A 57,671-nucleotide genomic window follows, 5' to 3' on the forward strand; every position below is an offset into this window, starting at 1 on the left:
TCCGGAGACCTCCCAGGAGGGCCTCGCGCTCGGCGAGCCGGACGCCGGCGTCCTCCTCGTGCCCGTGGACGGCCGCTGGGCGGTCCTCCGCTCGGCTGACGTCACGGTGCGGGCCGTCACCGGCCTCGATCTCACCCGTGGGCTCGTCCACGTGTCCGCGGACGCCGTGAGCGAGGACCGCGTGCTGCCGGGCGTGACCTCCGCGACGGTCCGGGACGTGATCGCCGTGCTCGCCGGCGCCGAGGCCTGCGGAGTGGCGGCGTGGGCCGTCACGACGGCGGCCGAGTACGCCAGGACCCGTGTCCAGTTCGGGCGGCCCATCGGGCAGTTCCAGGGCGTCAAGCACAAATGCGCCGCGATGCTGGTCGCGCTGGAGCAGGCCAGGGCCGCGGTGTGGGACGCGGCCCGTGCCGTCGAGGACGGCCACGGGGCGCGGATCGCGGCGGCGGGGGCGGCCGTCCTCGCTCCGGACGCGGCGGTGCGCTGCGCGGCCGACGCGATCCAGGTGCTCGGCGGCATCGGCTACACCTTCGAGCACGACGCCCACCTCTACTACCGGCGGGCCCTGTCCCTCCGCGCGCTGGTCGGCGATCCCGGGGTGTGGGCCGGGCAGGTGACGCGGCTCGCGATGGCGGGCGACCGCCGGGAGCTCGAACCCGACCTGCCCGACGAGGCCGTGCCGCTGCGGCAGCGGATCCACGCGGAGGCGGCACGGCTCGGCGCGCTGGATCCCGCGGAGCGGCGTACCGGGTTCGCGAGCGGAGGCTGGATGATGCCTCACCTGCCCGAGCCGTGGGGCAGGGCCGCCGCACCGCTGGAGCAGGTGATCATCCAGCAGGAGTTCCGGCATCTCGGCCGCCCCAACCTCGGAATCGCCGCGTGGGCCGTCCCCTCCATCGCCCGGTACGGCACGCGTGAGCAGCAGGACCGGTTCATCCCCGGGACGCTCAGAGGCGAGTTCGTCTGGTGCCAGCTGTTCAGCGAACCGGGAGCCGGCTCCGACCTGGCGTCGTTGTCGACGAAGGCGGTGCGGGCGGAGGGCGGCTGGCTCATCAGCGGCCAGAAGATCTGGACGTCCCTCGCCCAGTACGCCCATTGGGCGATCTGCCTGGCCAGGACCGACCCGGACGCGCCCAAGCACGAGGGGATCACGTACTTCCTGGTGGACATGTCGTCCCCGGGGGTGGAGGTCCGCCCGCTCAAGGAGATCAACGGCGACGAGATCTTCAACCAGGTCTTCCTCGACGACGTCTTCGTGCCGGACTCGCTGGTGGTCGGAGAGCCCGGCCAGGGGTGGCGGGTCGCGCGGGACACCCTGTCGCACGAGCGCGTGTCCCTCGGCGACTCCTGGGGCCCCGGCTCTCAGCACGGCGACATCGTCCGCCATCTCGGCAAGGTCGGAGCGCTGCGGGAATCACAACTCGAGGAGGCGGGCCGCCTCTACGCCGAGGGCCACGCCATCTCCGCCCTCGGCCTGCGGGTCACCCTGGCCCGGCTCGAGGGGACGGACTCCGGCGCCGGCTCCAGCGTCCGCAAATTGCTCGGCATGGGGCAGGCGCAGCGGGTCTCGGAGTTCTGCTGGTCGCTGGATCCCTCGGACCCCCACTGGAGCAGGATGATCCTCACCACGAGGGCCTTCACGATCGGCGGCGGCACGACGGAGGTGCAGCTCAACATCATCGGAGAGCGCGCCCTCGGCCTCCCCCGCGACCCCTGACCTCCTCCCCCGTCACCCCTGACCTCCGGCCCCGGGGGCCCTGGCCGAAACGGCCGGCAGACCAGGTCCGGCTCACCCGCGGGACGCGTCGGCGGCGTCTCGACTCGGAATACCCGATGGCCACGTGAGCTGCCGAGGCGTACGGTGAGTGAGTAATTGATCGCCCCCCGTAAGGAGCGCCGATGGAGGCTTCGTCGGACGGCCGAATCCTGCTCTTCGTCGCCATCGGCATCGCTCTGTTCGTCGCCGGACGCAAGTTCCAGCTCATGCTCAACGCCTGGCGGGACTGGCGGAAGGCGGTCGAGGGCCTCCCCAAGCTCCGTTCCACGGCCTGGGGCGGTGTCGGGACGATGTTCCGGGTCGGCGTCGTCGCGGCCCTGGTGTTCGTGGTCGCGACGATGGTGAACCGCCACATCTGACCGGATCCCGGCCGACGTTCAGCCGGTGGACGGCCTCGCCTTCGACGGCTGGACCCGCTTGGGCTCCCCGGGCATCTTGGGATAGTTCGGCGGGTAGGGCATGTCGCCCCGCTCGTCCGCGGCGTACCACTCCAGCAGCGTGTCGATGCCGAACGCCTGGTCGTCGATCGCGCGGTGGACGTCGCCCAGCTTCGCGAACCGCTCCGGCATGGTCGTGATGTCGAAGTCGCGGGGGTCGCAGCCCTCCAGCTCGTCCCAGGTCACCGGGGCGGAGACCAGGCCGTCGGGGCGGGCGCGGACCGAGTAGGCGCCGACCACCGTGCGGTCCAGGGCGTTCTGGTTGAAGTCGATGAAGATCTTCTCGCCACGCTCCTCCTTCCACCAGGCGGTCGTCGCGAGTTCCGGCAGGCGGCGTTCCACCTCACGGGCGAGGGCGATGCCGGCGTGCCGTACGTCGACGAACGACCAGCGGGGCTCGAGGCGGATGTTGATGTGGATGCCGCGGTTGCCCGACGTCTTCGGGAAACCTTCGACGCCCAGTTCGCCGAGGACCTCCCTGGCGGTGAACGCGACCTTCCTCGCCTCGTCGAACCCCGTCCCCGGCTGCGGGTCGATGTCGATGCGCAGCTCGTCGGGATGCTCCAGGTCGGGCCTGCGCGCGGCCCAAGGATGGAAGTCGATCGTGCCGAGGTTGGCGCACCACGCGAACCCGGCCACCTCGGTCGGGCAGAACGCGTCGGCCGTACGGCCACTGGGGAACCGCACGGAGACGGTCTCGATCCAGTCGGGATGCTTGGGCATCCGCTTCTGGTAGATCGCCTCCGCCTCGACCCCGTCCGGATGCCGTTTCAGATACGTCGGCCGGTCCCGGAGCGCGCGGAGCACGCCGTCGCCGACGCTGATGTAGTACTCCACCAGGTCGCGCTTGGTGGCGCCGGCTGCGGGAAAGTAGATCTTGTCCGGGTTCGTGACCTTGACGGTCCGTCCACCGGCGTCGATTTCGATGTACGGCGATGCCATGGCTCGGACACTACCCCGGAAGAGCCGGGGAGGAGGGTCCGTCCCGGGCTGCCAACGGCGGCCGGACCGGGAGCACCCACGAGCCACCGCGCCCACCCGGCGCGGAGCCCGTGGTCGCGGCGAGCGGACGCTCACGTGGCGAGCGCCGTCGCCGCGACGGGACGGACACGACGGGCCACCCCTGCGGGCGGCATCCTCTTGCCGCCCTGCGGCGCCCAGCACGGGTAGGGCGCTTCGCCGCCAGGACGGCGGGACAGGCCGACCCCCTCCCGGAACGGGTGGACGATCAGCCCCCTCATCAGTGAAGACGCCAAAAGAGCGGCGAAAGGATGCTTCGCCGGAAAGAACTCTTGCGGGAAGATCTCCCGGCTCCGTGTGGTTCTTAGTACGTAATCCCCACAGGGGGCGGCCGCGCTTAGGCTGGTGAACATGGACAAGGTGGTCAAGAGCGACGCCGAGTGGCGGGTGCAGTTGTCTCCCGAGGAGTTCCGCGTCCTCCGGCAGGCGGGGACGGAGCGTCCGTTCACAGGTGAGTACGTCGACACCAAGACGACGGGCGTCTACTCGTGTCGCGCGTGCGGCGCCGAGTTGTTCCGGTCGGACACGAAGTTCGAGTCCCACTGCGGATGGCCGTCGTTCTTCGAGCCGTCGAAGTCGGAGGCCGTGACCCTCATCGAGGACGACTCCCTCGGCATGAGGAGGGTGGAGGTCCGCTGCGCCCGCTGCGACTCCCACCTCGGTCACGTCTTCCACGGCGAGGGCTACGCGACTCCCACGGACGACCGCTACTGCATCAACTCGGTGTCACTGACCCTGCTGCCAGAGAAGTGATCCCTTCCGTACGGCGTGCCCGCCCAGGCGTCACGCCGTACGGCGTCATCGGGGTTCGGGGCTGGTGACGCGGCAGTCGGGATCGTCCGGGCCGAGGACGTTGGCGAGGACCGGGTTCCCGTTCTCCCCGAGATCGGCCTGGACGAAGACGACCCTCGAGGCGTCACCCTCCGCGGCCAGGTACTCCAGGCCCCGCTCGCACAAGGTGATCGCGGCGTCGGAGTCGTCGTCGGCCTCCGGGAGGTCGGTGTAGATCCGGAGATAGCCCCCGGTCGTCCGGATGTCACGGACCAGGGCGGACGTGCGGTCCCTCCACCGGGAGCGGAAATAGGCGACGGCCTTGTCGTCGGTGTAGTCCGACCGCGTCGGCGCCGCCATCTCCACTCCGGCCGCCGTCTCCGGCGCCCCGGATCGCGCGCGGACGCCGACGCGGGCGACCTCCGGCTCATCCGGCTCCGCGGAGGCGGGAGCCGTACGGGATCCGGACGGCCACAGGTGGACGGGACCGGTCGTCACGAGGACGGCCGTCGCGATGACCGCCGCGCCCACACCCCCCTCGACGACCCAGGCCCGGGTCCGGGTCTTACGGCGGCGCCCTCTGGAACGTGCCACGTGCCTCGACACGGCGGCCCTCACCTGCGTAGGGGATTTCCTCCGAGTATGACAAAGATCACAATGTCGCACCGGCGGTTTCCCGGCATCAGGGCAATGCGGCGACGAGTTCGCTCACCGGCTTGCGGGTGCCCGTGTAGAAGGGGATCTCGATCCGGGTGTGCAGCCTGGCCTCGGCCCCGCGCAGGTGGCGCATCAGGTCGACGATGCGGTGGAGTTCGTCGGCCTCGAAGGCGAGCATCCACTCGTAGTCGTTGAGCGCGAAGCAGGCGACGGTGTTGGCCCGGACGTCGGGGTAGTCGCGCGCCATCTTCCCGTGCTCGGCGAGCATCCGCCTGCGGTCGGCGTCGTCCAGCAGATACCACTCCAGGGACCTGACGAACGGGTAGACGCTGACGAAGCCCTTCGGCTCCTCATCGGCCAGGAAGGCCGGGATGTGCGACTTGTTGAACTCGGCGGGCCGGTGCAGGGCCATCGCCGACCAGACGGGCTCGCTGGCCCGGCCGAGCGCGGTACGGCGGAAACGCGTGTAGACCTCCTGGAGGTCCTCCGCGGAGGGCGCGTGCCACCAGAACATGTAGTCGGCGTCGGCCCGGAAGCCGGAGACGTCGTAGCAGCCGCGGGTCACCACGTCCTTGCCCGCCGACTGCCCCAGGAGCTCGCCCACCTCGCCCGCGACGGCCTCGCGGCCGGGCGGGAGCAGGTCACGGAGCCGGAAGACCGACCACATCGTGTAGCGGATTACCTGGTTGAGATCGCGCGCCTTGGGCCGCGCGGTGCCGTCCGTCATGGGGCCCATTCTGCCGTCTCAGCCGTCCGGTTCCTCCTTCGCCCCGGCGGCGGGCCGGGCGTTCAGGTGCTCCAGGACGCGGGCGGCGGCCGTACGGCCCGTGGCGATGCAGGCGGGGATGCCCACTCCGTCGTAGGCGGCTCCGCACAAGGCCAGGCCGGGGTGGGCCGCCACGGCCGCGCGGGCGCGGGCCACACGGTCGAGATGGCCCACGTCGTACTGGGGAAGCGCGCCGCCCCACCGGGTGACCCGGGTGTCGATCGGCAACCCCCGGACTCCCATGACCTCGGTCATCTCGTTCATCGCGAAGGCCACCAGCTCGGCGTCGTCCCGCTGGAGCAGTGCCTCCTCCCCCAGCCGCCCGATCGAGCAGCGCACGAGGACCAGGTTCGGGTCGGCCTCGCCGAGGTGCGGCCACTTGGTGGTGCTGAACGTCACGGCCTTGACCGGCCTGCCCTCGACCGGCGGCACGAGGTAGCCGCTGCCGGAGGGCGGTTCGGGGAAGGCGGATCTCGGATAGGCGAGCGTGACGATCGCCATGCTGGCGTACTCGATCCCGGCCAGCTCCGCCGCCGCCCTCGGCGCCTCCCGCGCCAGCAGCCGCGCGGCGGCGGTGGCGGGCACGGCCAGGATGACGGCGTCGGCCTCGACGACCTCCTCGTCCCTGGTGGGCCCGGTGATCAGCCGCCAGCCGTCCGGAGTGCGCACGAGGTCGCGGACCATCACCCCGGTGCGGACCTCGGCCCCCGACGCCTCGGCCACGGCCGCGGGCAGGCCGCCCAGGCCGCCCTTGAGGGTGGTGAAGACCGGACCGGCGTCCTTGGGCGCCTTGGCCGTGAGATCCCGCGCGGCCTTCAGCAGGGACCGCTCCGTACGGGCCGCCGCCGCGACGCCGGGCATCGTGGCCTCGAGAGAGAGCGTCTCCGCGCGGCCCGCGTAGACCCCGCCGAGCAGCGGCTCGATCATCCGGTCCACGACCTCGCCTCCGACGCGGGCCCTGATGTACGCGGCGACCGAGACGTCGGTCGTGACCAGCGTCGGAGGAAGGATCTGATCCATCGGCACGCGGGCCAGGCCCCCGGGCGTCAGGATGCCCGAGCGGGCGAGCGCCGCCACGTCGGACGGCACGCCCATCACGTGCCCCTTCGGCAGGAGACGAAGGGCACCCCTGGACAGGATGGCCGACGTGGTCGTGCCGGGGCTCACGAGCGCTTCACCAAGCCCGACGTGCCGCGCCAGCTCCTTGCCCTCGGGACGCCGCGCGAGCATGGCCTCGGCCCCGGCGTCGATCTCGACGCCGCCGACCTCCGAGGAGAACAGCTTGCCTCCCGTGCGCGGCGCGCCGTCGAGCACAGTGATCTTCAGCGTCGGATCGCCGCGGTGGAGATGCCACGCGGCGGCGAGGCCGGCGATGCCCGCCCCCACGACGACCACACGCCGGCCAGAGGTCCCGTCCATATGGAGAGAAGTTACCGCTCCGTCCTGATGGTCCCGGCACCGCCGTACAAGGTCACGAGCCGGCCTCCGGACGGTCACCCGGCGAGATCGACACGTGACGGCATCGTGACGCCGGTACCGAAACCGGCTCGTACGGGGGTCCGTCTCAAGAGCATGAGACGAATCCGGTACGGCATCGCGCTCGTCGCGGCGACCGCCTTCCTGATCTCGGGGTGCGCCGCCGGCTCCGAGTCGGGCACGTCAAGCACGGCCGACGGTGTGGCCGCCCCGGCGGCCCCCGAGTCGGTGACCGGTGGAGGCACCGGCCAGGACGCCGCCGGGAATCCCGGCGCCCCCAAGGCCCCGACGGCGGACAACTCCAAGCTCGAGCCCTCGAACAGATCCGTCATCCGCAGGGCGGAATTGACCGTGCAGGCCAAGGACGTGTGGGGCGCCGCCGACAAGGGCCGGCAGATCGTCTCCACGGCCGGCGGCTACGCCTCCGACGAGCAGAGCAGCTCCCAGCCGGGAAACGACATCGCGGTCGTCACCTTCAAGGTCCCCGCGGCCCAGTACCCGGACGTGCTCGCGCAACTCGGCCGTGACCTGGGCAAGCGGGCGTCGCAACGTCAGAGCACGGAGGACGTCACCGGCGAGGTCGCCGACGTCGACAGCCGCGTGAAGTCCGCCAAGTCGTCGCTCGCCCAGTTCCGCCTGCTGCTGTCGAAGGCCACGCAGATCGGCGAGATCATGGAGATCGAGCGGGAGATCTCCAGCAGGGAGTCCGACCTCGAGTCGCTGCAGGCCCGGCAGAGGGCGCTGTCGGCACAGACCGCGATGGCGACCATCACGCTCACGGTGACCCTGCCGCCCACGCCGGCGCAGGCGGCGAAGGCCGCGGAGCCGGATGAGCCGAGCTTCCTCGCGGGGCTCAAGAAGGGCTGGGGGACGCTGGCGGCGTCGACCGAGATCGCCCTCGCCGTGTTGGGGGCGCTGCTCCCGTGGCTGGTCGTGGCCGGCGTCGTCTGGCTGGCCGTGATCGCGGTGATGCGCCGCGTCAGGCGCCGTACGCCGCCGAACCCGGGGCCGGGCACTCCGCCGAAGGGGCCGGGCGGCCCGCCGCCCGTGCCGGCGATGGTGGGCGGACCCATGGGACCGCCTCCCGGCACTCCCGTCGGCCCGCCTCACGGTGGTCAGCCCGGCGGTCAGCCCGGCGGACAACCGGGCGGCCCGCACGTGGGGCCGCCGCCGGCGCGGTGAGGATCAGCGCGCGGACACCTCGTGCACGAGGTCGGTGAGACGCGCCAGCTGGCCGGGGTCGGTGGACGGGAGCACGCCGTGTCCGAGGTTGAACACGTGCCCCTCCGCCACCCGGCCCCGCTCCACCACGTCGCGTGCGCGCTCCTCCACCACCTTCCACGGGGCGAGCAGGATCGCGGGGTCGAGGTTGCCCTGGAGCGCCTTGCCCGCGCCGACCCGCAGGGCGGCCTCGTCGAGCGGCACCCGCCAGTCGACCCCGACCACGTCGGCCCCGGCCTCGCCCATGAGGCCCAGCAGCTCGCCCGTCCCGACGCCGAAGTGGATCCGCGGCACTTCGAGATCGGCCAGCTCGGTGAAGATCCGGCTGGTGTGAGGGAGCACATAGGTGCGGTAGTCCTCAGGGGCGACGGCGCCGACCCAGGAGTCGAACAGCTGCACCGCGGAGGCGCCCGCGGAGGCCTGGACGCGGAGGAACGCCAGGGTGATCGTGGTGAGCCGGTCCATCAGCTCGTGCCACAACTCCGGCTCGCCGTACATCATGGCCTTGGTCCGGTCGTGGTTCTTGGAGGGGCCGCCCTCGATCAGGTAGGACGCGAGCGTGAAGGGCCCTCCCGCGAAACCGATGAGCGGGGTCGCGTCGAGCTCCTTGACGAGCGCCTCCACCGCCTCGGTGATGTAGGGGACGTCGTCCGGCTCCAGGGCCCGCAGGCGCGCGACTCCCGCGTGGTCTCCGATCGGCGACTCCACGACCGGGCCGACGCCGGGCTTGATGTCCAGGTCCACCCCGATGGCCTTCAGCGGCACCACGATGTCGCTGAAGAAGATCGCCGCGTCCACGCCGTACCGGCGGACGGGCTGCATGGTGACCTCCACCACGAGATCCGGCGTGGCGCACGCGGTGAGCATCGCGTGGCCCTCCCTGACGCGCCGGTATTCGGGCAGCGACCGGCCGGCCTGGCGCATGAACCAGACGGGCGTATGCGGGACGGGCTCGCGCCGGCAGGCGCGGAGAAAGGCGGACTCGGCCAGCTGGGGATTCACTCCTCCAGCGTCCCACGCCGGACGACCGCCCGGTGCGCCAACCTCTCACCTGGGGACGGCAACGGGATGATCTTCATTGGACGATCTTCGTCGACCCCGGCATGGCGCGGCACACGGGGCACCAATGATCGGTATGGTGGGCCCACCCCGCCCTGCGAATCCCTTCACAGCTCGGCAAAATGTTCGTCAATCGACCATCCGGCATCGATTCCAATGCCACTTTCGAGACACGCCGAGCGCGTTGCGGGGAAATGTCGGCGGGACGTGCCAACGTCGGAGCAGTCCTGAGCGACCGACACGACCGCGGATCCGACGAGAGGCCCGGAGCGATGACTTCGATGTGGAGTTCCCCCGAACGCCGCACTGAGCACTGTGCCGGCTGCGACGCCGGGCGCACGTTCGAGCACCCACCCTGCCCGGCCTGCGGGGGCGCGTTGCTGGTTGTGACGGCGACGGCTTGACGACCATCCATGCCCCCCATCGCCACCCCCCTGCTTCGCGCCATCCCGAATCCGACCTACTCTTCGGTCATGACCCTCGGTGAACCGCCAGCGCCTCCCGCCGCCTTCCGGCGCGCCCTGGAGACGCTGCGCCCCGCCGAGGTGAGGCCGGAGATCGAGCTGGAGGACATCCCCGCCCCCCAGCGCCTCGCGCCCTATTCGGGAGCGGTCGGAGCCTCCGTGTACCGCGAGGACGACGAGCTCGCCGTCGGCCGCCTGATCATGCTGTTCGACCCGGACGGCCAGCGGGGCTGGGAAGGCCCGTTCCGCCTGGTCGCCTACGTCCGCGCCGACATGGAACCGGAGATCACCTCCGATCCGCTGCTCGGGCCGGTAGCGTGGAGCTGGCTCACCGAGGCGCTCGACTCGCACGGCGCGAACTATGCCGCCGCCGGCGGCACGGTCACGCGCGCGGTGTCGGAGGGGTTCGGCAACAAGGCCGAGGATCCCGTCACCACCGAGCTGGAGCTGCGGGCGTCCTGGTCGCCGCTGGACGAGGACCTGTCCGCACACGTCGCCGCCTGGTGCGACCTGATGTGCCTCGCGGCGGGCATACCGCCGCTGCCCCCCGACGTCGCGGCGCTTCACCCGCGCCCGGCCCGCCGAGAAGATCCGAAAGTTCCTTAACCTGTGACCGAGAACCTGTGACAGAACCCGAAGTCCAGCCCCTGTTGGAGCCGCGAGAAGGTATCCCGCCCGTCATCGAGGACCCGGCGGCGCTCGAGGCTGTCGTGCGCGCGTTCGCCGGGGGCACCGGCCCCGTGGCCGTCGACGCCGAGCGCGCGTCGGGCTACCGCTACAGCGGCCGGGCCTACCTCGTCCAGCTTCGCCGTACGGGCGCGGGCAGCGCACTCATCGACCCGATCGGCTGCCCCGACCTGAGCGGGCTCGACCACGTCCTCGAGGACGCCGAGATCGTGCTGCACGCGGCGACACAGGACCTGCCGTGCCTGTCCGAGCTCGGCTTCCGGCCGCGGCGGCTGTTCGACACCGAACTGGCGGGCAGGCTGCTGGGCTACGAGCGCGTCGGGCTCGGCACGATGGTGGAGGTCGTCCTCGGGTTGCGGCTGGAGAAGGGGCACTCGGCGGCCGACTGGTCGACCCGGCCCCTTCCGGAGGCCTGGCTTCGGTACGCCGCGCTCGACGTCGAGGTGCTGATCGAGCTCCGCGACGCCCTGCACGCGGAACTCGACTCCACCGGCAAGCTCGACTGGGCGCTGGAGGAGTTCGCCTCCATCGTGGCCGCTCCCGGGCACCCTCCGAGGAGTGATCCGTGGCGGCGGACCTCGGGGATACACCGTGTGCGCACGTTGCGCGGCCTCGCCGTCGTGCGCGAGTTGTGGGCGCTCAGGGACGAGATCGCGCGGACCTCCGACCTCGCGCCCGGCCGGGTGCTGCCGGACTCGGCGATCGTGCAGGCCGCGCTCGACCAGCCGCGCACCACCAAGGCGCTGACCGAGATCGCCCCGTTCACGGGCCGCAGCGCCCGGCGGCACCTGCGCGACTGGCTCGGCGCGGTGAACCGGGCACGCGGGCTGGCCGAGTCGGAGCTGCCCCAACCGGTCGGGCAGGGAGACGGCCCGCCTCCCGCCAACCGGTGGGCCGACCGCGACCCCGCGGCCGCGCGGCGGCTCGCGGCGGTTCGCACGGTGGTCGCGGCGCTCGCCGACGCCCACCGCATGCCGATCGAGAACCTGCTCCAGCCGGACGCGGTGCGCCGGCTCGCGTGGGAGCCGCCCGCGGATCTGTCCGAGGAGGCCATCGCCGAGCGGCTGCGCGGGCTCGGAGCCCGGCAGTGGCAGATAACGCTGACCGCTCATCCGATGGCCAAGTCCCTCGAACGCCTGGAGATCAAGGGCGAGGTCTGAGCGGCTCCTCGATTCCTGGGGTGCCCGTGAGCTTTGTCCGGGTCTGACCCCTTGCGTGGTGCCTGTGCCCAGCGATGTTATTCTCGCCGGGAAAGCGCTTTCCCCTCGTCGATCAGGAGTGCCTCGGATGAGCGACCGCGTTCTCGGCGTCGTGATGAGCGGTGTGACCGGGCGGATGGGATACCGCCAGCATCTGGTCCGTTCCGTTCTCGCCATCAACGAACAGGGCGGGGTGGCCCTTTCCGACGGCAGCCGGGTGCGCCTGCGGCCCGTGCTCGTCGGCCGCACCCTCGGCAAACTCGCCGACATCGCCGCCCGGCACGGCGTCGCCGACTACACCACCGACCTGGACGCCGCCCTGGCCGACCCGGCCAACGAGATCTACTTCGACGCCCAGGTGACGCAGGCCCGGGTTCCCGCGACGCTCAAGGCGATCGCGCGGGGCAAGCACGTCTACACCGAGAAGCCGACCGCGGAGACCGTGGCCGACGCCGTACGGCTGGCCGAGGCCGCCCGGGAGGCCGGGGTGAAGAACGGCGTCGTCCAGGACAAGCTGTTCCTGCCTGGGCTACTCAAGCTCAAGCGACTCGTCGACGGCGGGTTCTTCGGGCGGATCCTCTCGGTGCGGGGCGAGTTCGGCTACTGGGTGTTCGAGGGCGACTGGCAGCCGGCGCAGCGGCCCTCGTGGAACTACCGTGCCAAGGACGGCGGGGGCATCGTGCTCGACATGTTCCCCCACTGGGCCTACGTGCTGGAGAACCTGTTCGGCCGGGTCGAGTCGGTGTACGCGCACGTCAGCACCCACATCACCGAGCGCTGGGACGAGAGCGGCAAGCCGTACGAGGCGACCGCGGACGACGCGGCCTACGGCGTCTTCGAGCTTGAAGGCGGGATCGTGGCCCAGATCAACTCCTCCTGGGCGGTCCGGGTGAACCGCGACGAACTGGTGGAGTTCCAGGTGGACGGAACCCACGGCAGCGCGGTCGCCGGGCTGCGGGAGTGCCGGATCCAGCACCGCGCGGGCACGCCCCGGCCGGTGTGGAACCCCGACCTGCCCGTCACCGAGTCCTTCCGCGACCAGTGGCAGCGGGTGCCGGACAACACCGACTTCGACAACGGCTTCAAGATCCAGTGGGAGATGTTCGTCCGGCACGTGCTGGAGGACGCCCCCTTCCCGTACTCGTTCGCCTCCGGCGCCCGTGGCGTGCGGATCGCCGAGCTCGGCCTCCGCTCGCACGCCGAGGGCCGCCGTCTCCAGGTGGAGTCGCTGTGACCGGTCCCGTCATCTCGCTGCCGGGGGTGCGAGAGCCGTACGAACTGGGGGAACCCGTCACCTGGACGCGCCCGAGCGGCCCGCCGGGCCGGCGGGTCGCCTACGCGGCGGCGCACGTGGTCGCGGACGTCCACGGGGGCAACGGTCCCGGACGGCCGGCCGCGGTCGACTGGGACGCCACGCTGCGGTTCCGGCGGCACCTGTGGTCGTACGGCTTCCGCGTCGCGGACGCCATGGACACCGCGCAGCGGAACATGGGCCTCGACTGGGCGGCGACGCGCGAGCTGATCGCCCGCAGCGCGGCCGAGGCCCGTGCGCTGGGCGACCCCGCCGACCTGGTGGCCTGCGGCGCGGGGACCGACCACGCACCGGACGCCGGCTCACTCGATGAGATCACCGCCGCCTATCTCGAGCAGGTGGAGACCGTCCGCGCGGCGGGGGCCGGCGTGATCCTGATGGCCAGCCGGCAACTCGCCCGGGTCGCGCGGGGGCCCGAGGACTACCACACGGTGTACGGCAGGCTGCTCGGCCAGGCGGACCGGCCGGTGATCCTGCACTGGCTGGGCGAGATGTTCGACCCCCTGCTCGCCGGGTATTGGGGGTCGCCCGACGTGGAGACGGCGACCGAGTCGTTCCTCGCCCTCGTCCGCGAGCACGCCCCCAAGGTGGAGGGCGTCAAGGTGTCGCTGCTGGACGAGGACCACGAGGTGCGCCTGCGCGCGGCCCTGCCGGAAGGCGTGCGGCTGTACACGGGGGACGACTTCAACTACCCCTCGCTCATCAGGTCGGGGTCGCACGCACTGCTGGGGATCTTCGACGCCATCGCGCCGGCGGCCGCGGCCGCGCTGGAGGCGCTGGATCGGGCCGAGTCGGCGGAGGACGCGACCGCTCGGGCCCGACATTTCGCCATTTATGAGGAGATATTTGGGCCGACGGTGGCGTTGTCGCGGAAGATCTTCGAGGCTCCGACGTACCACTACAAGACGGGGATCGTCTTCCTCGCCTGGCTGGCGGGGCACCAGGACGACTTCGTCATGGTGAACGGCGCCCAGTCGGCCCGGTCGATCGAACACCTCGCCGAGGTGTTCCGCCTCGCCGACCAGGCCGGCCTGCTCCCCGACCCCGAGTTGGCCGCCCACCGCATGACCACCCTCCTCCCCCAGGCGTGATCATGCACAGGTTCGTGATCATGCCACCCGACCAGGCACTCCCCTGGTCGTGATCATGCACAGATTCGCGTACGGCATGCCCGGCCTGCGGAAACGCCCGCCGTGATCATGCACAGGTTCGGGATCAACCAGCCTGACCTGCGGGAACGCCGATCGTGATCATGCAATGGCCCGGGCGTCCACCGGACCATTGCATGATCACCATTCGCGTCGACACAGCTCGGACGGCTTGATCCCGAATCTGTGCATGATCACCGATTGGATACGCCCAGGCCAGGCGGCCTGATCACGAACCTGTGCATGATCACCACAAAGAAAGGGGCTGGTGAGGGGCCATGTCGACGAACCTGTGCATGATCACGCCGGAGGGGTGGGGGCGGTGAGGCGGTTGGCTTTGAACCAGTGGACGACCCGGCGGTGGTCGGTGGCGGAGGCCGTCGACGGGTGTGTACGGCACGGCCTCGAGGCCATCGGACTGTGGCGGCAGGACGTGGCGGCCCAGGGCCTCGGCGAGACGATCGAGCTCGTCCGGAACGCGGGCCTGCGCGTGTCGTCCCTCTGCAGGGGCGGGTTCCTCACCGCGCCCGGCTTCGAAGAGGACAACCGGCGGGCCATCGACGAGGCGGCCGCCCTGGAGGCCGCCTGCCTCGTCATGGTGGTCGGCGGACTGCCCGGGGTCGTGCCGGGCGAACCCCTCGGCACGATCTCACGCGACCTCACGGCCGCCCGGAATCACGTCGAAGACGCTCTCACGCTGCTCGCCCCCTACGCCGCCGAGCGCGGTGTGCGGCTGGCCCTGGAGCCGCTCCATCCCATGTACTGCGCCGACAGGGCCGTCCTGTCGACCCTCGGCCAGGCGCTCGACCTCGCCGCGCCGTACGCGCCGGAGACGGTCGGGGTGGTGGTCGACACCTTCCACGTCTGGTGGGATCCCCAGGTCTTCGGCCAGATCGAGCGGGCGGGAGCGGAGGGCCGCATCGCCTCCTACCAGGTCTGCGACTTCCTCAGCCCGCTGCCCGCCGACGTGCTGCTCGGCCGCGGCATGATGGGCGACGGGGTGATCGACTTCGGGAAGCTGACCGACGCCGTCGCCGCGGCGGGATACACGGGCGACATCGAGGTCGAGATCTTCAACGCGGACGTCTGGGCCGCGGATCCCGACGAGGTCGTGACCACGATGAAGGCCCGCTACGGCACCCTCATCGAAGGCGCCTGACGCTGTCCCGCAGGACGACCCGGCCCTCGACCCCGGCCACGACCGGCGGATCCCCGTGGTCGCCTGACAGGGCCAGTTCGACCGCCCGGGCCCCCATGTCCGCCAGCGGCAGCCGTACGGTCGACAGGGCCGGCGTCAGGTCGCGGAGGGTGGCGATGTCGTCGAAGCCCGCCACCGAGACGTCGTCCGGCACCCGCACACCCCGTTCCCGCAGGGCGGCGAGCGCGCCGACGGCCATGACGTCGTTGACGGCGAACACGCACGTGGCGTCCGCGACCTCCTGGACCGCGGTGTGGCCGCCACCCCGGTCGAACGAGCCGTACACGATCTGCGGCTCGGGCAGGCCGAGGTCCGCGAGCGCCTCGGTGAAGCCGGTGCGGCGGTCGATCGCCGTGACCAGATGGGGCGGTCCCGCCAGCACGGCGAACCTGGTGTGCCCGAGCGCGGCGAGCGCCCTCGCCAGGTCGGCCGCCCCCTCCCGGTTGGCGGGGGCGACGGTCGCGACGCCGAGCAGATCCTGCCCGACGCAGGCGACGCGGCCGCCCGTCTCCCGGTAGCGGCCGAGTTCGGCCCGCAGCCGGTCGGTCACGGCGGCGTCGGCGACGCGGGAACCGGCGATCAGGACCGCTCGCACCCGCTGCGCGTGGAGGGTCGAGACGTAGGCGATCTCACGCTCGGGGTCGCGGTGGGTGGTGCCGACCATGACCATGTGACCGCGGGCGTCGGCGGCCCGCATGGCGCCGTCGGCGATGGCCGCGAAGTAGGGGTCGACGAGGTCGTGGACGACCAGCCCGATGACGTCGCTCGCGCCGCGGGCGAGGGTCTGCGCGGCCACGTTGGTCCGGTATCCGAGCTCGGCGGCGGCCTTCTCGACCCGCTCCCGCATCGCCCGCCCGACCTGGCGCGAGCTGCCGTTGAGCACGCGCGACGCCGTGGCGAGCGAGACGCCGGCATGCCGCGCCACGTCCTCGAGTGTGACCACACGACCTCCCGCCGACGATCAGGAAAGCGATTTCCAGTATGGCAAGGCGGTCCGCGCACCCCCCGATCCGGCCGCTGGTTACTGGCCAGTAGCATTGGCTTCGGAAGCTGCCGAACCGTAGGAGCGAATCCCCGTGCCCGCATCCCGTGAAGTCGTCTTCGTCGACGGCGTTCGGACACCTTTCGGCAAGTCGGGCCCCAAGGGCCTGTACGCCGAGACGCGTGCCGACGACCTGGTCGTCCGTGTCATCCGTGAGTTGATGCGGCGCAATCCGAACCTTCCGCCCGACCGGGTGGACGAGGTCGCCATCGCGGCGACCACGCAGATCGGCGACCAGGGCCTGACCATCGGCCGGTCGGCGGCCGTGCTCGCCGGGCTGCCCAAGTCGGTTCCCGGCTACGCCGTCGACCGCATGTGCGCCGGCGCGATGACCGCCGTGACCAGCGTCGCGGGCGGCATCTCGTTCGGCGCCTACGACGTGGCCATCGCCGGCGGCGTCGAGCACATGGGCCGCCACCCGATGGGCGAGGGCGTCGACCCCAACCCCCGTTTCCTGTCCGAGCAGCTCGTCGACGGCTCGGCCCTGGTCATGGGGATGACCGCGGAGAACCTGCACGACCGGTTCCCCTCCATCACCAAGGACCGCGCCGACGCGTTCGCGGTGGCGTCGCAGGAGAAGGTCGCCAAGGCGTACGCCGACGGCAAGATCCAGCCCGACCTGGTGCCGACGGCGACGCGCAAGGCCGCCGAGGGCTGGGGCCTGGCGACCGTCGACGAGGCCCCCCGCCCGGGCACCACGCTCGAGGGGCTGGGGGCGCTGAAGACCCCGTTCCGCGCGCACGGCCGGGTCACCGCGGGCAACGCCTCCGGAATCAACGACGGCGCGACGGGCTGCCTCGTCGCCGCCGAAGAGGTCGCGCGGGAGCTGGGCCTGACGCCGCGCATGCGGCTGGTCTCCTACGCGTTCGCCGGCGTGGACCCCGAGGTCATGGGCGTCGGTCCCATCCCCTCCACCGAGCGGGCGCTGCGCCTCGCCGGCCTGTCGATCGGGGACATCGGCCTGTTCGAGATCAACGAGGCGTTCGCCGTCCAGGTGCTCGCCTTCCTCGAGCACTTCGGCATCGCCGACGACGACCCCCGCGTGAACCCGTACGGCGGCGCGATCGCGTTCGGCCACCCCCTCGCGTCCTCGGGCGTGCGGCTGATGACGCAACTGGCGCGCGAGTTCTCCGAGCGGCCCGACGTCAGGTACGGGATCACCACGATGTGCGTGGGCATGGGCATGGGCGGCACTGTGATCTGGGAGAACCTGGCATGAGCGACGTCGAGCAGTGGAAGTCCCTCCTCGCGGGGAAGAACGCCGACGAGGTCGTCACCAACGCACTCGTGCGCGACGTCGACCTGCCGTACGGCGCGGGCACGATGGCCCTGATCACGCTGGACAACGGCTTCGACCACACCAAGCCGAACACCTTCGGCCCGCTCGGCCTCCTCGCCCTCGACGAGGCCCTCGACGGCGTCGCCGCGCGTACGGACGTCGTGGCCGTCGGCGTCACCGGCAAGCCGTTCATCTTCGGTGTCGGGGCCGACCTCAAGGGGGCGGCCGAGGTGACCTCCCACGAGGAGGCCGCGGCCATCGGCGCGCTCGGCCACCACGTCTTCCGCCGGCTCGGTGAGCTGGGCGTCCCGTCGTTCGCCTTCGTCAACGGCGCGGCGATGGGCGGCGGCCTGGAGATCGCCCTGCACTGCGTCTACCGGACGGTCTCGTCCGGCGTGCCGGCGATCGCGCTCCCCGAGTGCTTCCTCGGCCTGGTGCCCGGCTGGGGCGGAACTCAGCTCCTCCCCCGCCTCATCGGGCCGGAGAAGGCCATCAAGCTGATCATCGAGAATCCACTCTCGCAGAACCGCATGATCAAGGGCCGGGACGCGTTCGAGCTGGGCGTCGCCGACGCCGTGTTCGAGCCCGCGGACTTCCTGGAGGAGTCGCTGCGCTGGGCCGCCCAGGTGCTCCGCGGCGAGATCACCGTGCGGCGGGCGTCGCACACCGACGCCGACTGGACGCCCGTGATCGAGCAGTCGCGTACCCTGGTCGACCTCAAGCTCCGCGGCGCATCCCCCGCGCCGTACCGCGCGCTCGACCTCATCGCCCTGGCCCGTACGGCGTCGCGGGACGAGGGCTTCGCGGCCGAGGACGAGGCGCTCGCCGACCTGCTCATGGGCGACGAGCTGCGGGCGGGGCTGTACGCGTTCGACCTGGTGCAGCGCAGGGCCAAGAGGCCCGCGGGCGCACCGGACCGGGCGCTCGCCCGCAAGGTCACCAAGGTCGGCGTCGTGGGCGCCGGGCTGATGGCGTCGCAGCTCGCGTTGTTGTTCGCGCGCAGGCTCGAGGTCCCCGTCGTCCTGACCGACCTCGATCAGGACCGCCTCGACAAGGGCGTCGGCTACGTCCACGCCGAGGTCGGCAAGCTGCTGGCCAAGGGCAGGATCTCCGGCGACCAGGCCAACCGGCTGAAGGCCCTGGTCACCGGCTCGCTCACCAAGGACGCCTTCGCGGACGCCGACTTCGTCATCGAGGCCGTCTTCGAGGACCTCAAGGTCAAGCAGCAGGTGTTCGCCGAGGTCGAGGCCGTCGTCTCCGAGACGTGCGTGCTGGCCACCAACACGTCCTCTCTGTCCATCACGGAGATGGCCTCCGGGCTGCGGCACCCCGAGCGGGTCGTGGGCTTCCACTTCTTCAACCCGGTCGCCGTGCTGCCGCTGCTGGAGATCGTCCGGGGCTCGGCCACCGACGACGCGACGCTGGCGACGGCCTTCTCCGTCGCCAAGTCGCTCAAGAAGTCGTCGGTGCTGGTCAAGGACGCCCCGGCGTTCGTCGTCAACCGGCTGCTGACGCGCTTCATGGGCGAGGTGATCGCCGCCGCCGACGAGGGCACGCCCCTGGAGACGGCCGACCACGCGCTCGACGGCCTCGGACTGCCGATGACCCCCTTCGCCCTGCTCCAGCTCGTCGGCCCGGCCGTCGCGCTGCACGTGGCGGAGACCATGCACGCCGCCTTCCCCGGCCGCTACGGCGTCTCGGCGAACCTGGCCAGGCTCGTGGCGGCGGGCAAGCCGGGCGTCTATGGGGCCGACTTCCAGATCGACCCCGAGGTGCGGGCGCTGTTCGAGGGCGGCACGCGGCCGTCCACGGGCGAGGAGGTACGGCTCCGCGCGCTCAGGGCGCTCGCTCAGGAGATCAGGCTCATGCTCGACGAGCGCGTCGTGTCGGCGGCCGAGGACATCGACCTGTGCATGATCCTCGGGGCGGGCTGGCCGTTCCACACCGGCGGCGTCACGCCGTACCTGGACAGGACCGGCATCTCCGAGGAGGTCAGCGGCAGCCGCTTCCTGGCCCCCGGCGTCGCGTCCGTCCCCGCGGCCTGACCGGCCCCTGAATAGCCGTAGGTGCCGCGATCTTCCCGGTCGCGGCACCTACGTTTCGTTGTCTCCCGGCCCGTCGGCCATGTGCTGCTCGACGACGATTCCGGCGGGGCCGGCGAGGGGCGCGATGCTTGCCGAAGACATCCGCCTACCCTCATCCCTATCTGTATGCGGTATGCAATATCGCTCGAACATGCGATACGGGGACCGCCGTCCAAGGCCACGATGCTCAGAGCCGCCCCGATCCAGGCGGGCCCGATGGTCGCACGGCGTTCGGGCCACGGGGCGGTCACGGCAGAACGCCGACGATCCGGTGAGGAGGTCTTCGTGCGCGCGATACCGCTGTCCGCCCCTTTCGCACGGCCGTTCCCATGGTCCATACGATCTCGCACGGCCCTGCTGATCACCGTGCTGATCGTGCTCCTCATGGTGCCCGCGTGTGCGCAGAAAGAGCTGTTGACGCGTCAGACGGAGCGGCAGACCGCCTGGCTGGCCGTCCAGCGGCAGGCCGAGCTGACCGCGGCCTCCGTCCGTTTCGGCCATCTGCGGAACCCGGTGGAACCACAGGTCCTCGGCGTCGACCTGATCCAGGTCGTCGGCCTGCGCCGCCGAATACTCGCCGCCTCGACGGCCGCCCACGGGCTCGCCCCGCTGACCCAGGTGTGGCCCTCGGCACGCAATCCGCAGCAGGACGTCCGCACGTGTGCGCAGCGGCGTTTCGGATGCCTCTACGTCGCGGCCTTCAGGGTCGACCCCGCCATGGGCTCCGCCGTCGTCTACGCGGCCCGGCGGGTGCCGGGCGGAGCCTCCGTCTCGATGGGCGGGCTCCTGTTCGGCGTCGAGGCGGCCGTGCTGGTCATGGTGGCCACCTGGGCGATCTGGACGATCACCGGCCGCCTCCTGTCCCCGATCGAGGCCATCCGCAGGGAGTTGTCCACGATCACCGCGGACGACCTCGGCCGCCGCGTTCCCGAACCGCGGGGGATGACGGAGGTCGCCCGGCTCGCCACGACGATCAACGGCACTCTCGACCGGCTGGAGGAGGCCGGCGGGCGTGCCGAGCGGGCACTGACGCGGCAGCACCGGTTCGCCGGCGACGCCTCGCACGAACTGCGCACCCCCCTCGCCGGATTGCGCGTCCTCCTGGAGGAGGCACGGTTGCATCCCGGCCAGGCGGAGGGGCACCTGGTGATCCGCGACGCCCTGAGCGCCGTGGACAGGCTTCAGGCGATCACCACCGACCTGCTCCTGCTGGCGCGCGCGGACGCGGGGACGCCGGCCGAACACGAACCGATCGACCTGTCCGGCTTGGTCGAGGAGGAGACTTCCCGGCGCCTGGACCGGTTTCCGGTGCGGCTTCGGCTCGAGCCCGGGGTGACCGTCCACGCCTCACGGATACAGATGGCCCGCGTGCTGACCAACCTGCTGGACAACGCCCAGCGGCACGCGGCGCACGCCGTACAGGTCGAGGTTCGCCGCGACGCCCGCTTCGCCGAGTTGTCGGTCTCCGACGACGGAACAGGGGTCCCCGAGGCGGAGCGGGAACGGATCTTCGAGCGATTCACCAGACTGGATGCCGCGCGCAGCCGCGACCGGGGAGGCACCGGTCTGGGTCTCGCGATCGCGCGCGAAGTCGCCGACGCCCACCAGGGAAGCCTGACGGCCAGAGAGTCGCCGCAAGGCGGCGCCCGATTCGTCCTGCGCATCCCCATCGACGGATCCGCCCGGCCCACGGCTCCCGGTCAGCGGCCGCCCTGACCGGATTCGCGGCCGGCCTGAATGGAAGGCCGCGGCCGAGACCGGCTCGACTGCCGGCGGCCCTCTCGATAGCCTCCCCAGAACATCTATCCGGAGGGGCGCCGCGTGACGGAGTTGCTGCTGGGGCTCAGCCTCGGGCTGGGAGCCGGAGTCACTCCGGGCGCGCTGCTGAGCCTCGTGATCGCGGCCAGCCTGCGCGGCGGCTTCCGGTCCGGAGTGCGCCTGGCGTGTGTGCCGCTCCTGTCGGACCTCCCCGTGGTGCTCCTGTCCCTCACCGCCGTCGGGGCGATGCCCGGGACGTTCGTGCGCGTGTTGTCGGCCGTAGGCGGGCTCTACGTCGTCTACCTGGGCGTCTCGACCATCCGCGAGGCCCGTGCGGCCGAACCGCCGCGGCCCGGCGACGCCGAGCCGTCCTCCGCGCGGCAGGTCCTGAGCGCGGTCGTGGTGAACCTCCTCAACCCCCATCCCTGGCTGTTCTGGATCGCCGTCGGCGCACCGGCCTTCGACGCCGCGTGGGAGCACTCCCCCGCGTCGGCCCTGGCCTTCGTGGGCGGCTTCTACCTGGTCCTGTGCGGCTCCAAGGTGGCCCTCGCCTGGGCGGTGGGGGCGGGCAGGCACCGTCTCAGCCTCAGGGGCTACCGGCTGCTGCTCGGCGGCAGCGGCCTCCTGCTGACCGCCGCGGGCGCCGTCCTCAGTTTTCGAGGACTGGCTCCCCAGTGACCTGGACGCGGCTCCTGCGGTGGCCGTACCCGAAATAGACCGCGGCGCCGATCACCATCCACACGGCGAACCTGAGCCAGGTCTCGACCGGCAGGTTGAGCATCAGGTAAACGCAGGCCAGCACCGCCAGTACGGGCACCAGCGGCACCCACGGCGTCCGGAAGGACCGCGGCAGTTCCGGCCGGGTGCGCCTGAGGATGATCACCGCGATCGAGACCACGACGAACGCGAACAGCGTGCCGATGTTGACCAGTTCGGCGATCGCCGCGAGCGGGATGAACGCCGCGAGGAGCGCCGTCACCACCCCGATGACGACAGTGATCCGGTACGGCGTGCGGAACCGGGGGTGGACGCGGGCGAGGGACCGCGGCAGCAGGTTGTCCCGGCACATCGCGAACAGCACCCGGCTCTGTCCCAGCATGAGGATCATCACGACCGTGGTCAGCCCGGTGATGCCGCCGACGCTGATGAGCGTCGCCAGCCACGGCTGCCCCACCGCCCTGAAGGCGTCGGCGAGCGGCGCCGACACGCTGAGCGAGGAGTAGTGCTGCATCCCGACGACGACGAGGGACACCACCACGTAGAGGATCGTGCAGACGGCCAGCGAGACGATGATGCCGATGGGGAGGTCACGCTGCGGCCTGCGCGTCTCCTCCGCCGCCGTGGCGACCACGTCGAACCCGATGTAGGCGAAGAAGACCAGCGCCGCACCCGTGAAGATCCCGAAGACACCGAAGACCACGGGCTGCACGCCGAACAGCACCTGGATGAGCGGCGCGGCGAGCCCGCCCCTGCCCTCGACCACATGGGACGGCGGGATGAACGGCTGGTAGTTGGCGCCCTTCACGAAGAACAGGCCCGCGACGATGACGAGCAGGACCACCGCCATCTTGATCGCCACCATGGTCGCGTTGAACCGCGCGGAGAGCTTGATGCCGGCCACCAGGACGGCCGTCAGCGCCAGCACGATCAGCGCCGCGGGCACGTTGACGACGGCCTGGTCACCGGCCAGGGAGGCCGGCAGGTCGATCCCGAAGTTCCTCAGCAGCGACGTGAGGTATCCCGACCAGCCGGAGGCGACGACGGCGGCGCCGAGAGCCATCTCGAGCATGAGGTCCCACCCGATGATCCACGCGGGGAACTCCCCGATCGTCGCGTAGGCGAAGGTGTAGGCCGACCCGGCGACGGGGACGGTGGACGCGAACTCGGCGTAGCAGAGCGCCGCCAGCCCGCAGGCGATCCCGGCGACGACGAACGACAGCGCCACGGCCGGACCGGCCGTGTTGCGCGCCGCCACGCCGGTCAGGACGAAGATGCCCGTGCCGACGATGACGCCGATTCCGAACACGGTCAGGTCGAGGGCGCTCAGGGTCCGCTTCAGGCGATGCTCGCCGCCCTCGGCGTCCTGGATCGACTGCTCAACCGTCTTGGTCCGGAACACGCTCATCCGCAGGCTCCTCATCGTTCCGATGACCTGCAGACTTCCCGTAATCGCCGGTGTTACGCCCGGTTCACGCCGACGGGCACGGACCCGGCGGGCGGGTCCGGCGCCGCCGGATCACGCACCGGTCACTGCGGCTGGCGCGCGGGATGCCGCTCCAGCACGGGCGAGCGCTTGGCGACCGCCTCGGTGATCTCCCGGGCGAGGTCCTGACCGGTGAGACCGATCTCGGCGAGGATCTTCTGGCGCTTGGCGTGGTCGAGGAACCGCTGGGGAATTCCGTAGGTCCGCACCGGAACGTCCACGTCGGCGTCGCGCAGCATGCGGGCGACGGCGTCGCCCACGCCCCCGGACCGCCCGCCGTCCTCGACGACCACGACCAGTTTGTGCGCCGCCGCCGCGAGCACCAGGGCCTCGTCGAGCGGCTTGGCCCAGCGGGGGTCCACCACCGTGGCGGAGATGCCCTGGGCGTCGAGCAGGGTCGCCGCGTCCATGCAGATGTCGGCCATGGGGCCGACCGCGACCAGCAGGACGTCGGGGTCGCCGGCCCGCAGCACGTCCATCCCGCCGAGGTGGCCCACGGCCTCGATCTCCCGCGGCAGCGCACCCTTGGGGAAGCGGACGACCGACGGGCCGCCCTCGACGGCGACCGACTCGGCGAGCAGTTCGCGCAGCCGTACGGCGTCGCGGGGCACGGCGATCGACAGGCCGGGGATCACCTGGAGCATCGACAGGTCCCACATGCCGTTGTGGCTCGGCCCGTCGTCGCCGGTGACGCCGGCGCGGTCGAGCACGACCGTGACCGGAAGCCGGTGCAGGGCGACGTCCATCAGAAGCTGGTCGAAGGCCCGGTTGAGGAAGGTCGCGTAGATCGCGACCACGGGGTGCAGACCGCCGAGGGCGAGACCGGCGGCGCTGGTCAGCGCGTGCTGCTCCGCGATGCCCACGTCGTAGATCCGCTGGGGATAGGCGTCGGCGAAGGCGGCGAGCCCGACCGGGTGGAGCATGGCCGCGGTGATCGCGACGACGTCCTCCCGCTGCGCGCCGATCTTCACCATCTCCTCGCTGAACACGTTCGTCCAGCTGTGCGGCCTCGCCCGCTCCTCACCTGTCTCGACGTCGAAGGGCTGCGGGCTGTGGAAGCAGTCCTCGTCGTGGTTCTCCGCGTGCGCGTACCCGTGTCCCTTGTGCGTGAGCACGTGGACGATGACCGGCCCGCGGTAGGCCCTCGCCCGGCGCAGCGCCGCCTCGACCGCCGGCTCGTCATGGCCGTCGATCGGGCCCACGTACTTCAGGCCCAGGTCCTCGAACATGACCTGCGGGGTGAAGATGTCCTTCAGCCCCTTCTTGACGCCGTGCAGCGTCTCGTACAGGGGCGCGCCGACGACGGGCACCCGGCCGAGGTTGTTCTTGACCAGTTCCAGCGCCTGCTCGTACCGCTGCGTCATCCGCAGGGTCGACAGGTGTGAGGCGAGGCCGCCGATCGTCGGGGAGTAGGAGCGCCCGTTGTCGTTGACCACGACGATCAGGGGCAGGTCCTTGCGCGCGGCGATGTTGTTCAGCGCCTCCCAGGCCATGCCGCCCGTCAGCGCCCCGTCGCCGATCACCGCGACCGCGGTGCGGTCGGTCTCGCCGCGGAGGGCGAACGCCTTGGCCAGGCCGTCGGCGTAGGACAGCGCGGTGGAGGCGTGCGAGTTCTCGATCACGTCGTGCTCGGACTCCGCCTGGCTGGGGTAGCCGGACAGCCCGCCCTCCTGCCGCAGCGTGCCGAAGTCGCCCGCGCGGCCGGTCAGCATCTTGTGCACGTACGTCTGGTGGCCGGTGTCGAACAGGAGCCGGTCGCGCGGCGAGTCGAAGACGCGGTGCAGGGCGATGGTCAGCTCCACCACACCGAGGTTGGGACCCAGGTGGCCACCCGTGCGGGCCACGGCGGAGACCAGCAGGTCCCGGATCTCCATGGCGAGTTCCGGCAGATCGCCGGCGGCCAGGTTCTTCAGATCGAGCGGGTCCTTAATCGTCTCCAGAATCCCCACCGAGTCATCCCTTTCGCTCGTCTTCGAACAGACCAGAGTGTAGTTCGCGAGAGCGTCTCTCCCTCTAGGAACCGCACTGAACCTTCACACCCCGAGAGGGAATTCTCGTTAATTGTGCTTTACCGCCCATTCACCTCGACATCGGGGGTCCCCCCTTCCCCGTACGGCGCTTCCATATGGGGTGGAATGCCCATTCGCGCTTCGTCTTAGGCTTTCGCCCGACTTCGCGGGCCTGTGACCCAGGTCACGAGGTCTGGCGGGACAGGACGTCGAGAGGGTCCGCGAGCACCTTGCCGAAGGCGAGTTCGGCGGCTCCCAGCAGGGGCGCGTCGTCCCCCAGTCCCGACGTGCGCAGCCGCAGGTGCTCCCTCGACGCGCCGAGGGTCCCGGTGTTGATCTGGCTGCGGACCTGGGCCGCGGACCCCAGGTACATCTCTCTGAGCGTGCCCCCGAAGATCACCATCTCGGGGTTGAAGATGTTGACCAGGTTGGCGACGCCGAGGCCGAGCCAGTTGCCCACCCCATGGAGCGCCTCCTGGGCGACCACGTCGCCCCGGTCGGCGGCGTCGACCACGGACCGCACGCCGTCCCGGCCGACCGCCTCACCGCCGCCGCGCCCGGCGTGCTCCATCAGCGCCCGCTCCCCCACCTCGGCTTCGAGGCAGCCCCGGGAGCCGCAGGCGCACGGCCGGCCGCCGGGGTTGACGATCATGTGGCCGACCTCTCCCCCGTAGCCGGCGAAACCCCCGAGGAGCTGGCCGTTCACCACGATGCCGCCGCCGATCCCCACGTCGCCGTGCAGGTACACCAGATCGCGGCAGCCCAGCCCGATCCCCCGCGTGTGCTCGGCGAGCGCGCCGAGGTTGGCGTCGTTCCCGACGTTCACCGGCAGCCCGAGCGCGAGCTTCCCGGAGAGCTCCTCGCCGAAGGGCATCTCCTCCAGGCCGATGTTCGGCCCGATCCTGACGACCCCGTCCGACTTCCGTACGGCGCCGCAGAACGCCGCGGCCGCCCCGACGCAGATCGTGTCGGGGCGCGTCTTGCGGAGCATCTGCCTGGCGAACCCCGCCAGGATGGCGACGACCTGCGGCATGTCGAACGACCCGCGTTGCCGCAGGGCGACCCGGCGGTCCAGGATCACCCCGCCGAGGCCGACGCGGGCCGCGGCGAGCCGGTCCACGCCGACGTCGAACGCCAGCACGTAGACCCTTGACGACTCCGGCCGGACGACCAGCGACGGGCGCCCCGCCTTGCCGGTGTCCTTCGGGAGCTCCTCCCGGACCAGGCCCGCGGCCGTCAGGTCGGCGGTCAGCGCCATGATGGTGCTGCGGTTCAACCCCATCAGGCTGGTCAGCTCCGCCCGGGAGGTGGGCCCTCCCAGGTGGACGTGGCGGAGCAGTGTGCCGAGGTTGTGCTTGCGGATCTCCTCCTGTGAGGGACCTGCGCGCATCATCTGGACAGCCTCGGTTCTCCTCGGGGGTCAGGGACCGGTGATCACCTTACGGCGGCGATCACCTTGTTGTGTTCATAGGGGGTTCATCGTCGGCCGGTCGAGGCCGCCCGCTTCCTGGACAGGGCGTCGACGCCGGCGGCCAGCAGCAGCACCGAGCCGGTGACGACGTACTTCACCCCCGCGCTGTAGCCCATCAGGCCCATGCCGTTCTGGATGACGGCCACGACGGCGCCGCCGAGCACCGCGTCGAGGGCCCGGCCCTTGCCGCCGAACAGGCTGGTGCCGCCGATGACGGCCGCGCCCACGGCGAACAGCAGCACGTCGCTGCCGCCCGTGTTCGGGTCGACCGAGTTGGCGCGGGACGCCGCGATGATGCCGCCGATCGACGCCATGAACGAACAGATGACGAACGCCGAGATGCGGATGCGGTCCACGTCGATGCCGGCGCGGCGCGAGGCCTCGGCGTTGCCGCCCACGGCGTAGATGTGCCGGCCGTACGCCGTGCGGCGCAGGACGAACGTCCACACGAACAGCAGCACCACGATGACCGGGACCACGATCGGCACGCCCTTGAGGGACACGATGATGGCGTTGCGGCTGCGCTCCAGGTTCAGCACGTAGACCGCCACACCGCTGATCACGGCGAGCGACAGGACCCGGAACGCGATGAGCGTGAGCGGGTCGGCCAGCAGTCCGCGGCCGATGCGGCGGCGGGCCCTGAAGAGCTGGATGCCCGCGTAGACGACCACGCCGACGACCAGCACGATCCAGCTCACGATCGGCGGCACGTTCTTGTTGGCGATCGCCAGAATCGTGGTGTCCCTGATCGAGATGTTCGTGCCGCCCTTGACCAGCAGCAGCAGAACGCCCTGGAAGCCCAGGAAGGCGGCCAGCGTGACGACGAACGAGGGGACGCCCAGCTTGGCGACCAGCGCACCGAGGACCAGGCCGATGACGACACCGGTCAGCATGGCGGCGGCGACGGCGGTGTACCAGGGCCAGCCGTTGTTGGTGAGCGACACGGCCAGGACGGCCGCGCAGACGCCGCTGGCGTAGCCCGCGGACAGGTCGATCTCACCGAGCAGGAGGACGAAGATCAGGCCCATCGCGATGACCACGACCGCCGCGCCCTGGGTGAACAGGTTCGCGAAGTTCCCCGGCGTCAGGAAGGCGGGCCTGAGGATCGAGAACAACACGCAGAGCACGATGAGGCCGAAGACCGCCGGCAGGGCACCCAGCTCGCCGCCGCGGACCCGGTCGAGGTAGTTCTTCACATAGCCGCCGATGGACGCGTCGGCTTTGTGCGCCTGCTCCGGGAGCGTTTCCGTCGTCATGATGCCGCTCCGTTGCCGTTCTTGATGCCGAGCTCACCGCTGCGCCCGGCCGTGATGAGTTCCACGACCTGCGAGTGGGTCACCTCGGAGGTCTTGACCTGGGCGGCCATCCGTCCCAGATAGAGGGCCGCGATCCGGTCGGAGACGGCGAACACGTCGTTCATGTTGTGCGAGATGAGCACCACGGCGAGCCCGTTGTCGGCCAGCCGCCGGACCAGTTCGAGCACCTGCGCCGTCTGGGCGACGCCCAGCGCGGCGGTCGGCTCGTCGAGGATGACGACCTTGCTGTTCCACAGGACGGCCTTGGCGATCGCGACGGTCTGGCGCTGACCTCCCGAGAGGCTGGCGACGTACTGGCGGAGCGAGGTGACCGTGCGGACGGACAGACCGTCGAGGGTCTTGGCCGCCATCTCCTCCATCGTTGCCTCGTCGAGGACCAGCCCGCTCTTGCGCTCGCGACCGAGGAACATGTTCTGGACGATGTCCAGGTTGTCGCAGAGGGCGAGGTCCTGGTAGACGATCTCGACGCCCAGGTCGGCGGCGTCCCTGGGCCCGCTGACGTGGACCTTCTCACCTTCGAAGAAGTAGTCGCCGGCGTCGATGGGGTGGATCCCACCGATGCATTTCACCAGCGTGGACTTACCGGCGCCGTTGTCGCCGACAAGTGCTGTCACCTCTCCTGAGTACACCGAGAAGGCGACGTCGTGAAGGACCTGAACGGCACCGAAGCTCTTGTTGATGCCGCGCAGTTCCAGGACCGGTCCCTGGGACACGATGGATGACTCCGTACTTCAAGGGGCCGGTACGGCTGCTGCCGTACCGGCCCGATCGGGTGGAACTTAGCTGACGCCGGCCTCGGTGCACTTGGCGGCGAAGTCGCCGGTGCACAGCTCGTCCTTGGTCACGTAGCCGTCGGCGACGACGTCCTTGACGCTGTCGAAGTAGATCGGCTGCGGGTCGAGCAGGACCGAGGGGACGTCACGGCCCGACTCCGGGTCCTTGGTGCTCGAGGGAGCGGCCGGCTTCTCACCCTTGGCGAGGGCGATGGCCAGCTGCGAGGCCGCGTCCGCCTCCTTCTTGATCGCCTTGTAGACCGTCATGCACTGGTCGCCGGCGAGGATGTTCTGGAGGCCCTGCACGGTCGCGTCCTGGCCGGTGACCGGGACCTTGCCGTTGAGCTTCTCCTTCTTCAGCACCGCGATGGCGGCGTTGCCGAGGCCGTCGTTCGCGGCGAGCACGCCGGCGATCTTGGGCTCCTGGGTCAGCATCGTCTCGAAGATGGTGCCGGCCTGCGCGTTGTCCCAGTCGGGAACCGACTGGTCCGGGCCCTTGACGTAGTCGCCGGAGTCGTACTTCGCCTTGAGGACGGAGTCGTAGCCGTTCTTGAACAGCGTCGCGTTGTTGTCGGTCGGCGAGCCGTTCAGCTCGGCGATGATCGGCTTGTCGGCCTTGTCGTCGGTGAGGCACTTCACCAGGCCCTCACCCTGCAGCTGGCCGACCTTCTCGTTGTCGAACGACACGTAGTAGGAGGCGCTGCCGCCGAGGGTCAGGCGGTCGTAGTCGATCGTCGCGACGCCCTGCGACTGGGCCTTGTCCAGCACGGCCTTGCCGGTGCCGCTGTCCAGGTTGACGATCACCAGGACCTTGGCGCCGTTCGTGATCATCTGGTCGGCGATCGTCTGGAACGCGGTCTTGTCGCCCTGGGCGTTCTGGATGTCCGACTCGACACCGGCCGCGTCGAACGCCTCCTTGAGGTACTTCCGGTCGGCGGTCTCCCACCGGGCCGACGACTTGCTGTCGGGGAGGATGACGCCGATCTTGCCGACCGAGGCGCCGGTCGCCGACGGCGCTCCGCTCGCCGAGGCCGAGGTGCCACCGTCATCGCCCCCGCAGGCGGTGAGACCAAGGGAGAGCGCCGCCACTGTGGCGCCGATTGTGAGGATCCCCTTGCGCATTGGCGTGGGTCCTTTCTGACTGGGGGTCTATGAAGAGGTGCGGCCCACCACGCTTGCGATCTCAGAAGCCGGCACTGAGATTGCTGGTCGACCGCCCGGTTCGGCAACGCCGGGTCACGGCACTCACCGCTCCAGGGAATGTTGTTTGAGACAACGTAAGTCAGAACCAAAGCGGGAGGTAAGACACAGGACGGTAACTTTTGTTGTCCGCGGTAACAATGAAGAAACGAGAGTTGGCCGGACCGTCATCACCTGGCAAGACTCTGGCCGAGGAGTGTGCACGCGGACACGGTCGCGACCGCGAGCACCGCGACGCGCAGCCTGCCGCCGTCGAGGCGACGCCGGAGGGGGCCCGACACGGCGAACCCGAGGATCATGAAGGGAATGAGAGCCGCTCCGGTCCCGAGCGCGCGGGCGGGCAATTTGCCGACGATGGCGAGAATGCCCAGCGACTGCACGGCGCTCACCAGGAAGAACAGCGCCAGAGTGGCCCTGATCTGCGGCCCCCGGGCGCTCTGGTAGACCAGGGCCATCGGCGGGCCGCCGATGCCGGTCGCCGTCCCGGTGATCCCGGAGAGGAACCCGGCGGCCGTGGTCGTGATCCCGTTGCGCGGCACGGCCGGCGCCCGAGCCGTCAGCGCGACCGCGACCATCACCATCACGCCGACGAGGACGCCCAGCACGCTGGTGCTCACATAGACCACGACGACGGCCCCGATGACACTGCCGGGCAGCCTTCCCAGGAGGGCGAAGCCGAGGCCGCGCCAGTCGATCCTGCGCCACTCGGCGGCCAGCGTGAACAGCGGCAGCGTGGCGTTGACGACCTGGACGGCGCCCGGCATGACACCCGGGTTCGTGATGGCGATCAGCGGTGCGGCCATGAGGCCCAGACCGAATCCGATCCCTCCCTGGACGACCGCACCCACGAATACCGCCACACCACCCGCGAGCAGCGGGAGCAGTTCAGACCACATGCCGGGCAACCCTGCCGCCCGACCTCCTCCCCCGGCAACAGGTTAAGCCGTCAATCACCGTCAGTAATCGAATTCTCTTGCGAACGCCGATCGACGGCTCGTATGGTTGTATCTCGATGACGTCGTCATAGACCCATCTGTAGACATCGGCGTAGCCTCTTTCGTATGAACGGCGAGCAGAAGCACACGACGATCAGGGTCACCACTCTTACTCGCGACAAGATCGCGCACATCGCCGAACAGGAAGGCAGACCCATGACCGCAGTGATCGACGACGCCGTCGCCGACTACGAGACGAAGATGTTCTGGCAGACCCTGCGCGAACAGATCGAGCGGACGCAACGAGAGGACCCGGAGAGCTGGGCCGAATACGTCGCGGAGACCGAACTGTTCGACAACGCCGCGGCGGACGGCCTCGGCACCGATGACATCCCCTCCTACACGATTGCGGAGAACCCCCATGAGAGTCCTGCAGGGAGAGATCTGGCTGACTGAGTTCGGCCAGGATGTCGGCAACGAACGGTCGGGTCGGCGACCTGTATTGATCATCAGCAACGACAACTTCAACGACACGATCCCGGGGCTCACCATCGTCGCCCCGATGACCTCGCGTTCGCGAGGCTGGATGAGTCACGTGAAGGTCGAGCCGGCAGCCACCGGGCTGGACCGAGTCAGCTGGATCATGACCGAACAGGTTCGCGCCGTCTCCAGAAGACGCTTCATGACGCAGATCGGAACAGCGTCCAAGGAAACCGTCGCGGAAGTCACGGATCTGATGCGCAAGTTGCTGTGAACGCACTTGAGCCGCCCGGACGGAGGTCCGGGCGGCTCAATGCGGTTGAGGTCAGCTCTTGGCGAGCAGCGACCGCAGGACGTACTGCATGATGCCGCCGTGGCGGTAGTAGTCGGCCTCTCCGGGGGTGTCGATCCGCACGACCGCCTGGAACTCGACGTCGCCGGCCCTCACCGTCACGGTCGCCGGCGTCGTCCCGTCGTTGAGCGCCTCGACCCCGGTGATGTCGAAGGTCTCCGCACCGGTCAGTCCGAGTGAGGCCGCGGTCTGCCCCTCGGGGAACTGGAGGGGCAGCACGCCCATGCCGATCAGGTTCGACCGGTGGATGCGCTCGTAGGACTCCGCGATGACAGCGCGGACACCGAGCAGCGCGGTCCCCTTGGCCGCCCAGTCACGGGACGACCCGGAGCCGTACTCCTTGCCCGCGAGGACGACCAGTGGAATCCCCGCCGCCTGGTAGTTGCTCGAGGCGTCGTAGATGAACGCCTGCTCGCCGCCCTGGGTGAAGTCGCGGGTGAAGCCGCCCTCCACACCGTCGAGCAGGAGGTTCCTCAGCCGGATGTTGGCGAAGGTGCCCCGGATCATCACCTCGTGATTGCCGCGGCGGGAACCGTAGGAGTTGAAGTCCTTGACCTCGACGCCGTGCTCGCGCAGGTAGCGACCGGCCGGGGAGTCCGCCTTGATCGAGCCGGCGGGCGAGATGTGGTCGGTCGTGACCGAGTCGCCGAGCAGCGCCAGCACCCGCGCGCCGGCGATGTCCGACACCGGCTCCGGGGACGCGGGCATCCCGTCGAAGTACGGCGCCTTGCGGACGTAGGTCGAGGCCGGGTCCCACTCGAAGGTGTTGCCGGTCGGGATCGGCAGCTCCTGCCAGTTCTCGTCGCCCTTGAAGACGTCGGCGTAGTCCCGCAGGAACATGTCCTGGCCGATGGACTCCGACACCACCGAGGCGACGTCCTCCGGCGCGGGCCAGATGTCCGCGAGGAACACCGGCTTGCCGTCCGAGCCCGTGCCGAGCGGCTCGTTGTTCAGGTCGATGTCCATCGTGCCGGCCAGCGCGTAGGCGACGACCAGCGGCGGCGACGCCAGGTAGTTCATCTTGACGTCGGGGTTGATGCGGCCCTCGAAGTTGCGGTTGCCCGAGAGCACCGCGGTCACCGCGAGGTCGGACTCCTGGACGGCCGCCGAGATCTCCGGCTCCAGCGGGCCCGAGTTCCCGATGCAGGTGGTGCATCCGTAGCCGACGAGGTTGAACCCCAGCTTGTCGAGGTACGGCGTGAGGCCGGAGCGCTCGAAGTAGCCGGTGACGACCTGGGAGCCGGGAGCGAGCGAGGTCTTCACCCACGGCTTGCGCGCCAGGCCCTTGTCGACGGCGTTCTTGGCGAGCAGCGCCGCGCCGAGCATGACGTACGGGTTGGAGGTGTTGGTGCACGAGGTGATCGCGGCGATCGTGACCACGCCGTGGTCGATCTCGAACGACGTGCCGTCCGACAGCGTGACCGGGGTCGGCCGGTGCGGGCGCTCACCGTTGAGGTGGGCGGGGTGCGGCACGTCCCCGTTGCCGCCGTGCGAGATCGCCGGCGAATCCGAGGCCGGGAACGACTCCGCGGAGGACTCGTCCGTGGGCCCCTGGATGCTGTCGCCCTGCACGTAGTCGCGGACGGCCGCCCGCCACGCCGACTTCGAGTCCGTCAGGGCGATGCGGTCCTGCGGGCGCTTGGGCCCGGCGATCGACGGGACCACGGTCGCCAGGTCGAGCTCGATGTATTCCGAGAAGACGGGCTCGGCCGACGGGTCGAGCCAGAGGCCCTGCTCCTTGGCGTACGCCTCGACGAGCGCGACCTGCTCCGCGGAGCGGCCGGTCAGCTTGAGGTAGTCGGTCGTCTGCTCGTCGATCGGGAAGATCGCGCAGGTGGAGCCGAACTCGGGGCTCATGTTGCCGATCGTGGCCCGGTTGGCCAGCGGGACGCTGGAGACGCCCTCGCCGTAGAACTCGACGAACTTGCCGACCACGCCGTGCTTGCGCAGGATCTCGGTGATCGTGAGCACCAGGTCGGTGGCGGTCGCGCCCGCGGGCAGCTTGCCGGTCAGCTTGAAGCCGACCACCCGCGGGATCAGCATCGAGATCGGCTGGCCGAGCATCGCGGCCTCGGCCTCGATGCCTCCGACGCCCCAGCCGAGGACGCCGATGCCGTTCTCCATCGTGGTGTGGGAGTCGGTGCCGACACAGGTGTCGGGGTACGCCTTGCCGTCCCGGATCATGACCACCCGGGCCAGGTGCTCGATGTTCACCTGGTGGACGATGCCGGTGCCCGGCGGGACGACCTTGAACTCGTCGAAGGCGGTCTGTCCCCAGCGCAGGAACTGGTACCGCTCGCGGTTGCGCTCGTACTCCCGCTCGACGTTGCGAGCGAAGGAGTCGGGGTGGCCGAAGTAGTCGACGATGACCGAGTGGTCGATGACCATCTCGGCGGGCGCGAGGGGGTTGATCCTCGCCGGGTCGCCGCCCAGGTCGCGTACGGCCTCCCGCATGGTGGCCAGGTCCACGACACAGGGGACGCCGGTGAAGTCCTGCATGATCACGCGGGCCGGGGTGAACTGGATCTCCACGCTCGGGGTGGCCCCCGGGTCCCAGCCCGCGATCGCACGGACGTGGTCGGCGGTGATGTTCGCGCCGTCCTCCGTGCGTAGAAGGTTCTCAAGCAGGATCTTCAGGCTGTACGGGAGGCGCGCCGACCCCTCGACGGCGTCCAGCCGATAGATCTCGTACGACGCGTCACCGACGCGGAGCGTGTCACGGCTGCCGAAGCTGTTCGCGGACACGAAGGATCGCCTCCCCAGGTTTCCGGGCTTGTCTCACGTTGTATGCATCCTGCCGCACCTGCGGTACGCGCCGGGCAACGAGGTGCGCCCTAACGCGTTGGATGTCTCGACATCAAGATATCTCGGAAGATATCTCGACATCAAGTTACTTGCCAGTACGCCGAATCCGCTCAGGCGGGGATCAGGCGAAGGCAGAGCAGGGCGACCACCGCCACGGACAGGGCCGGGCCGAGAATCTTGTTCTCGAAGGTCTTCCCGGTCTTGATGCCGATGTCGAACGGCAGCAGCCACCGCGTCTTGATGGGCCAGAGCACGGGGCATCCCCGCTCGGTCAGGCAGTCGCCGATCACGTGCGCGAGACAGCCGACCCCGATCGCGAATCCCAGCCAGGAGTACGTGACGCCCAGCATGTGGAACAGGATGAACATCGCGGCGGTGAGGGCCACGTTGACCACGGCGGAGGTGATCGTGCGGCCGGGGACGCCGATGCCGATGGCACGCAGGGCCAGGCCGATCATCAGCACGATGAGGACGTCACGCCCGATCGGGGAGTATTGCCCCAGCAGGTGGGCGCCGACGCCCGCGAACGCGGCGAACAAGAGGGAATGGGTGGCGTGGCGGTGCCCCCCGCTGACGAAGTTCACGCCCTTGCTGAGCAACCACGTGGCCGGACCGAAGGTCTGCGCGATGGTCGCGCTGGGATGGTCGAGATCGGGCAGCATCGCCGCGCCCGCGCAGACGACCGCGCCCGCGATCAGCTCCGGCGGACTCAGCACCGTCCCCGTCACCGTGGCCAGTTCCGGCGAGGTCACACCAGGTAACGCTATGAGTGCCGGCGTGACCGCCAGCCAGACGACAGCCCCACTGAGGGCATGGGAATGCCCCATCATGACAAGATCACGGCGGAGATCGTACGGCACCGGGCCGACAAAATCATCGAACCAGTCATTTGCCGCGTGTCGCCCGATATGGGCGAGGACCCCGGAGATACAGCAGACGGGATTGTTCCTCTCCGAGAGCACCCCCCAGCCCTCTCAGAGCAGAACAATCCCGTCTGCTGGAGATAACGTGCCGGTCTCAGGTCCTGTTCCCGTTTGGGCGGATATTCTCGTGATCTGCGTCACTATCCTCCCCGGTATCCGATTCGGCGGCTCGGCGCAGTTGCGCCGCCGTGACGTTCCACAGAAACGGTACGGTCAGCGCGGCCACCGCCACGGCGAAAACGGCGAAGGCCACGCGGAGTCCGTAGACCTCGGCGAGCACCCCGGCAAGCGCCGCGCCGAGGGGCAACGTCCCCCATCCGAGCAGGCGGGCCGCCGAGCCGTACCTGCCGAGGAGGCGGTCGGGCACGAGGGCCTGCGCGATCGTCCGGGAGTTCACCGTCCAGAGGGTGCCGCCCATTCCCCCGGCGAACGCGGCGACGCCGACGGCCCAGGCGACCGGGAACACCGCGGGGACGACCATCATGAGGAAGGTGCCGACCAGGTCGGCGAACAGCGCCCATCGCACGCCCAGCAGCCGGTTGACCACGGCGGTCAGCCCCGCGCCCGCGAGCCCGCCCAGGCCGATGGCGCTGATCAGCAGGCCGTATCCGCGGGGATCGGCCGCCAGCACCGCGGTCGCGTAGGACGGCATGAGCGCCAGCCACGCGCTCCACGCTCCCGCGAGAACGGTGATCGTCAAGGAGAGGGTCCGCAGCAGCCGGTCGCGCCACAGGAACCGCAGTCCCTCCCCGATCTCGGCGATCACGCCCGCCACGCCCTCCCGCGCCTCGGGCTCAGGCTCGGACGCGAGCCCATCGGCTCCCCGGTGGACAGGCCGGAACGAACCGGCGAGCAGCGCGATCAGCACGGCCCCCACGGCGAACGCCGCGGCCGAGGAACCGAGGGCGAGCGCGGCCCCGACGCCCACGAGCAACCCGCCGACCGCCGGCCCGCAGAATTCGTTGGCCAGGGTCTCCACGCCGGCGATCCACGCGTTCGCCCTGGCCCGGCGTCGCCGCGGGACGGCCGCGGGCACGACGGCGCCGGTGGCCGTGTTGGCCACGACCTCGGCGGCGCCGATGACCAGTCCCGCCGCGTACAGGACCGCCATGGACAGCCCGTCGCCGGTGGCGACGACGAGCAGGGCCAGCGCCGTGACCAGGCGCACGAGGTCGGCGAGGATGATCAGCCGCCGCCGGTCCGCCCGGTCGGCGAGTACGCCCACGGGGAGCGAGACGAGCAGCCAGGGCAGGGTGAGCGTGAGCCCGACGACGGCCACCTGTCCAGGAGTACCGCCGAGCCCGACGGCCAGCAGCGGCAGCGTGATCTTCAGGACGCCGTCGGCCATGTTCGTCATCGCCGTGAAGGCGACCAGCACGACCTCGTTGCGGCCGGAGCGCGATCTCTCCTTGTCCGGGGACGCGACCAGGGCCTGATTCGCCGGTGTGTCGCTCACGGCACTCCAAACCTTCTATCCACTTAGACGGTTAGAGGCTAACCGTCTAAGTGGTTTGATGGAAGACATGAAGGCAGGACGATGAACATGACCGAGCCGTCCCGGCATGCGGCGCTGATCCGCGATTTCGCCAACACGGTGGACGTCGAGGAGGGCACCGACACGATCACGTCGCCCGAGGGACTGGCGGCCTGGCTGCGGGAACAGGGGCTCTCCCCCGGCGGTGTGGACGAGGCCGCCCACCGGCAGGCGATCGTCCTGCGCACCGGCCTGCGGGCCCGGCTGCTGGCCAACAACGCCGGGGCGGCCGATCCGCGGGCGATGGAGGAGGCCCAGGCCGTACTGGACGGACTCCCGCTCAGGGTGCTCCTCGGGACGGAGCACGAGCCGGGCGAGCCCCTGCGCGGCGCCGGGCCGCTCGCCGCGATCGGCGCTGCGTGGGCGCTCGTCGTGGCCGGCGGGGAGTGGCGGCGGCTCAAACAGTGCCCGGACCATTCGTGCGAGTGGGTGTTCTGGGACGCCACCCGGAGCCGCACCCGGCGCTGGTGCACGATGCGGGTCTGCGGCAATCGCGCCAAGTCGCGGGCGTACGCCGATCGCCAGAAGGCGGCACGCGACACCTAGATCCGGGCAATCGCGAGATTTGGGGTTGTTCTTTAGAACGATCGCGATATATCTTTGAAGCATCAAGAGGTAGTCGAGACCGTTCGAAGGAGGACGACCATGACAACGCCTTTCGTCATGGACGGGCCATGGGCCCATCGAGATGAGTTCCGCCGGTTACGGCATGCGCTGCGTGCCGCCATGAGAGGAGCAGCCATGTGGCAGGACGAGCATCACAATCCCGGTCCGCACGAGCATCGGCACAGGGGCGGCCACCGGGGGCGCGGCCCGTGGGGCGGCTTCGGGCCGGGCGGGCCGTTCGGACCGGGAGGACCGTTCGGACCGGGCGGCACGCCGTTCGGCCGAGGGTTCGGCAGGCCCAGGAAGGCCAAGCGCGGTGACGTCCGCGCCGCCATCCTCGCGCTGCTCGCCGAGGAGCCCCGCAACGGATACCAGATCATCCAGGAGATCGCCGAGCGCAGCGAGGGCGGCTGGAAGCCCAGTCCCGGCGCCGTCTACCCGGCTCTCCAGCAGCTCACCGACGAGGGCCTGGTCCGCACCGAGGAGACGGACGGCCGCAAGACCTTCCAGCTCACCGAGGCCGGCCGCGCGTACATCGAGGCCCACCCGGACGAGGTGCGAGCCCCCTGGGAGGACATGACTCCGGACATCGGGGACAACGTCCACGAGCTGTTCGACCTGTCCCGTCAGGCCGCCTCGGCCCTGTTCCAGCTCGCGCAGACCGGAACCGACGGCCAGGTGAGGCAGGCCAAGCAGGTGCTGACCGAGACGCGGCGCAAGCTCTACCAGATCCTCGCAGACGGCGACCCCGCCGAGGAGTGACGAAATGGCCTCTCAGGACGAGATGCGGATCGGCGACAAAGAGCGCGACGAGGTGACCCGGAGCCTGCACGACGCGTTCGTGCAGGGCCGGATCACCCGCGACGAACTCGACCAGCGCCTCGACGCCACCCTTTCCGCCCGCACCGCGGGCGACCTCCGGCAGATCACCGCCGACCTCCCGGGCGCCTACGTGCCGTACGGCCCGGGCACCACGCTTCGCGACCCCGCCCCCGGACCGCACGCAATGCCATGGGAGGGCGGGCCGCCCTGGCGCCGGGATCACGGAGACCTCGCGACCTGGGGAGTGCACCTGGCCGCGGCACGCCGGCGGGCCCACCGCGGGCATGCTCACCGGGGCAGGCCTCCGTTCCCGTTCATGGTCATCGGGGCGCTGGTGCTCCTCGCGGTGCTGACCGGTGCGGCATGGCCGCTGTTCGCCGTGATCAAGGTCCTGTTCCTCGTCTGGTTGATCATGACCGTGGCGGGCCTGATCCGTCACCGCCGCGGTCACGGACACCGGCGGTCCGGAATTGGGTCTTGAACAACCGGGCACCAGATGATGACTTGGCGAGCGGGGCCTGTCTCGGTCGGCTGCGGACACGTCGCGACAACGGTTCCGGCCGCGTGACCTCCGAGCAGACGGTGGAGCGGGCGCCCGCTCCGCCGGCCGTCTCGCGAGGGGAACCGGACAGGTGCTGCTGCCACGGGTCAAGCGGAGGCACGAGCCGCACCGGCTCGACGACGGCACCGTGCGCATCGGAGGCGAGATCTACGGGCTCGCCTCCGAGATCACCGATCCGCTCGGGGGGGCGTGGGCCGCGCTGTCCCTGATGGACGGCACGCGGACGCCCGACGACATCGCCGAGATCATCTGTGGCTCCGTGCCCGGCCTCTCGGCGCCGGAAGCGCGCGAGATCGTGAGCATCCTGATCGATTCCGGCCACGTGGAGGACGCGTCCGCCCAGGTGCCCGACGAGATCAGCGTGCGGGAGCGCGATCGGTACGGCAGGAGCCAGGCGTTCTTCCACCTCGTCGACCTGACCCCGCGCCCGCACGCCTGGGAGGCCCAACTGCGCCTCAAGAAGGCCCGGGTCGTGGTCCTCGGTCTCGGCGGGACCGGCAGCCACGCCGCGTGGGCGCTCGCGGCGACCGGGGTCGGGCGCATCCACTGCGTCGACGCCGACGTGGTGGAGTTGTCGAACCTCAACCGGCAGGTCCTCTACACCGAGGACGACATCGGCCGCATGAAGGTCGACATCGCCATGGAGAGGTTGCGCCAGCTGAACTCCGACATCGAGATCACCGGCGAGAGCCGCAGGGTGGACGGCGAAGCGGGCCTCCGGCTCCTCCTCGAGGACTGCGACGTGCTCGCGTTGTGCGCCGACGAGCCGCGAGGGCGCGGCCTGGCCGAGGGGATCAGCATCTGGGCCAACCGCGTCTGCGCGAGTCTGGGCGTTCCCTGGGTCGGGGGTGGATACAACGGCCCACTGGTCACCGTGGGAACGTTCGAACGCGGGCGCGGAGCCTGCTTCGAGTGCCTCATCGAAGGGGAGGCACGCAGGCGGCGGCCCGATCTTCCCGTGGACCTCGGAGGGCCGGGCGTGCTGGCCATATCGGCCGGCATCTCCGGTCAACTCGTCGCCCATGCGGTCATCTCCTTGATCACCGGCGTGCCTCAGCCCACGACGGGAACGTTCCTGGGGCTGAACCTCATCGCCCCCGAGCACCACGTATGGGTCCGCCACCCGCCGCGCCCCGACTGCCCCGTGTGCGCGCCCTCCGGCCTGACCGCGTGAGCGGTACGGAATTGGGTCTTGACCGGTCGTGGCCCACGGCGAAACATCAACCTGTCGCTTTCGGGGGGAAACGGGCGCGGCCACACCGAACAACGGAGGGCGAGATGCACCCGACCGAGGCAGAGCCCGAGCCAGAGGACCGGAACGAGCGGCAGGCCACCACGAAGATCCTGATCAGAAAGCTGGACACGACGGAGACGACCGTGTGCAGCAACTCCACAGGGAACTAAGACCACCACGTTCGTCAGACGAACCGCGGCGAGGTTCCACATCCGGGCTGGGGCCTCGACGCGGGTCCCACGACTCGATCTCGGCGTACAGCCGGAGGAGACCCCATGCCCGGAGAGGCGATCGAACGCGTCAGACAGGCCGCAGGAGTGATCCTGCCCGTCACCGACTACCTCGCGGAATTCTACGAGTGCTTCCAGGACGTCGAGGGAGTCGTCTGGAAGCTCGAACGAGCGCAACACTTCCACGAGCCGGACGTGCCGAGCTGGGTCGCCATGATGGAGGGCGACTGGCGCCGCGCCCTGACGCTGATCAAGGAGATGCGCTTCTCCCGCGATCTGCCGTCCCAGATCCAGCTCCGCCGTCTGCGGATCGTGGAGACGCCGCTCACGCCGTACATGCACTGGGAGTTGGTGCTGCTCGCGGCGCGGACCCGCGCGGGTGAGCGGGCCCGTGTGCTGCCCGCGCCGGCGGTGCGATGGCTGGAGCGCGACGCCCCGCTTCCCGAACTGGTGATCCTGGGGCCCGATCTCATGTACGAGGTGCTCTACGACCGGACGGGCGCCCACACCGGAGGGCGGCGGATCACCGACCCTCGCGTGATCGAGGAGTGCGTGGGCATCATGGCCGAGCTGTACGGCACGGCAGAAGAACTGCTCGACCACTACGAACGGGAGGTCGTCCCGTTGCCCCCGCCGGTGATCAGCCCGGTCTCCTCCTGAGCGCCGGGCACGGCTCGCGCGTGGGCGGCCGCCGGGCGCAGGCGGGCCATCTCCGCGGCGATGGCCTCCAGCCGCCAGTGGGCGTTGAGGCCGCTCGGGTTGGGCAACACCCACAGCTCCGCGCCGCCGATCGCGTCGTCCTGCGGGCCGATCGCGGCCCTGGGCCGCCCGAATGCGACGCGGTAGGCGGACACGCCGGCGACGGCCACCACCCGGGGACCGTTGACCCGCACGAGATCCGCGAGCAGTACGCCGCCCTCGCGGATCTCCTCGGGCGTGAGCTCCTCGGCCCGCGCGGTCGCCCGGGCCACCAGGTTGGTGATGCCGAGGCCGTACGACGGGAGCAGCCATTGCTCGTGCGGTTCCAGCCTGCGCGGGACCAGGCCCGACAGGTGCAGCGCGGGCCAGAAGCGGTTGCCCGGCCGGGCGAAGTGGTGGCCGGTCGCCGCGGAGTACAGGCCCGGGTTGATCCCGCAGAACAGCACGTCGAGACCGGGCCCGATCACGTCGGGGATGGTCGCGTCCCTGGCCGCCTCGAGCTCGGCCTTGGTCGGAGGCATGACCAGATCGTAGGCCTCACCCCCGCTCCCCTCGTCGGCGAGGGGAAGCGGGGCGAGGCCCGCGATCACCGGCCCACACAGGTCACAGACCCGGGTCGACGGGCTCGGGCTCCAACGCCAGCACGGATCACAGACGCGGGTCGACGGGCTCGGACTCCAGCGCCAGCACGGCGAACACCGTCTCGTGCACGCGCCACAGCGGGTCGCCCTCGGCCAGGCGGGTGAGCGCCTCCAGCCCGAGGGCGTGCTCGCGCGACGCCAGCGACCGCTTCTTGCCGAGGAAGCGGCCGCGCAGGTCGCCGAGCGACTCCGTGTAGTCCGGGCCGTAGATGATCCGCAGGTACTCGCGCCCGCGCACCTTGATCCCCGGCTGCACCCGGCCGGGCGTGTGCTCGACCGGCTTGACGACCATGCCCTCTCCCCCGCCTGCGGTCAGCTCCGACCACCAGCCGACCGCGGCCGATCGCTCCTCCTCCGAGTCCAGCGACACGTACACATGCCGGGTCGGCGCGAGGATGCCGGAGCTCAGGCGCCCGAGCACGTCCAGATGCCACGAGTGCGGTTCGAGCACGGCCGTCGCCCGGCCCTCGCAGGCCAGGATCTGGAACGGCGCGAGCCGTACGCCGTCGAGCCCGGAAACCGGCCAGCAGTACCGCGCATAAGCGTCGCGGAACAGGGCAGCGTTGTCCGCACGGCGTCGGGTGCGGTCCAGTAACCCGCCTACATCCAGGCCGCGCCCGGCCGCCGTCTCCAGGAGCGCCACCGCCTCGGGCAGGGCGACCCGCGCCGCGGCGCCGACGGAGGCGTACTGGTCGCGGATCAGCCCCTCCGCCTTCGCCGACCAGGGCAGCAACTCGCAGTCGAGCACCACCCAGTCGGTCTCCAGCTCGTCCCAGAGCGGGCTCACCGCGTCGCGGAGCCGGTCGACGAGCTCCCCGGTGAGAGCGTCGAAGAAGGGCCGCCCGGTGCGCGTGTAGACGCTGCCGGTCGTGCCGTCCGTGACGCCGAACCGCTTGGCCGCCGCCTCGGGGGTCCTGGCCAGTACGGCTATCGCCCGCGATCCCATGTGCTTCTCCTCGCACACGACCCGGGACACGCCCGCCCTGGCGTATTCATCGAACGCCTGGTCCGGGTGCTCGAGGAAGCCGTCGAGCGCCGAGGTCTCCGGCGGGGCCATGGTCGGCGGAAGGTAGACGAGCCAGCGGGGGTCCACGGAGAACCGGCTCATGATCTCCAGCGCCGCCGCCGAGTTCTCCTCCGCGATCTTGACGCGCCCGCCGTACCTGGTCTCCACATACCGCGTCCCGGTCACGTCGCCGATGTCGAGGACTCCGGGATCCCGGGCGTACTGCGACGTGAGCGGCCTGACCGGCTCGTACCAGACCTTCTCCGCCGGGACCGAGACGATCTGCCGCTCGGGGTAGCGGAGCGCGGTCAGGCTTCCGCCGAACACGGCTCCCGTGTCCAGGCAGATGGTGTTGTTGACCCACTCGGGCTCCGTGGTCGGCGTGTGGCCGTAGACGACCATCGCGCGCCCCCGGTACTCGTTCGCCCACGGGTACCGGACCGGCAGGCCGTACTCGTCGGTCTCGCCCGTGGTGTCGCCGTAGAGCGCGAACGAGCGGACCCTGCCGGACGCGCGCCCGTGGTAGGCCTCCTTGAGCCCGGCGTGCGCGACGACGAGGGCGCCGCCGTCGAACCGGTAGTGGCTGATGAGGCCGTCCATGAACGCCTTCGCGGCGTCCCGGAAGTCCTCGGGCTCGGCGGCGAGCTGCTCCAGCGACTGCTCCAGGCCGTGGGCGACCCGGACCTTGCGCCCGTTGAGCGCGCGGACGAGTTTCTGCTCGTGGTTGCCGGAGACGCACAGCGCCGTCCCCGCCTCGACCATGCCCATGACCAGGCGCAGCACGCCCGGGGTGTCGGGGCCGCGGTCGACCAGGTCGCCGACGAACACGGCCGTCCGTCCTTCGGGGTGGACGGCGCCCGTGGGCGTCACCGTCCAGCCGAGGGTCCGCAGCAGGGTCTCCAGCTCGGAACGGCAGCCGTGGACGTCGCCGATGATGTCGAAGGGACCGGTGAGCTCGGTCCGGTCCGACCACGCCCTCTCGTAGGTGATGACGGCGTCGTCGATATCGTCACCGCGCAGCACGTGAACCCGGCGGAAGCCGTCCCTGTTGATCTTGCCGAGCGAACGGCGCAGGTCCTTCCTCTGACGGGTGACGACGTGCGGGCCGAAGGCGCGGTCGGGCCTGGCGGCGTTGCGGGCGATCGCCACCTCCTCAGGGACGTCGAGCACGATCGCGTCGACCAGCACGTCATGGCTCTTGGCCAGCTCGATGAGCTTCTTGCGGGCCTCCCACTGGACGTTGGTCGCGTCGACGACCGTCAGCAGGCCACGCCTCAGCCGGGTGCCGACGATGTAGTGGAGGACGTCGAAGGCGTCGGGCGTGGCCGACTGGTCGTTCTCGTCGTCGGAGACCAGGCCACGGCAGTAGTCCGAGGAGATGACCTGGGTGGACGCGAAATGCCGGGCGGCGAAGGTCGACTTCCCGCTGCCCGAGATCCCGACGAGCACCACCAGTGCCATCCGCGGAACACCGATCTCAATCACGACAACCCCTCCCACAACCCATTAGTGGCCCTCCCACAACCCATTAGTGGTGATCATGCACACCTTCGCCAAACCCCCCACCCACCAGCCCCAACGCCCCCCGTGATCATGCACACCTTCGTGACCATGCCACCCCACGCGCGCAAACGTCTGCCGTGATCATGCACAGGTTCGGCGGCACCCGGCCTGACCAGCCCAAACCTCCGTCGTGATCATGCACAGATTCGTTGTCGCACGGTTCCACCTGGCCGAACTCATTTCGTGATCATGCACGCACCCGATCGGTGCCAGATCACGAAGGACATCTCCGCAGCCAGGAGCGGGTGCGCACGAATCCGCGCATGATCACGATCCGCGCCCGCGCCGGTCAGGGGGTGATTCCACGAACCTGTGCATGATCACCACCCATGAAGGGGGAGGCCATCCTCATGATCACCGAATCTGTGCATGATCACGGCGAGGGGGTTGGGTGGGGAGGTGGAAGACGGCCATTTGGGTGGGCGGGCCCACTTCTGGGTCGTCCTCCCCCACCGGCCTGAAGGTCACCTCGTACCCGTACGCCTCGCAGACTCCCGCCGCCCACGTGGTGAACTCGGCCCTGGTCCATTCGAACCGGTGGTCCGGATGACGCCTGCGTGAGGGCCCGCCATCCGTATCCGCCAGGCCTTCGTATCGGACGTTGTACTCCACGTTGGGCGTGGTCACGACGACATGGCGCGGCCTGGCCACCCCGAAGACCACCCGCTCCAGAGCGGGAAGCCGTGGCGGGTCGACGTGCTCGACGACTTCCATGAGAACGGCCGCGTCATGTCCGGCGAACCGGGCGTCCGTGTACGTCAGCGACCCCTGGAACAGCTCCAGGCGCGCCCGCTTGGCGTCCGCCATGCGCTCCAGCTTGAGCTTCCGCGCGGCCATCGCGAGCGCCCGCGCCGACACGTCCACCCCTGTGATCTTGGCGAACGACGGCCGGCTCAGCAGCGCCGACACCAGTTGCCCCGGACCGCAGCCGAGGTCGATCACGGAACGGGCGCCGATCTCCTCCAGCACCGACACGACCGCGTCACGCCGAATGGTGTTCAGTGGTGTCCGCGGCTCGAGGACCGGAAGCTCCTCAGCCTCAGCCACATCACCGGCCGCGGTCGGCGCATCATCGGCGTCGTCGACGGACGGCGCCTCCGTGATCTCCTCCTCGGAGGGCGGCTCCAGCGACTCCTCGACGTCGTCGCCGATCTCGGCCAGGCGGGCGAAAGCCGTACGGGCCAGGGCCCAGCGGCGGCCGAGGTAACGGCGCGTGATCAGCACGCGCTCCGGATGGGCGCCCAGCCAGCCGCCGCCCGCCCGGATCAGCTTGTCCACCTCGTCGCCCGCGATCCAGTAGTGCTTGGCGTCGTCCAGCACAGGAAGCAGCACGTACAGATGGTTGAGCGCGTCGGCCAGGCGGACCTCGCCGCGCAGCGTCAGCCGGACGTAGCGCGAGTCGCCCCATTCCGGGAAGTTCTCATCGAGCGGCACGGCCGTCGCGTCCACCTGCCAGCCGAGGGGCTCGAACAGCCTGCGCGCGAGGTCGGCGCCACCCCTGCAGGGCAGCGCGGGTAAGCCGAGTTCCAGGGGGATCGGCCGGTCGGCGAGCTCCTGCCGGGAGGCACACCGCCCGGTCCTCGCCGTACGGAACACGTCGGCGAGGGCGACCGCGAGCAGCGACGACGCGGCGTACGGCCGGTCGTTGACGTACTGCCCGAGCGAGAAGTCGGGCGACGACTTCCCGCGGGATCGGACGAGCCGGATCGGATCGACCTCCAGCAGCAGCGCGGCCGTGCACCGATGCTCACTCGCCTCGGGATACAGGACGCGGGCCGTGCCGAACGACTGGCCGAACTCCTGCACGCGGTCTGGATGCTTGTGCAGGAGGAAGCCGAGATCCGTGGCCGGCGACAGGGTCGTCGAGATGGTGAGGAGCACCCGGCAAAGTGTGCCGGATGCCCCATTCGTCCGCGACCGATTTGTGCCCAGAACGTGCCGAGCGTTCCCCGCACCCCAGACACGGCCGAGCGTTCCCCGCACCCAGACACGGGAGTACGGCGTCCGCCGCTCAGACGTGCGGCATGACCTCGGCGGCGAGCAGCTCCAGGTGGTCGAGGTCGGCCAGGTCGAGCACCTGGAGGTAGATCCGCTCCGCGCCCAGCCCGGCGAACTCGCCGATCTTGTCGACGACCTCCGCCGGCGTCCCGGCGAGCCCGCCCCTGCGCAGCTGCGCCACGTCGGAGCCGGCGGCCTCGGCCCGCCGGGCGATCTCTGCCTCGTCCGTCCCCACGCAAACGGTCTGGGCGGCCGACAGCAGCACGGTGTCGCGCCCGGCCTCCTCGCACGCCGCCCGCACCCGGCCGTAGGCGGCGCCGGTCTCCTCCACGGTGCGGAACGGCACGTTGTACTCATCGGCGAACCGGGCGACCAGCCGGGGCGTCCGCCGTGCACCGGAACCGCCCAGGATGAGCGGCGGGCGCGGGCTCTGGACCGGCTTGGGCAACGCCGGAGAGTTCACCAGGCTGTAGTGGGTGCCCTCGAACGAGTAGGGCTTGGTGGCCGACCAGAGACCGGTGATGATCTCCAGCTGCTCCTCCAACCGCTCGAACCGCTCCCCCACCGGAGGGAACGGGATGCCGTACGAGTGATGCTCGTCGTCGAGCCAGCCGGTGCCGAGCCCGAGCTCGACCCGGCCGCCGCTCATCTGGTCGACCCCGGCGACGCTGATCGCGAGCGGACCCGGAAGCCGGAAGGTCGCGGGCGTGACCAGCGTGCCCAGCCGGATGCGTGACGTCTCCCGCGCGAGGCCCGCCAGCGTCACCCACGCGTCGGTCGAGCCGACGCCCGGGTCGCCCGGACCGATCCGCTGGTAATGGTCGGACCTGAAGAACGCGTCGAACCCCAGCCGCTCGGCGGCCTGAGCCACCACGAGCAGGTCGTCGTAGGTCGCACCCTGCTGCGGCTCAGTGAAGATCCTCAATTTCATCCGCACATTATCCCCTCCGCCCCTGAGAGCGATTGCTAAAGTGCAAGCCTCCTGTGCGCAACGTAGTCACAAGACGACTGAGGGTGGCGAACGGTGGATTCGGCACGGCATACCCGCGAGGCGGGGAACCCACCTCGTTTCCTGGTGATGCTGGGCGCGGTCGCACTGGTCACGACCACGGGGGTCGCCCTCTGGCTGCTTCCCGCACAGATGCGCGCCGACTGGGGCTCGGCGCCGGAGCCCACGAGGTCGCTGGCGGCCGCGGAGCCGCCCCTGACGACCGGCCCCGGAACGCCTCCGGCGCAGCCCTCCGGCGCCCCCGCGCCCGGCAGGACCCACACCAGCGGCCCTTCCGGTTACGTGGGGTTCGTGGACGCCACCCGCAACCCGAGGTTCGACCTGTCGGCGAACGCGCGGCGCACCGGGATCCGGTGGTACATGGTCGGCCATCTCACGGCGGGGCTCGACGGCTGCTCCCCCATCTGGGACGGCGCACCCGGCAGGGACGACCTGGTCGCCGATCGCATCGACCGGCTGCGGGCGCAGGGCGGGGACGCCGGGCTGGCGTTCGGCGGGCCGTACGGACCGGAGCTGTCGGCGACCTGCCCGAGCCAGGCCCGCCTGACGGCGGCCTACCAGCAGATGATCGACGCCTTCCAGCCCATCGCGATCGACTTCGAGCTCGGCGACCAGGGCGACGGAGCCACCGTCGAGCGCCGGGGCGTGGTCATCGCGACCCTCCAGCACGAGGCCCAGGACGCCGGGCGCCCGCTCGGTGTCACCTTCACGCTCCCCGTGACCGAGGACGGTCTGGCGCCCGCCCACGCCGACATGTTGCGCGCCACCCACGAGGCGGGAGCGGAGATCGACACCGTCAACCTGCTCATGAGGTTCGTCCCCGGCTCCCGTGACAACCTGCGCAGGCTCTCCGTCGCCGCCAGGGCGGCACACGCCCAGCTCGAGCGGGCCCTCGGGGTCGGCGGCCGGGCGGGCTGGCAGCGGATGGGGCTCACCCCCGTCTTGGTGAGCCCGGACGACCTCAGCGTGTCCGAGGCGGAGAGGCTCATGGCGTTCCGGTCGAGGACCGGGCTCGCCTGGCTGTCGGTCCGGGGCGCCCGGCCGGCGGACGAGGTCCTTCGCCTGCTCAGCGCCCCGACCGCCACGTGACCTTCCCGCGGACGTCGGTTGATCAGACCGGTGGATCGGCCCCCGGAGGACGGGCCGACGCATGTGCCATGAGAGGAGGGAGGGGGCGGAAACGGGTAGCCCGCGGTCCCGGCGAGCATCAAGCCGGAGGTCAGGCTTTTACGCACAGCACATAGGCAGTGCCGCCGGTCGCGCGCATCCCTGTGAGGCAGAACGCCTGCCCGGTGCCGTTGAGGCCGCATGGCGAGGATTCCGATCACGGGACCGACGGGGCGTTGAGCGCTTTCCGACTCTTCAAGGTCCGCCCGGCTTCGGTCCATCGGACCAGGCGGTCACGTCTTGCCGGCGGGCTGCCGGCTCTTGGGCCGGACGGTCGATTCGCGTAGCGTCTGGCGACCGTGTCCGCGGTGCCCTTCTGTCCCGTGTACACGACCTGTCCCGTGTACACGACTTCGGAGAAGGGGCTCGGCCGGCATCCCAGGACCCCGATCGCCAGGCATGCCCGCCGGCGATCAGGGACCATGCGGGTCAGGGGCTAGATCGGCTCCTTGACCAGCAGCGCCACGCACTCCACATGGTGGGTCATCGGGTACTGGTCGAACGCCCTCAGCCCGTCGACGCGATAGCCGTGCCCGGCGAACCAGGCGATGTCGCGCGCCAGGGTCGCGGGGTCGCAGGAGACGTAGACGATCCGCGACGCGCGCAACGACGCGACGCGGTCGACGACCGGACGGCCCAGACCGGCCCTGGGCGGGTCGGCGACGACGAGATCTGCCACCTCGAGGTCCAGCCGGTCGAGGGCCTCCTCCACCCGGCCGCGCTCGAACGTGGCCTGTGGCAGGTCACGCAGGTTCCAGCGGGCGTCCTGGACGGCCTGCGGCTCCGACTCGATCCCCAGGACCGCGCCCTCGGGCCCTACGGCACGAGCCAGGCCCGCGGCGAACAGGCCGGCGCCGCAGTAGAGGTCGAGGGCCCACTCCCCCTCCTTCGGCTGCGCGAAGTCGAGCACCGCGTCGAGCAGCGTCTCCGCCGCCCCGGGGTGGACCTGCCAGAAACCACTCGCCGTCACCCGGAAGTCCCGGTCGCGGACCCGCTCGACCAGCGACGCCTGTCCCCGGAGCGCGCGCGTTCCGCGTTTGCCCTCGTCGAGGAGGACTGACGCGTCCACATCCGGTACGGCCACGCGGCGGTGAGGCCGGGGTTCCACGATCACCGCCCGGTCGCCGCCCGCCGCCGCGACCACTTCGACCGACGCGCCGCCGCGCCAGTTGAGCGTCTCGGCTCCGACCTCCTCGACGGCGGGGTGGGCGATCAGGCACCGGTCGATGTGCTCGATGTCGTGGGACCGATGGCGGCGGAGCCCGGCGGAGCCGTCGGTGTCGACGGCGAACTGCACACGCGTGCGCCAGCCGAGCCCGTCCGGCGCGCCCGGCACCTCCTCGACCACGACCTTCCACTCGAGTCCCGCCAGCCGCTGGAGCTGCTCGGCGACGACGTCGGCCTTCATCCGCCGCTGCGCGTCGAGTGACGCGTGCTGCCAGTCGCAACCGCCGCACCGTCCGGGCCCGCTGAAGGGGCATGGCGGCGTCACCCGGTCAGGGGAGGCCTTGAGGATCTCGACGGCGTCGGCTCTGAGGAATCGGGCGGTCTCCTCGGTGATCTCGGCCAGGACCCGCTCCCCTGGCAGGGCGTGCCGTACGAACACCACGCGGCCCTCGTGCCTGGCCACGCACCAGCCGCCGTTGGCGACTCGATCCACGGTCAGCTCAACCGGCACCGTGGCCTCCTTCGCATGTCATGCGGTCAATCATGCCTTGACCTGATCGTCCTTCGGCGCGGGCGCCGAGTATGAGCGCCGGGCCGCGCCGGGCGCGAGACCGACCGGGCGGCCCTTGAGGCGATCGGAGGAGGCCAGCTGCCACGGCACGCTGGTCACCATGACGCCGGGCTTGAACAGCAGCCGGCCCTTGAGCCGCAGCGCGCTCTGGTTGTGGAGCAGGTGCTCCCACCAGTGGCCCACGACGTATTCGGGGATGTAGACGCTGACCACGTCGCGAGGGGAACGGCGGCGCAGCGACTTCACGTACTCGAGCACCGGGCCGGTGATCTCGCGGTAGGGCGAGTCGAGGATCTTCAGGGGCACGGGGATGCCCCGGCGGTCCCATTCCTCCTGCAGCCTGGCCGCCTCGTCGGCGTCGACGCTCACCGTGACCGCCTCCAGGGTCGAGGGGCGGGTCGCCTTGGCGTACGCCAGGGCGCGCAACGTCGGCTTGTGGACCTTGGAGACGAGCACGACGGCGTGGTTGCGCGCGGGGAGCATCGACTCATCGGTCTCGCCGTCCTCCGGCGCGGCCAGTTCGGCGGCGACGCGGTCGTAGTGGTGGCGGATGCCCTTCATCATCAGGAACAGGACGGGCATGGCGATGCAGACGATGTACGCGCCGTGGGTGAACTTGGTGAGCAGGACGACGACCAGCACGATGCCGGTCATGATGCCGCCGAAGCCATTGATGACCCGCGCCCGCAGCATGCGGAACCGGGCCTTGGGGTCGGTCTCGGTCTTCAGGTGACGGGTCCAGTGCCGGACCATGCCGAGCTGGCTGAGCGTGAACGAGACGAAGACACCGACGATGTAGAGGTTGAGGAGCTTGCTCACATCGGCGTTGAAGGCCCAGATCAGCAGTCCCGCACCGGCGGCCAGCAGGACGATGCCGTTGCTGAACGCGAGGCGGTCACCCCGGGTGTGGAGCTGGCGCGGGAGGTAGCGGTCCTGGGCGAGGATCGAGCCCAGCACGGGGAAGCCGTTGAAGGCCGTGTTGGCGGCGAGGAAGAGGATCAGCGCGGTCACCGCCGAGATCACCACGAACAGGGCGGAGCCGTCGCCGAAGACGGCCGACGCGACCTGCGCGATGATCGGCTGCTGGTAGTAGCCCGCCCCGGCCGGGTGGCCGTTGATCAGGATGTCCCTGGCGGCGTTGGCGGGCTCGGTGACCTTCACCCCGGACTTGAGCCCCAGGAAGATGATCCCGCTGAACATGGTGACCGCGATACCGCCCATCAGCAGCAGGGTCGTGGCCGCGTTCCGGCTCTTGGGCTTCTGGAAGGCCGGCACGCCGTTGCTGATCGCCTCGACGCCCGTCAGGGCGGCGCACCCGGACGAGAACGCCCGCAGGACGAGGAAGGCGAGGGCGAACCCGGCCAGGTCCGCCTGTTCGGACACGATCTTGTAGTCGGCCGTCGGCGCCCGCAGATCGTCCCTGAGCACGAGCAGCCGGAACATGCCCCACAGCACCATGCCGATGACCGCGATCATGAAGGCGTAGGTGGGGATGGCGAACGCGACACCGGACTCGCGCAGGCCGCGCAGGTTGATGACGGTCAGGATGACCACGATCCCGATCGCCACCAGCGGACGGTGCTCGGCCACGAACGGAATTGTGGCGCCCACGTAATCGGCGCCGTTGGCCACCGACACCGCGACCGTGAGCACGTAGTCGACGAGAAGCGCGCTCGCCACCGTCAGCCCGGCGTTCGCCCCGAGGTTGGTGGTCGCCACCTCGTAGTCGCCGCCACCGCTGGGGTAGGCGTGCACGTTCTGCCGGTACGACGCGACGACGACCAGCATCACGAGGACGACGGCGGCCGCCACCCACGGGCTGTAGCTGTAGAAAGTGGCACCTGCCAGTGACAGGATGACCAGGATCTCCTGCGGCGCGTAGGCCACGGAGGACAGCGCGTCGCTCGCGAAGACCGGTAGGGCCACGCGTTTGGGCAGCAGCTGATCGTGGAGCTGCGTGCTTCGGAGAGCGCGCCCCACGAGGAGCCGTTTGACAAGATCCGTCACCTTTGACACGTCTGTTGAGCCTAGTACGCGACGGCCCTCCCGGCGCACATGGTCTGGACGAGAGCGCGACATACTGTCTGCAACAGGAGTCCGCCACAAACCCACGGCGGGAGAGTATGCATATCGTGATCATGGGATGTGGACGGGTCGGCTCGACCCTTGCCCACATTCTCGAGGACAACGGCCATTCGGTCGCCATCATCGACCGCGACCCGCAGGCCTTCCGCAGGCTCCGCGCGGGCTTCCGCGGCCGCAGGGTGACCGGCATGGGCTTCGACCGCGACGTGCTCGGGGAGGCCGGCATCGAGTCCGCGGCCGCCTTCGTCGCCGTCAGCAGCGGCGACAACTCCAACATCATCTCGGCGCGGGTCGCGCGGGAGATGTTCGGCGTCGAGAACGTCGTCGCCCGCATCTACGATTCCCGCCGGGCCGAGGTGTATCAGCGGCTCGGCATCCCGACCGTCGCCACCGTCCGCTGGACGGCCGACCAGATCCTGCGCAGGGTCCTGCCCGAGGGCGCGGAGCCGCTCTGGCGCGACCCCACGGGCACGGTGATCCTGGCCGAGGTGCCCTTCCATCCCGGGTGGATCGGCTTCCGGAGCATGGCCGTCGAGAGCGCCGCGGGCGCTCGCGTGGCCTTCGTCAACCGCATGGGTGAGGCACTGGTGCCCAAGGACGACACCGTGGTCCAGGAGGGCGACATCCTCCATCTGATCGCGGCGGAGAACGACATGGAGCGGATCAACAAGGTGTTGTCCAGCGCGCCGTCGGACGAGGAGCACTGATGCGCGTCACCATCGCGGGCGCAGGCGCCGTGGGCCGCTCCATCGCGGCCGAACTGCTCGAGAACGGCCACGAGGTCCTGCTCATCGACATCGACCCCAGAGCCATCAAGATCGACAGCGTCCCCCGGGCCGAGTGGCTCCTCGCCGACGCCTGCGAGATCTCCTCGCTCGACGAGGCGGGGCTCAACGGCTGCCAGGTGGTGATCGCGGCCTCCGGCGACGACAAGGTCAACCTCGTGGTCTCGCTGCTCGCCAAGACCGAGTACGGCGTGCCGCGCGTGGTCGCCCGGATCAACCACCCGAAGAACGAGTGGCTGTTCAACGAGTCATGGGGGGTGGACGTCGCGGTCTCGACCCCACGTCTGCTGTCCGCGCTGGTCGAGGAGGCGGTGAGCGTCGGAGACCTGGTCCGGCTGATGACCTTCCGCCAGGGCCAGGCGAACCTCGTCGAGCTCACCCTCGCCGAGGACGCGCCCGTGGTCGGGCAGCGGGCCGGTTCCGTGCCGTGGCCGGAGGACGCCGCCCTGGTCGCCATCCTCCGCGAGGGACGGGTGCTCGTCCCCTCGGCCGACGATCCGCTGGAGGCGGGCGACGAACTGCTCTTCGTGGCCAACCAGGAGGTCGAGCACGAGCTCGCCCACCTGCTCTCGTCCCACTGACAGGCCGATCCGCGGGTACGGCCGCCGCCTCGGCGGCGGCCGTGCTCAGCTCGCGGGCCTGGCCGTACCGGGTTGAGCGGGCTGCAGGGGCGTGCGGCCCCGGGTGAGCAGCCACAGCATCGCGGCGAGCCCGGCGACCTGGAGCGGCCAGCCCAGCGCGAGCTTGGCGATGCCGAGGGTGGCCACCTGGCCCGACCAGTAGAGCGGAAGCTGCACCACGACACGCAGCAGGCACGGCAACATCAGCAGCCACGTCAGCCGGGTGCAGAGGCGGACCAGGCCGGGATCCTTGTGCCACGCCGTCGGGTCGCCGGTGACCGATCCGACGAGGAAGCCGACGATCGGCCAGCGGACGATGATCGACAAGAGCATCCCCGCGGCGTAGACGCCGTTGTAGTAGATGCCCGGCAGGAACACGTCCTTGGCCTCGCCGGTGCGGGCCGCGAAGAAGGCGCCGACGCCGATGCCCACGAGGCTGTTGAGCACGAACTGCGGTGTGCTCCGCTGGACCAGCCGTACGACCAGGAGGACCACCGAAGCGGCGATGCTGACGATCAGCGACGTCTTCAGCTCGTTGGTCGTGATCCACATCGCGGTGAAGGCGACCGTGGGAACCGCCGCCTCGACGATTCCCCGCTTGCCGCCCAGCGCCTTCGACAGCTGGGCACGGACGGCCGACTCAACGGTCGCGTGCGCCTCCGGCGCGGCCGTCGTGTCCGCTGTGCTCATACCGTCTCCTGAAAGATCAAGGGCCACCAGCAGGGCGCAGCTCGTAGCGAGGATTGAACATGACCTTGCGGCCGTCCTGGAAACTCACCAGGCCCTCGGCCCGTACGACGCGGCCGGGCTCGATTCCGACGATCTTCCGGCGGCCCAGCCAGACCAGGTCGATCACATCCGACCCGTCGTACAGCTCGGCCTCCAGAGCAGGCGCACCCCCGCGCGGCCGCAATGTCACGGTACGTAGCGTACCCGCCACACAGAACCGGCGGCGTTCGCCACACGCGGCGATGGGGGTGGCTCCTTGCCGCCCCAGGTCCTCACGCAGCTCAGCCGCCTCAAGGTCGGCCTGGCTGGTGGCCAGCCGCTGAAAGAAACCCCGCAGTCCGCCTCGTTTGGCAGGCTCCGGCGTACTCATCGGTCGCTCACCAGCTTCCCAGCTCGCAGTTCAGAGGACCCGTCATCATGCCTTCAAGCGTAGGGGACGCTCTCATCGCAGACTACTTGAGCACATCCGAAGCCTAAAGGACAAGGATGGACGATCTCCGCACCGCGGGCAGGGTCGTCAGCGCGTCTCGGTGATCTCCGGGCCGCGCTCGAACGGGTACTTCGGCTGCTGAGCGGCCTGCTCCTCCATCGCCTGCCTGGCCTCCGCCGGCAACCTGAGCTGGATCGGGTCCTTGGGGGCCATGGGCTCCTCGCCCCGGACCACCACGATGTCCCTGACGACGTTCTCCAGGGTCTCGGCCACGGCGGCGTCAACGGCCGCGCGCCCGCTGATGACCGCCCTGAGGAACCAGCGAGGGCCGTCGATCCCGATGTACCGGACGGGCTGCGGCTCCTGACCCTGCGTCGGGACCACGGCCGCCAGTTCGGTGCCGAACGGACCTTCCTGCTCCTGGACCGTGCCGCCCACGGCCACGACCTCACGGGAGAGTTCGGTGCGAACCTCGTCCCAGATGCCGCTGCGCTTGGGGGCGGCGAACGCGTGCACCTGGAGCGCACTCTCGTTCACCAGGACGAGAGCACCGTCGATCTGGTCCCCCGCCAGGCTGAGCTGCACCTCGAACCCCGGGCCGATGGGGAGGTGGAGACCTCCGAGATCGACCCGCTCGGCCTCCGGGTAGCCCTCCTGGGCGTCCCACGGGCCCGATGTCCGCGCGGGAGCGGGCCGGTCCTCCGAGACGGCCGGTGCCGCCTCCACCTCCGCGCTTCGCCTGCGTCGGAACACGTCCTTCACACTCCTCTATATGCCTTTATATGCCTTGCCGCGATTCACGGCTCTCAGCTGCCCGTGGATCCGAATCCATTGGCGCCGCGCGCCGATCCCGGCAGACGCTCCACCTCGTGGAACGCCGCCTTCTCCACACGCTGGACGACCAACTGGGCGATACGGTCGCCTCGCTTGAGCCGTACCGCCTCTTTGGTGTCGGTATTGATCAAGGTCACCTTGATCTCCCCCCGGTACCCCGCGTCCACCGTCCCCGGCGCGTTCACGAGCGTGATGCCGAACTTGGCGGCCAGCCCTGAGCGGGGATGGACGAACGCCGCGTAGCCGTCGGGAAGCGCGATGGCGATCCCGGTTCCCACCACGGCCCGCTCTCCGGGCAGCAGTTCGACGTCCACCGTGGCGCACAGGTCCGCCCCGGCGTCACCGGGATGGGCGTACGACGGCAACGGCAGCCCGGCGTCCAGCCGATGGATCAGGACCTCAACGCTCATGAGGCAAGACCCTACCCGTTGTGCTGCGGAGACACCGCGCCTCCCGCGTTAGACGACGGTTGCTCCCGATCCGGGGCGGTGGGTTCGGGAACCGACGGCTGCACGTCCGGCCGTGTCCGCTCCGAGGAGGGTTCCGGGGCCTGCGGAGGGACCTCCGGGGACGGCGTCTCGTCTGTCCCCGCGGCTTCGCCGGAGGACGGGCCGGATTGCGGCGGGGTCGCGGGCCGGGCGCGCCTCAGCTCGGGCAGTGCGCGGTAGATCACGGCCGTCACGGGCACCGCCACCGCGGCTCCGGCGATTCCGCCGAGCACACCGCCGACGGCGAGGACCAGGATGATCGCGAGAGGGTGGAACGCCAGGGCCCGCCCGACGATGAGCGGCTGGAGAACATGGTTCTCCAGTTGCTGCTCGACGACGAGGACTCCCACGAAGATCAGGGCGTACAGCCAGCCCTGCGAGCCGAACGTCACGAGGGTCGCGATGGTGCCGGCGAAGAAGATGCCGACGATCGGAATGAAGCTGGCCAGGAACACCACCACCGCCAGCGGCGCCCAGAGCGGGACCTGCATGCCGGCGAGGACGACTCCGATGACGACCCCGTGGATGGCCGCGACGGTCACGGTGCCGTGGACATAGTGGGAGATCGTGACCCAGGCGGCGCGCCCGGCGCGGTCGACGCGCGGCGACGTCCTGCCGAACGCGCACAGGAACCAGGCCCAGATGCGGTCGCCATCCTTGAGCAGGAAGAACGTCACGAACAACATCAAGACGATGGACGTGAGCACCTCGACGATCGCCGTGGCCCCGGTGAGCAGGGTGTCGGTGATCCGGCTGCGCTGGTCGTTGACCTGCTGGGTCAGCTGGTCGACCATGTCGGCCAGCTGGGCCTCCTTGAGCTGGAGCGGCCCGTGGAGCAACCAGTCCTGCACGCTCCGGGCGGTCAGCTGGATCTGCTCGACCAGCCGCGGGAACTCCTCGTTGGCCCGCAGACCGATCATGAAGCCGACGCCCACGATGATCGCCAGGCCGAACAGCATGGTGATCCACGTCGCGTAGATGGGACGCAGGCCGAAGCTGCGCAGCCGCCTGGTCATCGGGAACAGCAGTGCGGTGAGGAGGAAGGCGATGGCCACCGGCAGGACGACGA

Annotated in this window: 52 protein-coding genes (2 of these 52 running past the window's edge); 24 read left to right on the top strand and 28 right to left on the bottom strand. The window is 70.4% G+C overall.

The window, feature by feature from the left end; genetic code table 11:
- Positions 1-1,717, top strand: the 3' portion of a protein-coding gene (locus Psi02_RS12990) for an acyl-CoA dehydrogenase family protein (RefSeq protein WP_203973847.1). 344 nt of this gene lie to the left of the window's left edge; 1,717 of the gene's 2,061 nt are visible here — the last part of the coding sequence; its start codon lies beyond the left edge, outside the window; the stop codon is at positions 1,715-1,717.
- A gap of 182 nt (positions 1,718-1,899) precedes the next feature.
- A complete protein-coding gene (locus Psi02_RS12995; RefSeq protein WP_203973849.1) occupies positions 1,900-2,136 on the top strand; it encodes a hypothetical protein in 237 nt (78 codons plus the stop codon).
- Between the two features lie 18 nt (positions 2,137-2,154).
- Here the strand turns inward: Psi02_RS12995 and ligD are convergent, their stop codons facing one another.
- Together ligD and Psi02_RS13005 are read right to left on the bottom strand one after the other, a co-directional pair.
- The gene (gene ligD, locus Psi02_RS13000; RefSeq protein ID WP_203973851.1) at positions 2,155-3,156 is read right to left on the bottom strand and encodes a non-homologous end-joining DNA ligase; all 1,002 of its coding nucleotides are present in this window, start codon (positions 3,154-3,156) and stop codon (positions 2,155-2,157) included.
- A 131-nt stretch (positions 3,157-3,287) separates the two neighbouring features.
- Positions 3,288-3,455 (bottom strand): hypothetical protein, encoded by a 168-nt coding sequence (locus tag Psi02_RS13005; protein ID WP_203973853.1) that lies wholly within the window; start codon positions 3,453-3,455, stop codon positions 3,288-3,290.
- Between the two features lie 130 nt (positions 3,456-3,585).
- Between Psi02_RS13005 and msrB the strand changes: the two genes are divergently transcribed.
- Positions 3,586-3,987, top strand: coding sequence for a peptide-methionine (R)-S-oxide reductase MsrB (msrB, locus tag Psi02_RS13010; protein WP_203951471.1), 402 nt, complete (start codon positions 3,586-3,588; stop codon positions 3,985-3,987).
- Positions 3,988-4,032: 45 nt separating this feature from the next.
- Here msrB and Psi02_RS13015 read toward each other — a convergent pair whose 3' ends face one another.
- The 3 genes from Psi02_RS13015 to hemG all read right to left on the bottom strand — a co-directional run bounded on the left by Psi02_RS13015 (position 4,033) and on the right by hemG (position 6,847).
- Entirely contained in the window at positions 4,033-4,599 is a 567-nt protein-coding gene (locus Psi02_RS13015; RefSeq protein ID WP_203973855.1) for a hypothetical protein, read from the bottom strand.
- Positions 4,600-4,687: 88 nt separating this feature from the next.
- A complete protein-coding gene (gene hemQ, locus Psi02_RS13020; RefSeq protein WP_203973857.1) occupies positions 4,688-5,389 on the bottom strand; it encodes a hydrogen peroxide-dependent heme synthase in 702 nt (233 codons plus the stop codon).
- Positions 5,390-5,407: 18 nt separating this feature from the next.
- Positions 5,408-6,847, bottom strand: coding sequence for a protoporphyrinogen oxidase (gene hemG / locus Psi02_RS13025; RefSeq protein ID WP_203973858.1), 1,440 nt, complete (start codon positions 6,845-6,847; stop codon positions 5,408-5,410).
- 153 nt (positions 6,848-7,000) lie between these two features.
- Between hemG and Psi02_RS13030 the strand changes: the two genes are divergently transcribed.
- Positions 7,001-8,086: a DUF4349 domain-containing protein gene (locus Psi02_RS13030; RefSeq protein ID WP_203973860.1), complete on the top strand. Its 1,086-nt coding sequence runs from the start codon at positions 7,001-7,003 to the stop codon at positions 8,084-8,086.
- Positions 8,087-8,089: 3 nt separating this feature from the next.
- On the opposite strand, the gene hemE is transcribed toward Psi02_RS13030, so the two are convergent.
- On the bottom strand, positions 8,090-9,127 hold the full coding sequence (hemE, locus tag Psi02_RS13035) for a uroporphyrinogen decarboxylase (protein ID WP_203973862.1): 1,038 nt from the start codon (positions 9,125-9,127) through the stop codon (positions 8,090-8,092).
- A 530-nt stretch (positions 9,128-9,657) separates the two neighbouring features.
- On the opposite strand from hemE, the gene Psi02_RS13040 reads away from it, so the two are divergent.
- From Psi02_RS13040 to Psi02_RS13060, 5 genes are all read left to right on the top strand, one after another.
- Positions 9,658-10,254, top strand: a complete 597-nt coding sequence (locus Psi02_RS13040) for a DUF3000 domain-containing protein (RefSeq protein ID WP_203973864.1) — start codon at positions 9,658-9,660, stop codon at positions 10,252-10,254.
- 17 nt (positions 10,255-10,271) lie between these two features.
- Positions 10,272-11,495: a ribonuclease D gene (locus Psi02_RS13045; RefSeq protein ID WP_203973866.1), complete on the top strand. Its 1,224-nt coding sequence runs from the start codon at positions 10,272-10,274 to the stop codon at positions 11,493-11,495.
- Between the two features lie 127 nt (positions 11,496-11,622).
- Positions 11,623-12,768 carry a Gfo/Idh/MocA family protein gene (locus Psi02_RS13050; protein WP_203973868.1) on the top strand — a complete coding sequence of 382 codons (1,146 nt, stop codon included), beginning with the start codon at positions 11,623-11,625 and terminating at the stop codon, positions 12,766-12,768.
- Entirely contained in the window at positions 12,765-13,937 is a 1,173-nt protein-coding gene (locus Psi02_RS13055; RefSeq protein ID WP_275415189.1) for a dihydrodipicolinate synthase family protein, read from the top strand. Before Psi02_RS13050 ends, Psi02_RS13055 begins: the two co-directional genes overlap by 4 nt.
- A gap of 349 nt (positions 13,938-14,286) precedes the next feature.
- Positions 14,287-15,153 carry a sugar phosphate isomerase/epimerase family protein gene (locus Psi02_RS13060; RefSeq protein ID WP_239094846.1) on the top strand — a complete coding sequence of 289 codons (867 nt, stop codon included), beginning with the start codon at positions 14,287-14,289 and terminating at the stop codon, positions 15,151-15,153.
- Here the strand turns inward: Psi02_RS13060 and Psi02_RS13065 are convergent.
- Entirely contained in the window at positions 15,137-16,135 is a 999-nt protein-coding gene (locus Psi02_RS13065) for a LacI family DNA-binding transcriptional regulator (RefSeq protein ID WP_203973870.1), read from the bottom strand. The two genes, Psi02_RS13060 and Psi02_RS13065, sit on opposite strands and share 17 nt — an antisense overlap.
- A 133-nt stretch (positions 16,136-16,268) precedes the next feature.
- On the opposite strand from Psi02_RS13065, the gene Psi02_RS13070 reads away from it, so the two are divergent.
- From Psi02_RS13070 to Psi02_RS13085, 4 genes are all read left to right on the top strand, one after another.
- Complete coding sequence (locus tag Psi02_RS13070) at positions 16,269-17,453, top strand: thiolase family protein (RefSeq protein WP_203973872.1); 1,185 nt, start codon at positions 16,269-16,271, stop codon at positions 17,451-17,453.
- Entirely contained in the window at positions 17,450-19,558 is a 2,109-nt protein-coding gene (locus Psi02_RS13075; RefSeq protein WP_203973874.1) for a 3-hydroxyacyl-CoA dehydrogenase NAD-binding domain-containing protein, read from the top strand. The genes Psi02_RS13070 and Psi02_RS13075 overlap by 4 nt, the downstream gene beginning before the upstream one ends.
- Before the next feature lie 324 nt (positions 19,559-19,882).
- On the top strand, positions 19,883-21,313 hold the full coding sequence (locus Psi02_RS13080; protein WP_203973876.1) for a sensor histidine kinase: 1,431 nt from the start codon (positions 19,883-19,885) through the stop codon (positions 21,311-21,313).
- Between the two features lie 105 nt (positions 21,314-21,418).
- Entirely contained in the window at positions 21,419-22,033 is a 615-nt protein-coding gene (locus Psi02_RS13085; protein ID WP_203973878.1) for a LysE family translocator, read from the top strand.
- On the opposite strand, the gene Psi02_RS13090 is transcribed toward Psi02_RS13085, so the two are convergent.
- From Psi02_RS13090 to Psi02_RS13120, 7 genes are all read right to left on the bottom strand, one after another.
- Positions 22,005-23,480: an amino acid permease gene (locus Psi02_RS13090; RefSeq protein WP_275415190.1), complete on the bottom strand. Its 1,476-nt coding sequence runs from the start codon at positions 23,478-23,480 to the stop codon at positions 22,005-22,007. The two genes, Psi02_RS13085 and Psi02_RS13090, sit on opposite strands and share 29 nt — an antisense overlap.
- Positions 23,481-23,602: 122 nt before the next feature.
- Entirely contained in the window at positions 23,603-25,507 is a 1,905-nt protein-coding gene (dxs, locus tag Psi02_RS13095; RefSeq protein WP_203973879.1) for a 1-deoxy-D-xylulose-5-phosphate synthase, read from the bottom strand.
- A gap of 244 nt (positions 25,508-25,751) precedes the next feature.
- On the bottom strand, positions 25,752-26,957 hold the full coding sequence (locus Psi02_RS13100) for an ROK family transcriptional regulator (protein WP_203974011.1): 1,206 nt from the start codon (positions 26,955-26,957) through the stop codon (positions 25,752-25,754).
- Between the two features lie 86 nt (positions 26,958-27,043).
- Positions 27,044-28,294: a sugar ABC transporter permease gene (locus Psi02_RS13105; protein WP_203973880.1), complete on the bottom strand. Its 1,251-nt coding sequence runs from the start codon at positions 28,292-28,294 to the stop codon at positions 27,044-27,046.
- Complete coding sequence (locus Psi02_RS13110; RefSeq protein WP_239094847.1) at positions 28,291-29,067, bottom strand: ATP-binding cassette domain-containing protein; 777 nt, start codon at positions 29,065-29,067, stop codon at positions 28,291-28,293. The genes Psi02_RS13105 and Psi02_RS13110 overlap by 4 nt, the downstream gene beginning before the upstream one ends.
- Positions 29,068-29,133: 66 nt before the next feature.
- A complete protein-coding gene (locus tag Psi02_RS13115; protein WP_203973881.1) occupies positions 29,134-30,249 on the bottom strand; it encodes a sugar ABC transporter substrate-binding protein in 1,116 nt (371 codons plus the stop codon).
- Between the two features lie 248 nt (positions 30,250-30,497).
- On the bottom strand, positions 30,498-31,223 hold the full coding sequence (locus tag Psi02_RS13120; protein WP_203973882.1) for a TSUP family transporter: 726 nt from the start codon (positions 31,221-31,223) through the stop codon (positions 30,498-30,500).
- A 165-nt stretch (positions 31,224-31,388) separates the two neighbouring features.
- On the opposite strand from Psi02_RS13120, the gene Psi02_RS13125 reads away from it, so the two are divergent.
- Together Psi02_RS13125 and Psi02_RS13130 are read left to right on the top strand one after the other, a co-directional pair.
- Positions 31,389-31,718, top strand: coding sequence for a hypothetical protein (locus tag Psi02_RS13125; RefSeq protein WP_203973883.1), 330 nt, complete (start codon positions 31,389-31,391; stop codon positions 31,716-31,718).
- The gene (locus Psi02_RS13130; RefSeq protein ID WP_203973884.1) at positions 31,684-32,016 is read left to right on the top strand and encodes a type II toxin-antitoxin system PemK/MazF family toxin; all 333 of its coding nucleotides are present in this window, start codon (positions 31,684-31,686) and stop codon (positions 32,014-32,016) included. Before Psi02_RS13125 ends, Psi02_RS13130 begins: the two co-directional genes overlap by 35 nt.
- Before the next feature lie 51 nt (positions 32,017-32,067).
- Here the strand turns inward: Psi02_RS13130 and Psi02_RS13135 are convergent, their stop codons facing one another.
- From Psi02_RS13135 to Psi02_RS13145, 3 genes are all read right to left on the bottom strand, one after another.
- Positions 32,068-34,839, bottom strand: a complete 2,772-nt coding sequence (locus tag Psi02_RS13135) for an aconitate hydratase (protein WP_203973885.1) — start codon at positions 34,837-34,839, stop codon at positions 32,068-32,070.
- A gap of 170 nt (positions 34,840-35,009) precedes the next feature.
- The gene (locus Psi02_RS13140; protein WP_203973886.1) at positions 35,010-35,729 is read right to left on the bottom strand and encodes a metal-dependent hydrolase; all 720 of its coding nucleotides are present in this window, start codon (positions 35,727-35,729) and stop codon (positions 35,010-35,012) included.
- Between the two features lie 187 nt (positions 35,730-35,916).
- On the bottom strand, positions 35,917-37,278 hold the full coding sequence (locus Psi02_RS13145; protein WP_239094848.1) for an MFS transporter: 1,362 nt from the start codon (positions 37,276-37,278) through the stop codon (positions 35,917-35,919).
- An 87-nt stretch (positions 37,279-37,365) separates the two neighbouring features.
- On the opposite strand from Psi02_RS13145, the gene Psi02_RS13150 reads away from it, so the two are divergent.
- The 6 genes from Psi02_RS13150 (at position 37,366) to Psi02_RS13170 (ending at position 41,470) form a co-directional block, all read left to right on the top strand.
- Positions 37,366-37,902, top strand: a complete 537-nt coding sequence (locus Psi02_RS13150) for a CGNR zinc finger domain-containing protein (protein ID WP_203973888.1) — start codon at positions 37,366-37,368, stop codon at positions 37,900-37,902.
- A gap of 99 nt (positions 37,903-38,001) precedes the next feature.
- The gene (locus tag Psi02_RS13155; protein WP_239094849.1) at positions 38,002-38,724 is read left to right on the top strand and encodes a PadR family transcriptional regulator; all 723 of its coding nucleotides are present in this window, start codon (positions 38,002-38,004) and stop codon (positions 38,722-38,724) included.
- Between the two features lie 4 nt (positions 38,725-38,728).
- Positions 38,729-39,265, top strand: a complete 537-nt coding sequence (locus tag Psi02_RS13160; protein WP_203973890.1) for a DUF1707 SHOCT-like domain-containing protein — start codon at positions 38,729-38,731, stop codon at positions 39,263-39,265.
- A gap of 151 nt (positions 39,266-39,416) precedes the next feature.
- Positions 39,417-40,520 (top strand): HesA/MoeB/ThiF family protein, encoded by a 1,104-nt coding sequence (locus Psi02_RS13165; RefSeq protein ID WP_203973892.1) that lies wholly within the window; start codon positions 39,417-39,419, stop codon positions 40,518-40,520.
- Between the two features lie 104 nt (positions 40,521-40,624).
- Positions 40,625-40,750 (top strand): hypothetical protein, encoded by a 126-nt coding sequence (locus Psi02_RS40705; RefSeq protein ID WP_275409548.1) that lies wholly within the window; start codon positions 40,625-40,627, stop codon positions 40,748-40,750.
- A 105-nt stretch (positions 40,751-40,855) separates the two neighbouring features.
- Positions 40,856-41,470 carry a DUF6879 family protein gene (locus tag Psi02_RS13170; protein ID WP_203973894.1) on the top strand — a complete coding sequence of 205 codons (615 nt, stop codon included), beginning with the start codon at positions 40,856-40,858 and terminating at the stop codon, positions 41,468-41,470.
- Here Psi02_RS13170 and mug read toward each other — a convergent pair.
- The 4 genes from mug to Psi02_RS13190 form a co-directional block, all read right to left on the bottom strand.
- The gene (gene mug, locus Psi02_RS13175) at positions 41,413-42,030 is read right to left on the bottom strand and encodes a G/U mismatch-specific DNA glycosylase (protein ID WP_203973895.1); all 618 of its coding nucleotides are present in this window, start codon (positions 42,028-42,030) and stop codon (positions 41,413-41,415) included. The genes Psi02_RS13170 and mug overlap by 58 nt on opposite strands.
- A gap of 127 nt (positions 42,031-42,157) precedes the next feature.
- Positions 42,158-44,641, bottom strand: coding sequence for a polynucleotide kinase-phosphatase (locus Psi02_RS13180; RefSeq protein WP_203973897.1), 2,484 nt, complete (start codon positions 44,639-44,641; stop codon positions 42,158-42,160).
- Positions 44,642-45,073: 432 nt separating this feature from the next.
- Positions 45,074-46,600 carry a 3' terminal RNA ribose 2'-O-methyltransferase Hen1 gene (locus tag Psi02_RS13185; protein ID WP_203973899.1) on the bottom strand — a complete coding sequence of 509 codons (1,527 nt, stop codon included), beginning with the start codon at positions 46,598-46,600 and terminating at the stop codon, positions 45,074-45,076.
- A 130-nt stretch (positions 46,601-46,730) separates the two neighbouring features.
- Positions 46,731-47,648, bottom strand: coding sequence for an LLM class F420-dependent oxidoreductase (locus Psi02_RS13190; protein WP_203973901.1), 918 nt, complete (start codon positions 47,646-47,648; stop codon positions 46,731-46,733).
- 93 nt (positions 47,649-47,741) lie between these two features.
- Between Psi02_RS13190 and Psi02_RS13195 the strand changes: the two genes are divergently transcribed.
- The gene (locus tag Psi02_RS13195) at positions 47,742-48,815 is read left to right on the top strand and encodes a hypothetical protein (protein ID WP_203973903.1); all 1,074 of its coding nucleotides are present in this window, start codon (positions 47,742-47,744) and stop codon (positions 48,813-48,815) included.
- 514 nt (positions 48,816-49,329) lie between these two features.
- Here the strand turns inward: Psi02_RS13195 and Psi02_RS13200 are convergent.
- Complete coding sequence (locus tag Psi02_RS13200) at positions 49,330-50,571, bottom strand: class I SAM-dependent RNA methyltransferase (protein ID WP_203973905.1); 1,242 nt, start codon at positions 50,569-50,571, stop codon at positions 49,330-49,332.
- Positions 50,572-50,601: 30 nt separating this feature from the next.
- Positions 50,602-52,647, bottom strand: coding sequence for an APC family permease (locus tag Psi02_RS13205; protein WP_203973907.1), 2,046 nt, complete (start codon positions 52,645-52,647; stop codon positions 50,602-50,604).
- Positions 52,648-52,754: 107 nt separating this feature from the next.
- On the opposite strand from Psi02_RS13205, the gene Psi02_RS13210 reads away from it, so the two are divergent.
- Both Psi02_RS13210 and Psi02_RS13215 read left to right on the top strand, forming a co-directional pair.
- Positions 52,755-53,423, top strand: a complete 669-nt coding sequence (locus tag Psi02_RS13210; RefSeq protein WP_203951506.1) for a potassium channel family protein — start codon at positions 52,755-52,757, stop codon at positions 53,421-53,423.
- Positions 53,423-54,082, top strand: coding sequence for a potassium channel family protein (locus Psi02_RS13215; protein ID WP_203951507.1), 660 nt, complete (start codon positions 53,423-53,425; stop codon positions 54,080-54,082). Before Psi02_RS13210 ends, Psi02_RS13215 begins: the two co-directional genes overlap by 1 nt.
- Positions 54,083-54,127: 45 nt before the next feature.
- Here Psi02_RS13215 and Psi02_RS13220 read toward each other — a convergent pair whose 3' ends face one another.
- The 5 genes from Psi02_RS13220 to Psi02_RS13240 all read right to left on the bottom strand — a co-directional run.
- Positions 54,128-54,811, bottom strand: coding sequence for a DUF3159 domain-containing protein (locus Psi02_RS13220; RefSeq protein WP_203973908.1), 684 nt, complete (start codon positions 54,809-54,811; stop codon positions 54,128-54,130).
- A 16-nt stretch (positions 54,812-54,827) separates the two neighbouring features.
- Positions 54,828-55,040 (bottom strand): OB-fold nucleic acid binding domain-containing protein, encoded by a 213-nt coding sequence (locus Psi02_RS41295; RefSeq protein ID WP_425564535.1) that lies wholly within the window; start codon positions 55,038-55,040, stop codon positions 54,828-54,830.
- Between the two features lie 327 nt (positions 55,041-55,367).
- The gene (locus tag Psi02_RS13230) at positions 55,368-56,033 is read right to left on the bottom strand and encodes a DUF3710 domain-containing protein (protein ID WP_203973912.1); all 666 of its coding nucleotides are present in this window, start codon (positions 56,031-56,033) and stop codon (positions 55,368-55,370) included.
- A 53-nt stretch (positions 56,034-56,086) separates the two neighbouring features.
- Positions 56,087-56,524, bottom strand: coding sequence for a dUTP diphosphatase (gene dut, locus Psi02_RS13235; protein WP_203973914.1), 438 nt, complete (start codon positions 56,522-56,524; stop codon positions 56,087-56,089).
- An 11-nt stretch (positions 56,525-56,535) separates the two neighbouring features.
- A protein-coding gene (locus Psi02_RS13240; protein ID WP_239094850.1) for an AI-2E family transporter crosses the window boundary here: on the bottom strand, positions 56,536-57,671 show its 3' portion. 133 nt of this gene lie beyond the right edge of the window; the window shows 1,136 of its 1,269 coding nt (coding positions 134-1,269); the start codon falls outside the window, past its right edge; its stop codon occupies positions 56,536-56,538.

It is taken from the genome of Planotetraspora silvatica, from assembly GCF_016863315.1.
GTDB classification, from domain to species: Bacteria; Actinomycetota; Actinomycetes; order Streptosporangiales; family Streptosporangiaceae; genus Planotetraspora; species Planotetraspora silvatica.

What these genes read in the sequence shown, in the direction of transcription:
- dut (WP_203973914.1), bottom strand. Translation starts at nt 56,524, where the DNA reads ATGAGCGTTGAGGTCCTGATCCATCGGCTGGACGCCGGGCTGCCGTTG.
- msrB (WP_203951471.1), top strand. Translation starts at nt 3,586, where the DNA reads ATGGACAAGGTGGTCAAGAGCGACGCCGAGTGGCGGGTGCAGTTGTCT.
- Psi02_RS13050 (WP_203973868.1), top strand. Translation starts at nt 11,623, where the DNA reads ATGAGCGACCGCGTTCTCGGCGTCGTGATGAGCGGTGTGACCGGGCGG.
- hemQ (WP_203973857.1), bottom strand. Translation starts at nt 5,389, where the DNA reads ATGACGGACGGCACCGCGCGGCCCAAGGCGCGCGATCTCAACCAGGTA.
- Psi02_RS13160 (WP_203973890.1), top strand. Translation starts at nt 38,729, where the DNA reads ATGGCCTCTCAGGACGAGATGCGGATCGGCGACAAAGAGCGCGACGAG.
- Psi02_RS13170 (WP_203973894.1), top strand. Translation starts at nt 40,856, where the DNA reads ATGCCCGGAGAGGCGATCGAACGCGTCAGACAGGCCGCAGGAGTGATC.
- Psi02_RS13105 (WP_203973880.1), bottom strand. Translation starts at nt 28,294, where the DNA reads ATGACGACGGAAACGCTCCCGGAGCAGGCGCACAAAGCCGACGCGTCC.
- Psi02_RS12995 (WP_203973849.1), top strand. Translation starts at nt 1,900, where the DNA reads ATGGAGGCTTCGTCGGACGGCCGAATCCTGCTCTTCGTCGCCATCGGC.
- Psi02_RS13150 (WP_203973888.1), top strand. Translation starts at nt 37,366, where the DNA reads ATGACCGAGCCGTCCCGGCATGCGGCGCTGATCCGCGATTTCGCCAAC.
- Psi02_RS13115 (WP_203973881.1), bottom strand. Translation starts at nt 30,249, where the DNA reads ATGCGCAAGGGGATCCTCACAATCGGCGCCACAGTGGCGGCGCTCTCC.
- Psi02_RS13215 (WP_203951507.1), top strand. Translation starts at nt 53,423, where the DNA reads ATGCGCGTCACCATCGCGGGCGCAGGCGCCGTGGGCCGCTCCATCGCG.
- Psi02_RS13120 (WP_203973882.1), bottom strand. Translation starts at nt 31,223, where the DNA reads ATGTGGTCTGAACTGCTCCCGCTGCTCGCGGGTGGTGTGGCGGTATTC.
- Psi02_RS13030 (WP_203973860.1), top strand. Translation starts at nt 7,001, where the DNA reads ATGAGACGAATCCGGTACGGCATCGCGCTCGTCGCGGCGACCGCCTTC.
- Psi02_RS13100 (WP_203974011.1), bottom strand. Translation starts at nt 26,957, where the DNA reads ATGCGCGCAGGTCCCTCACAGGAGGAGATCCGCAAGCACAACCTCGGC.
- Psi02_RS13190 (WP_203973901.1), bottom strand. Translation starts at nt 47,648, where the DNA reads ATGAAATTGAGGATCTTCACTGAGCCGCAGCAGGGTGCGACCTACGAC.
- ligD (WP_203973851.1), bottom strand. Translation starts at nt 3,156, where the DNA reads ATGGCATCGCCGTACATCGAAATCGACGCCGGTGGACGGACCGTCAAG.
- mug (WP_203973895.1), bottom strand. Translation starts at nt 42,030, where the DNA reads ATGCCTCCGACCAAGGCCGAGCTCGAGGCGGCCAGGGACGCGACCATC.
- Psi02_RS13075 (WP_203973874.1), top strand. Translation starts at nt 17,450, where the DNA reads ATGAGCGACGTCGAGCAGTGGAAGTCCCTCCTCGCGGGGAAGAACGCC.
- Psi02_RS13155 (WP_239094849.1), top strand. Translation starts at nt 38,002, where the DNA reads ATGACAACGCCTTTCGTCATGGACGGGCCATGGGCCCATCGAGATGAG.
- hemG (WP_203973858.1), bottom strand. Translation starts at nt 6,847, where the DNA reads ATGGACGGGACCTCTGGCCGGCGTGTGGTCGTCGTGGGGGCGGGCATC.
- Psi02_RS40705 (WP_275409548.1), top strand. Translation starts at nt 40,625, where the DNA reads ATGCACCCGACCGAGGCAGAGCCCGAGCCAGAGGACCGGAACGAGCGG.
- Psi02_RS13005 (WP_203973853.1), bottom strand. Translation starts at nt 3,455, where the DNA reads ATGAGGGGGCTGATCGTCCACCCGTTCCGGGAGGGGGTCGGCCTGTCC.
- Psi02_RS13040 (WP_203973864.1), top strand. Translation starts at nt 9,658, where the DNA reads ATGACCCTCGGTGAACCGCCAGCGCCTCCCGCCGCCTTCCGGCGCGCC.
- Psi02_RS13125 (WP_203973883.1), top strand. Translation starts at nt 31,389, where the DNA reads ATGAACGGCGAGCAGAAGCACACGACGATCAGGGTCACCACTCTTACT.
- Psi02_RS13090 (WP_275415190.1), bottom strand. Translation starts at nt 23,480, where the DNA reads ATGAGCGTGTTCCGGACCAAGACGGTTGAGCAGTCGATCCAGGACGCC.
- Psi02_RS13130 (WP_203973884.1), top strand. Translation starts at nt 31,684, where the DNA reads ATGAGAGTCCTGCAGGGAGAGATCTGGCTGACTGAGTTCGGCCAGGAT.
- Psi02_RS13220 (WP_203973908.1), bottom strand. Translation starts at nt 54,811, where the DNA reads ATGAGCACAGCGGACACGACGGCCGCGCCGGAGGCGCACGCGACCGTT.
- Psi02_RS13140 (WP_203973886.1), bottom strand. Translation starts at nt 35,729, where the DNA reads ATGATGGGGCATTCCCATGCCCTCAGTGGGGCTGTCGTCTGGCTGGCG.
- Psi02_RS13210 (WP_203951506.1), top strand. Translation starts at nt 52,755, where the DNA reads ATGCATATCGTGATCATGGGATGTGGACGGGTCGGCTCGACCCTTGCC.